Below are 57671 nucleotides of genomic sequence, written 5' to 3'. Positions count from 1 at the left end.
TCCGAAACGGGTAAAAAATATTGCCCAAGGCTTGGAAGGACAGATCAATATCGGTTTTACCAACTCCGCAGGTTTACATCCATTTCTGCCTGCCTTATTGCGTCAGTTCAGAGAGAAGTTTCCTGCTGTCGCTATTCATCTGGAAGAAAAAAGTAGCAGCTCCTTAACCGATGCAGTGATTAATCAAGAGCTGGATATTGTGTTTTTACGCAAGCCCGCGCCGATTCGTATTGGACTGCAAAGTCTGCATGTGCTGGATGAACCATTAATTGTGGCATTACCCAGTAATCATCCTCTAGCTGTCGAAGAGGGGGCTATTCGACTGCTAGACCTTGAGCCTTATGAGTTTGTATTGTATCGCCGTATTGCTGGGCAGGACCTGTTTGATAATATTCTGGCGAACTGCTATCAGGCTGGTTTTAATCCCAATATTGTGCAGGAAGCACCACGCTTAACTTCAAGTCTTAATTTGATTGCTGCGGGGATCGGCATTTCCATTGTACCCGCTTCAATTCAGGATTTTTGGAACAAGCAGATTGTCTATCGCAGTCTGGAGGCGAAAAAACCCTGTATTGCACCCATTTATGCGATTTTTCGAAATAAAGAAAATAATGTTCGGGTCGAGCATTTCCTGAATCTGCTCAGAGCCAGCCAGTCTACTTAAACATTCTCACAGGCTAATGGATAAAATGATAAAAATTTAAAATCGTTCCGACCAAAGGCTGTTGGGATTTATCTAGCGTTACTTTAATGATCCTGAAGTTAAAGTCGCCATCATCGATATATTTAGCCACACCATGGGTTTTGTTATTCAGCTTTGGAATCTGATAACTAAAGAAGGCCACTTGTTTGGAAGGGTGTACAACGTTGACTAATTTCTTTGGATCTTTATATCCACCATATTCATTTTCAATACTTTGTTTTAGCAAGTTTGGAAAATAAAGGCTGGCATAGGGCATACCACAGCCAACACAAACAGATGAATCGTAGAGTTCAATGGCCTGTTTCTGATTTGGACTCATGAGTAATGCTGAGCCTGTGCCATTTGCCCCTGCATGCGCTTCTACATCGCGCCAGCCTCTAGGTATAAGTACAAGACCAATTTCAGGCAGCGCAACCAGTTTAAGTTGTTTGGCCTGATCAGCGGCTAATTTAAAATTGAAATGACAACTTTTTGCCGTACAGGTTTTAAAATCTTTTAATAGACCATCATCGACAGGATTTGGCGCAGTAATACCATAGAAGGGTACACGAACGTCATTGGCAAAGGAGACTTCACCCAGTGCGTAGATTTGGTTTTCGGTTTGACGTTGTTGTGCTGTATTTGAGAATTGAGGAAAATTTGGTTTGAAATCGTGAATCTCAGCATGCGTCACCGAAGCGAAGATTGAGAATGCGAAAGCAGAAGTGGCAAGGAATATTTTCATTTTTAATGGCGTGTTTTAAGTTTCGCTTTAAATTAACATATTTCGGATGGTGAAGATTTATCACCAAATCAAACTCAAGCAATTGTAAAATCATTGGATAAATCGATAAAAATAGCCTAAGGAAATACCATGTTTAAAAATAACAATAGATTGAGTCGAGTCATTTTCACTGCGGTGTTGAGTTACATGAGTGTCTCTACTTTTGCTGCGCCATTACAGATTCTGGAGTTTAAGAAAGCACAACTGAGCCAGTCAGAACAAAAACAACTTTGTGAGCAAGTCAAAGATCTTTGTACGCAGCAAGCAAAATGGCTGAGCTTAAAAATACCTCCTCAAGATGTATGGTTATTATCTGAAGGAAATATTGTCCAGTTTAATCACTCAGGTTCTGGCTTTAAATTATTGAAGCAATGGCATATTCCATTAGCACCTGCGGAGGAGATGGCAAGATCAGGACAGTATATTTTTCCTAAACTATTTCCGATGGATCAGAACCGTTATGCCATTGCGGTGATTGATACTTTTTCTGAAATGTATTCAGGTGGTGGGGCGGGGATTGAGCGTGCCAGCTTTTATGAATTAAAGGATTCAGGCAAAACCCATCGCTTTATTGAAAATTATCCTTTTAGTTTTAATCGTATGATTCGGGCCTGTTTCTCGGAACAGGATTATGAAAATTCCAAAGGCAACTGTCATGATGAAGATGGGTTGAGTCTGGATATCCGTCCGATCAAGCCGATGGTCTGGCAATTTCGTTATCGTTACAGCCTAGATGTATCACCTGCATCAGATTCGGGTGAGAAATCGTTTAAAGGCAGTCGCAACCTGAATATTGATATAAATAAAGTGCCGAAGCAGCCGAATATTCCCGCATCATGGGATTATGCAGGTATGGAATAAATGCGCATTCAGGAATATAGGATTGTTTTAGAGGATCATTTTACACTTTGCCAAAGCTTTAAAGGCTTGGGCTTACGTAATTTACAGCGTCATAACAGATGATTTGCCTTGTACATGGTACAAAGGGAAAGATTGCAATTTGGAACTGTGCTTATGTCTCGTGTTTATACTTCTGCCCGCCGTAAATTTTCTCATTTGAGTCGTTCTGTGTTCATGGCTGCGGCTGTGTTGGGTACAACCCAAGTAGCAATGGCAGGGCCAACAGTTGATCAACTGAGTGACTGTTTGGTGAAAGCGACCACCGCAGCGGATAAAACCACAGTTTTGCAATGGACGTATAGTGCCTTGGCTGCACATCCTGATTTAAAGGCGTTTAGTAATGTCACACCTGAGCAGAAAACCCAGTTGGATCAGAAGCTGGCACAGGTGTTACAGCGTGTGATTGTGGAGCAGTGTTCGACGCAGACCAAAGCGGTGATTCAAGCTGAAGGGATTCAAGCAGTTGGCGAGGCTTTTCAGCAGTTAGGTCAGAGTGCAGGGCAGGATATTGTTAAAGATCCTGCGGTCAGACAGCAGTTGCAAAGCACCTTGCGTTATATTGATTTAAATAAATTAGTGACGACCTTTTTAACGCCTGATATCTGGAATAAGTTGGGTGTGTTAAGAGGTCAGTGATGAGTTTTAGTACTTTTTAAACGTAATTAGATAAGACATCGTTTAGATAAGACATCGTAAAGTTATTACTAATATTGTTTAGATAAGTTGGTAATGACTTTTCAATGTTTGATATTTGGATTTATGGTTAAGGTGAACTAGATATTAATATTTATCAGTGATATATTTTTTATATTTTCTTGACAAAGTCGACAGAAAATGAGCTCTTGTGGTAGATAATTTTTTATTTAAATGTATAATTTTAGGGTCTCTAGTGTATCAAAAAATGAAATGAATTTTAGTAATATAAAATTTAAAAGTCACGTTAGCTATATTTTATTGGTTGTCGGATTTTTATATGGTTTTTATAGGCTGATTAATGATGTTTATTTAAGATTTTATGAAAATGTTTTGTTGGCACAAAATTCAAAAAATGAATTTATTAATGAAAAATCAATGACACTTCCCTATATTAGTAATGAATATATTTCTAATTGGGGGGCTTTTGGTGATTTTATTGGGGGTACTTTAAATCCTATTTTAACTTTTTTGAGTGTTTGTCTGATTTTGTATACAGTTTATCAAAATAAAAAATCTTTAGATTTTAATTCTGAAGAGCTTGCATTAAGTCGTAAAGCACAACAAGACTCTGCAACTTCACAAGAATTGATTCAGAAAACACAAAATCTTCAGCAATTTGATAGTCTATTTTTTAGTTTGTTAAATCAGTTTAAACATCAGCAAGATGAATTATTCTCTTTGAATGAAAATGATGAGAGTAAAGTTGATAAAATTTATAATTCTATTTTTGTAATAAATTGTGATTTGGAATTAGAGGATAAAAGATATCAGCTTTTGCAGAATCAAGAGTTGAATCAATATTTTATTTGTTTGTTTCAATTGTTTAAGCTAATAAATACAAAAATTAATAGATCAACGAATAAAACTGAAAAAATTCAAGAGTGGGGTGATTATGCCTTAGAGAAACAATACACAAATATTCTAAGGTCCTTAATTCCGTTGAAATTACAACAATTACTTTTTTTAAATGCTTATACTGAATTTGATGAATATAGATGGTATTTATCCTATTATAATTTTTTAGAGCATATGCCCTTCAAGAATTTAGCACATGATGATGCATTGTGTATTGATTTGATAGTAGCTTCAAAATTTTATAAGTTGGATGGGGGAACTCTCCATGGAGATTTTCAAGTATTTGGAAAGTCAATATATTTTGAGGGTTTATTAAGCCATAGCTGTTATTTAGATTTCCTTCAATCTGATGAATTATTTTTTAGTTCTTGGGAGCTTATTGAAGCTAAAATTTTTAATTTTAAGAAAGCAATTTGTTTTTTTGATAAAAAAAATGATTTTTCTTTAAATACAAAATTATCATACACCTATTTTGTTGTTAATAGATATCCTGATGGGTTAAGATTTTTTGATTATAAGATTGATTGTAGTAGTTTAAATGCTGCTATAGAAAATAGTAATGGATTTGTTGGTTTGAAAGATATAGTTTTTACAGATAAAGGGTTTTTCTTTAGTTTTAATAGCTGTTTTTATGAATTTTATTGTTTTGATGATATGTCCGTATTAAAGTATACCGAAGATATGAAGCGAACAAATCGAGGGGATTTTATTACAATTAAAAAATTTGACTCTTCTAGTATTTTTGTTAATTTACAATAAAAAACCCGCTTTAAAGCGGGTTTTTTTGAAGTTAGTTCAATTTAACCAATCAATTTCTTCATTAATTTGATATTTCTTCAGTTATAACTCACAAGCCTTACCTTGATATTCGTAGCGATTAACCTTGTAGGCTTGACCATTCCAGCGTAAAACTTCAAAACAGAAACCAGGCCCACCATTCTCAATATCAGGCCAGCCATCTGTTCCTTTGGTTTTTAAAAACTCAGGCATACCTGCTTCTTTTAAAATGGTTTTCCATTGACCATTTTTCTGTTGCGCTACAACATAGTAACCAACCCCGGTATTGCCATAGCACATGGTGCCGTAATCTGAAACGATTGCATCTTTCAGCCCATCACCATTTAAATCGGCATAAGTTGTAATTTCACCGACTGAACAATCACTTTTCCAGCCTTTTTTACTTTTTGTAAAACCTGCTGCTTTAAAAATGGCCTCAGCATCGGCTTTAGGCGCTTGAGGTGTTTGTGCAAAATTAGAATTACTGATTACAAGTAAACAAGTGCTAAGAAATAATCTCTTTTTCATAAATTTAACGATCATGTTAGTTTTGATTTGAAAAATTATTGTGCAGGTATTTTACCTTATAAAATAAGAAAACCCGCTCTAAAAAGAGGGCTTTCTCATAGATGTTTTCATTACTTGTCTAACAAGACTGTTAAAGGATTTTCTAACTCTAAAATCAATCAGCTTTTAAATGCACTTTTTAAAATACCATTGTCACCAAACAATTTTTCTCGATATTCTGCTTCGAGCTGCTCAGTTTGCATGTGTAGGGGATTGAAATCTTTATCTCGTACATCCAGCATCTCAACCATTGCTTTAGTGATAATCCCTACACGATTAATTCCTCCAAAGCCAAGATATACACCATCTTTGAGCTCCCGAAGCGAAAACTGAATATCACTCCGTCTTAATAATTTGATCCAGTAATGAAAAAGTACAGGAGAGAGGAGTCTGGTAACCCTATTGAGTGCAATCCTTCTATTTTTAGCCGTATTGCCACCTATGGCATTCAACACATCAAATGCCACAGATTTATGTTCTAACTCTTCCAGCGCATGCCATTCCCATAGGTTTCTACTGTCTTGCGTCGTTCTCTGTTTAATTAATGGATCAGTTAATAATAACCGTGCAAGTGTTGCCGTATAGTGTTCCATCACCACGGTTGCGGCTAATTGTTCAACTTTAGGAAGTTTCCGAAATTCATCTAATTTTGCTTTGGTCTTGGCTTCTATCTCTACAACTTCTGGATAATCCGAATGGATAAGATGCTCATTTAGAGATTGATGTTCCCGACTATGAAATGCTTCTTGCGCAATAAAATTTCGGATATCTTCTAGTAACTTTTCATCTTTAATTTGATCACGGACATTTCGAATACTCTCGATAAAAAACATTTCTCCGGGTGGAAACATGGCGGAAAGAACCACAAATAATGAGGTAACAACGAGATTATCTTCATAGTAAAAAGAAAACTTTTTGCTTTTATCAAAAGGAATAACCACATTACGACGAACGATTTTGTGTAGAGAAGGTGCCGCTATATTCATTTTCTTCTTTCCTTAGCAGTGGGTGATAATTTGAACAGTTTTGAATTTCTCTATACAATCTATCAATGAATTTATACGGAAAAAAGACGGATTTTATAAGGAGATTTTTAGAGTGGTAAATATAAGAAAACCAAAGCAAAGTAGATCAAAAAACACCTATAATTCTATAGTCGATGCAGGATTTATATCAGTAAAAAATAATGGATTGGATCATACAACTGTACTGAAAGTATGTGAGATTGCAGGAGTTGGTTCAGGAAGTTTTTATGAGTATTTCAAGAATAAAGAGGCACTGTTTATAGAAATGCAGCAATATTTTATTGCTGAGCTGGCAAATGTCATTTATGCCGTGATTCCAGAGATTCAGGATATGGAAATTCCCGCAGCGATCAGATCAATTTTTTTGAAAATTGGTGATTTTTTGGCAAAGGATGATAATAAATATTTTTATTGGGTAAGTGTTTCAGGGAAATATAGTACAGAGGCAAGTCATGTGAAAGCTGTGAAAGCCATCAATACGTTAGCGATTGAATATGCGGTAAAACATCCAGAGGTTTTAAGAATAAAAAATCTGAAATTGATGGTTTATATTTTAATTAACTCAAGTGTTGCGCTCACGATGAACTTCTTTTCATCTCAAAATACAGGCTTTAGCTTTGAAGAGTTAATTGATTGCTTAATTGATATTACGATGTCCTATATTGATGATGATCGCAATAAGTTAAAGATATAAAAAACCCGCTCTAAAGCGGGTTTTACTTTGAAATCAGATGGTATTAACCAATCAATTTCTTCATTAATTCATTCACTTGAGCAGGGTTAGCTTTACCCTTAGATGCTTTCATCACTTGGCCGACAAGACCATTAAAGGCTTTCTCTTTACCAGACTTGTATTCCTCAACCATTTTTTCGTTGGCTGCAAGCACTTCTTTGATGATCGCTTCAATCGCACCAGTATCAGTTTCTTGCTTCAAGCCTTTTTCAGCAATGATGTCATCCGCAGATTTACCTTCTGCTTCCCACATAAAGCCAAACACTTGCTTCGCGATTTTACCGCTGATGGTATTATCGACAATACGTGCGATCATGCCACCTAACTGCTCAGCTGAAACAGGAGAGTCCGCCAATTCTAGGCCTGCTTTGTTTAGAGCGCCTGAGAATTCACCCATTACCCAGTTTGCAGAGACTTTACCTTGCTTCGCACCGCCAGCAGCAGCCACAACAGCCTCGTAGAAGTCCGCCATTTCGCGTGACAGCGTCAATACATGCGCATCGTACTCAGTTACAGCGAAGTCAGCAATAAAGCGTGCACGGCGCGCTTTAGGCAATTCTGGAAGGGCAGCGCGTGCTGCTTCGATTTGCTCATCGGCAATGATTACTGGTAACAAGTCTGGATCTGGGAAGTAGCGATAGTCGTTCGCTTCTTCTTTCGAACGCATTGAACGGGTTTCCATCTTGTTTGGATCGAATAAACGGGTTTCCTGATCGATCTCACCGCCGTATTCCAAAATTTCCATTTGGCGTTCAATTTCAACATTGATCGCTTGCTCAATGAAACGGAATGAGTTGAGGTTTTTTAACTCGCAACGCGTACCAAAAGGTTGGCCCGGACGACGCAACGACACGTTACAGTCAGCACGGAATGAACCTTCTGCCATGTTACCGTCAGAAATACCTAACCAACGCACAAGCGTGTGAATCGACTTGATATAGGCAACCGCTTCTTCAACCGAACGCATATCTGGCTCAGATACGATTTCAAGCAATGGTGTGCCTGCACGGTTTAAGTCGATACCCGACATACCTTCGAACTGGTCATGGATTGATTTACCTGCATCTTCTTCAAGATGGGCACGAGTCACGCCAATACGCTTCACAGTGCCATCTTCAAGCTGGATGTCGATATGACCCAAGCCCACAATCGGATTGTCCATCTGGCTGATCTGGTAGCCTTTTGGCGAATCTGGGTAGAAGTAGTTCTTACGTGCAAATACAGAGGCTTGGTCGATATAGGCATCAATTCCCAAACCAAAGCGAATCGCAAGATCAACCACTTCCGCATTTAATACTGGTAATACGCCCGGCATGGCTAAATCAACAAGGCTGGCTTGTGTATTCGGGTCTTGACCAAATTCAGTCGATGAACCTGAGAAGATTTTAGACTTGGTCGCCAACTGCGTGTGGATCTCAATCCCGATAACGACTTCCCAACCGTCAATTAACTTTAACTTTTGAGCTTCAGTCATTATGCATTCTCCTCAGCAATTGCCGCACGTTTGGTATGCCAGTCAGTGTTTTGTTGATATTGATGCACAATTGAAAGCAATTGTGATTCTGACCAGTAGTTACCAATCAACTGTAAGCCCACAGGCAGGCTGTCTTTATCAAAACCAACAGGTGCGTTGATGGCTGGTAGACCTGCCAAGTTCACCGCAAGGGTATAGATATCACCTAAATACATTTCAGTCGGGCTGAGGTTGGCGCCGATTTTGTAGGCAGTGGTTGGTGCTGATGGCGCAGCAATCACGTCAACATTTTCAAATGCTTTGAGGAAATCTTGCTGGATCAAACGACGTACTTTTTGTGCTTTGACATAATATGCATCGTAGTAACCCGCAGAAAGGGCATAAGTCCCGATCAGGATACGACGTTGTACTTCGGCACCAAAACCTTCTGAACGCGAACGTTTGTACAAGTCCATCAAGTCCACAGGATTTTCACAACGGTAGCCATAACGAACACCGTCAAAACGTGACAGGTTTGAAGATGCTTCCGCAGGTGCGATCAAGTAGTAAGTTGGTACATAGGCTTCTGTCATGTTGAGATCAATCTCAACCAACGTTGCGCCCATCTCTTCAAGCTTTTTCAATGACTCTTCAACGCGTGCTTTCACATCTGCATCTAAACCAGCAACATTGAAGTACTGTTTTGGAATACCAATGCGTAAACCTTTCACTGTTGTGCCATTTAGGTTAGCAACATAATCATCCACTTCTTTATTGATCGAAGTAGAGTCTTTGGCATCATGACCCGCAATCACATTCATCAAGTACGCGCAGTCTTCCGCCGAGCGCGCCATTGGGCCGCCTTGATCGAGAGAGGATGCATACGCAATCATACCGAAGCGAGACACACGACCATAAGTTGGTTTTAAGCCGGTTAAGCCGCAGAATGAAGCAGGTTGACGAATTGAGCCGCCTGTATCTGTACCTGTCGCAATCGGTGCGAGATCAGCCGCAACTGCTGCTGCAGAACCACCTGATGAACCTCCCGGAACGTGATCCAGTGCCCACGGATTCGAGGTTGCGCCGACATAAGAATTTTCAGAGGTTGAACCCATGGCGAATTCATCCATGTTCACCTTACCTAAAGTCACGAGACCCGCAGCTTTGGCTTTTGCAACAACCGTTGCATCGTAAGGTGAAATGAAATTATCCAGCATTTTTGAACCGGCAGTGGTTTTAATGCCTTGGGTACAAAAAATATCTTTATGTGCAAGTGGAATACCTGCCAACGCGTGTGCATTGCCTGACTTAAGTGCAGCATCTGCGGCATCTGCTTCAGCAAGTGCCTGTTCTGCGGTTACCGTCACATAACTTTTTACTTTTGGGTCAATGTGGGCAATACGCTTTAAATAATGTTCAGTCAATTCGCGTGATGAAAATTGGGCTGTTTTTAAGCCTTCAGAGAGTTCACGGATTGATAAGCGATGTAAATCTGTCATATGAAAAATTTCTTTACATTCTAAATATAAAATATTGACTAATCGAATAAAACTTATTCAATTACGCGAGGTACGAGGTATAAACCTGCTTCTGTAGCAGGTGCGACCGCTTGATATTCATCACGATGGTTGCTTTCAGTCACAACGTCAGCGCGTAAAGGTTGCGGGTTGTCAAATGGGCTCTTTAAAGGCTCAACATCATCGGTATTAATGCCTTTCAAGCTTTCCATCATGCCAAGGATTTTATTTAAACTTTGAGCATATTCAGCAGATTGCGTGTCATTGAGAGATAAACGGGCAAGGTGTGCAATTTGCGATACCGTTTGCGCATTTAAGTCTGTTGTCTGCTGAGCATCTGATGATGTAGACATAACTTTACCTAATTCAGTATTAAAAAATTTCAAAATATCGTGCGTTATAATAAGCGATTGACTTGTTCAAATCATCACATTTAGTTAAAGTTGCCACCTTGTATTCACACAAAGTTTAATTGAGAACGCCCCCGTGATTCTAAAACGACTAATTGGCTTGTTTTCGCCGGATTTAGCCATTGATTTAGGTACTGCAAATACACTTATTTATGCACCAGGCCGTGGCATTATATTAAATGAACCAACTGTTGTGGCAATTCGTCACAGTGGTTCGCAAAAAATTGTTGCCGCTGTAGGTCTTGATGCTAAACAAATGTTAGGCCGTACACCAGCGAATATTTCAGCGATTCGTCCAATGAAAGACGGTGTCATTGCTGACTTTGAAGTAACTGAGACCATGTTGAATCAGTTTATTGGCAAAGTGCATGAGAAGCGTTTATTCCCACCAGCGCCACGTGTTGTGGTGTGTGTACCATGTAAATCAACCTTGGTTGAGCGTCGTGCAATTCGTGAGGCTGTATTCAATGCAGGCGCACGTGATGTCCGTTTGATCGAAGAGCCGATGGCGGCTGCAATTGGCGCAGGTATGCCAGTTGAGCAAGCTTGTGGCTCGATGGTTGTAGATGTGGGCGGTGGTACGACTGAAATCGCAATCATTTCATTACAAGGTTGTGTATACGCAGATTCATTACGTATCGGTGGTGATGTATTTGATGAGCAGATTATCAACTACGTTCGTAAAGCGCACGGTTGTGTGATCGGGGAAACCACAGCTGAAGTGATCAAGAAAGAAGTGGGTATGGCTGTTGCTGATGGCAAAACCCTCGAAATCGAAGTTCGCGGACGTAATCTGGCAGAGGGTGTACCTCGCGCGATTACCGTGACTTCGGATGAAATCACTCAAGCCATTGCTGATCCATTACAAAGCATCGTGAGTGCGGTTAAATCTGCACTTGAACAAACCCCACCTGAATTATCTTCTGATATTGCAGAGCGTGGTATTGTCTTGACAGGTGGTGGTGCATTACTACGTAACCTCGATAAATTGCTTGCTCAAGAAACAGGTTTGCCTGTGATTGTTGCGGATGATCCTTTAACTTGCGTCACTCGTGGTGGCGGTAAAGTCTTAGAGTTCTTTGACAATCCAAACCATGACATGCTTTTCGTTGGTTAAATCATAAGGACTAGGCGGTGCAACCGAATCTTTTTTCAAGACAACCGCCATCTTTTCGCTCATTTGTCATTGCGGTCATTACATGTTTGGTGGTGCTTTTCTTTGATTGGCGCATGCCCTATGTAATTCAACCAGCAAGGGATGTCTTGTATGCCGCGTATAATCCAATTTATGCGCTGGCAAGCTATCCTGTACTGTCGCGAGAATGGCTTAACCAACAAACCAAATCTGAAGCCCAATTGCGTCGTGAAAATACGGCCATGCAGGCTGAACTTCTTCAGGCACAAGTCCGTCTACAAAAACTTTCAGAACTCTCTGCGGAAAATAACCGTCTAAGAGGGCTGTTGGATACGCCATTAATTATTGATGGCCGTATGCAGATTGCTGAAGTGATCGGAACAGATGCTGACCCATTGCGACATATTATTATCATTAACCGTGGTTCCGTGGATCATTTAAGAACAGGTCAAACTGTACTGGATGATAAGGGGATTATGGGGCAGATTATTAATGTCTATCCACATAGTTCACGGATTATGTTGCTATCTGACAAGGAACATTCATTGTCGGTGCGTTTAGAGCGTACTGGAATGCGTGCCATTGTCACGGGTACAGGTGATTTGGGGCAACTCAAAATGGAATATGTCCCGACCAGTGCCAATATTCAGGTTGGGGATAAGGTATTTAGTTCTGGACTCGGTGAACATTTTCCAGCAGGTTACTTAGTGGGTACGGTATCAAAAGTCAGTCGACATACGTCGGGTGAATTTGCTGAAATTGACGTGGCTCCAGCTGCCCAACTGGCAAGTGGTCATCATGTGGTCGTATTATTCTCTGAATCTTTAGCGCAGGAGCAACCTTATGCCGATCGCTAAACTGAACTATGAGAAACGTAAAGATCCATTGTTGATGATCATCCTGTCCATTGTTATCGGCTCAGTGTTGATGGTCTATCCGATGCCTTATGAGGCTTCTGGATGGCGACCGTCGATGATGTTGATGATTATGCTGTTCTGGATTTTATATCAGCCTGTCTGGTGTGGAGTCTGGTTTGCCTTTGGTATGGGGCTTTTTGTCGACCTATTACTCGATGCGCCTTTTGGCTTAAATGCACTGAGTTTTGTATTGATTGCCTTTGCGACACGTTATTTGATTCGTGAACGTCGCATTCTGACGTTTGGGAACTCATGGGTGATTGCGGTGATTGCCATTGTTGCGCATATTACCTTCCTATGGATTAGCCAGACCATTGCCGGAACTCATTTTTCGATTGCCCGTCACTGGCAACCAGTGGTGACAGGTGTGTTAGCATGGCCCTTGGTTTATTATTGTTTACATAAATGGCGCATATAATTCTTGCATCAAGCTCGCCTCGTCGGCAGGAGCTATTAACGCAACTGGGGCTAGATTTTGAAATCTACAGCCCAGATGTTGATGAGGCTGTGCAAGAAAGGGAAGCGGTTGAGCACTATGTTGAGCGTTTGGCTAGAGCCAAAGCTCAAGTTGTTTTAAATCAATTCCCTGATGCAATCGTGATTGCGGCTGATACCAGCTTAAGTTTTGCTGGCAAGATTATTGGAAAACCAGAATCAAAGCAGCATGCCTTTGAAATCTGGTCAGCACTTTCCGGACAATGGCATGATGTCTATTCTGGTCTATGTGTTGCGACTTCTGCACAGATGCTCAGCACTGCTGTACGCACTCAAGTTGAGTTTCAGCAACTGAGTCATGCAGAAATGGAAAAATACTGGGCCACTGGCGAGCCGATAGGAAAAGCTGGCGCCTATGCGATACAGGGAATTGCTGCACAATATATTCCTCAAATTCGGGGCAGCTACAGTAATGTAGTGGGGTTACCTCTATACGAGACAGCACAGTTATTAGAAAGAGTTAAAGCCTAAGTATTGGAATACTGGGGATAACACTTTCGGATATAAGAATTTTTATAAAGTTTTGAGTTTGTTATGGCAGAAGAGTTGCTGATTAACGTCACGCCGATGGAATGTCGTGTGGCATTGATTGAAAATGGTACGGTCAATGAACTATTCGTTGAGCGTACTGTTAAACGTGGGTTAGTGGGTAATATCTACAAAGGTAAAGTTGTGCGTGTACTTCCGGGTATGCAAGCGGCCTTTGTTGATATTGGTTTGTCTCGAACCGCTTTTTTGCATATTAACGATATGGTGTGGTCGCGTTCGCAACCTACGCCAAATGTCTTTGAATTATTACATCCCGGGCAAATGCTAACGGTTCAGGTCATGAAAGACATGCTGGGAACCAAAGGCGCCCGTCTAAGTACCGATCTTTCCATTCCTTCGCGTTATCTGGTGTTGATGCCTTATGGTAATCACATTGGTGTGTCTCAGCGTATCGAATCTGAAGAAGAGCGTGACCGCTTACGTGGCATTATTGAAGGCATTCAGGCTGAGCATCATTTGCCGGGCAGTGTGATTGTACGTACTGCCGCAGAAGGGGTAGATGAAGCTGCGATTGCGCAAGACATGTGCTATCTCAGCAAGTTATGGGAATTTATCCAGCGTAAACAAAAAGAAGCGGCAACCGCTGAACTGATTTTTGAAGAATTACCTTTGCCGCAACGCATTGTGCGTGATTTGGCGAGTGATGAAACAGCGAAAATTTATGTCGATTCACGGGAAATTCACGGCAAACTGAGTGAGTTTGTGGATGAGTTTGTGCCGACCATTCAAAACCGTTTGATTCATTATCCGGGCGAGAAGCCGTTATTTGATTTATATAACGTCGAAGAAGATATTCAAAAAGCACTGCAAACCCGTGTAGCACTCAAGTCTGGTGGTTATCTGATGATAGACCAGACCGAGGCCATGACCACCATTGATGTAAACACAGGTTCTTATGTCGGCGGGCGTAGCTTAGAAGACACGGTATTTAAAACCAATATGGAAGCCACACAAGTGATTGCAAGACAACTTCGTCTGCGCAATCTGGGTGGCATTATCATTATTGATTTTATTGACATGCAAGAAGCTGAGCATCGAGAGGAAGTGATGCGTCAGTTTGAACGCATGCTTGAGCGCGACCATGCCAAGACTAAAATTACGCAGGTTTCCGAGCTTGGTTTAGTGGAAATGACGCGTAAACGTACACGCGAATCTTTGGAACATTTGCTTTGTGAATCATGCCCAACCTGTCAAGGACGGGGTTATGTGAAGACAGCAGAGACAGTATGTTACGAGATATTTCGAGAAATCTTACGTTATGCCCGTGCATTTGATTCCAAGGGTGGCTTTACTGTCGTTGCCCACCCAGCGGTCATTGATCGGCTATTAACAGCAGAAGCCCCAGCTGTCGCGGATTTAGAACATTTTATTAATCGTGTGATTAAATTCCAGGTGGAAAATCTGTATACGCAAGAGCAATACGATATCATTTTAACCTAAAGTTGTAACAAGATTTCGCTTAAGCCTTGTTACAACTGAAATTTTACTTTCTATCATGAATTTTAAATACTAGAACCATAGAATGAGCCATAGGTACTTTTGGGTACCTTAGCAAATAATATGAGGTATATAATTATGAATGTGAGTGAAAGATTAGTGAACCACGGTTTCAAACATGTTTTAGACAGTAACCCTGTAAACACATGCTATATGGTAGACAGTCAAGGTAAAGAAGTTCAGATCACCACTGCGATGATTCGTTCAGCCTGCCATCAGCTCTTGCAGCGTTGCCGCACAATTAAAAAGTAAGGGGCTAACGAAAGCCCCTTAATTTATTCTGGGATTTAATTGGCCGCTTTCTGCGGTTGAGGCAAGTCTTGAATCGCTTGTTCAAAACGTTGAATTTCTTCTTCTAAATGAGTCAGTAAATTCTGCATTTTCGGTAGTGCATTACGACATGCAATCAAACCGACTTCCAGCTTATCCAAGTAACTTGTCATGGTGATATTCAGCGCCTGACCATCCATCACAATCGATGCAGGATAGAGTGCATCTAGTTTGGCACCATTCCAATACAGTGGCTCACGCGGGCCGGGTACATTTGAAATCACAAGGTTAAACGCTTGACGCTTAGGCAACATGCCAGATGCAATGTTTAAACCAGCAGGACCATACACCACCGCGCTATAGTTCAAGATTTCGTTGGCAGTCATACGACTAAAACGCTGTTTTGAGTTTTGTACGCTACGACGAATAATTTCCAAACGCTCAATCGGGTCTTCGATATGAGTCGCAAGATTTGCCAGAATCATGGTAATACGGTTACTAACATCAGAATCATCCGTACGTAAAGACGCAGGCACCATCGCAATCAGTGGCTTTTTAGGCAAGCTATTGTGACTGAGCAGATATTCACGTAATGCGCCCGAGCAGACTGCCAAAATTACATCATTCAGGGTCACACCCAAAGATTTGGCAATACGACGGAAACGTTCCAGTTCAAACGATTGTGCTGCAAAACGACGTGAAGAACTCACGCGTTGATTTAGGATAGATGGCGGTGCCTGAAAGGTCGATACATAGTCTGGATTTCTACCCATCTCTTTAAAGATAGTTTGTGACAGCTCCTGCATGACCTTTGGAGCCACTTCAAGCTGGGATTTAATACCTTCCATCACGCTTTTAATTTTGCTCACCGTCGGTGGCTTAGGTGCTTTTAAACGTTTAGTTCTTTTGCCTTCTACACACCATAACGGTACAACATGCTTTTCATTTGGATCATGAGAAAGTGATTTTTCAATCAGGCGCATTCCCGCAACGCCGTCTACCATCGCATGATGGATTTTGAAATACATGGCAAAACGGTTGCCTTCAATACCCTCGATAATGTCACATGTCCAGAGTGGTTTGGCCCGATCAATCAAGGAACTATGTTGTTGAGAGATATACACCAGAAGTTCACGAATACGCCCTGGATTAGGTAAAGCGATATGACGGAAATGATGGTCAATATCAAACTCGCTATCTTCACCCCAAAACAAACCATTCAACTGATTGTTAAATGGCGGGACAGGAATACTTTTAGATTGACGAATTTCGTTAACTAGATCATGCACAAATGTAGGTGAAGCATTCTCTGGAAGCTCGAATAAAAACAAGCCACCTACATGCATAGGCTGCTGTCTTTTCTCTAGCGAGAGAAAAATAAAATCAATGGGGTGTAGTGGGCGCATAGCAGATCTAGCCTCTCATCGCATTTTTTATAAGATACTCTTTGAGCTCTTATTAGTATTATTGAACCGTTCTGCGCAGTATATACTGTTTGTTCTGGTTAAAATATGACTTTGTACAGACGAGTCAGGAAAAATAAAACCACTGATGAATCAGTGGTTTTATTTTAATGCGACGCTAAAATCAGTGATTTAAGTGTAAACCACATTCGCGATGCTCTTCACCTTTTGTCGGATCAAAGTAATCTTCGTTGTCTGGTAAATTATGTTTTTGCATATATTCCCAAAGGTCTTTTGAAGTCCATTTTAATAATGGGGCAACCTTGATCAGGCCATCTGGATTAATGCTGACAGGATCCATTTCTGCACGTACAGCGGTATCTGTAGCACGTAAAGCGGTAAACCAGACTTTAGGAGCAGTTTCACGGATTGCACGTTCAAATGGCTCTAATTTTACTTCAGCAGTAAAGGCTTCATGTTTTGGATCATCAAGTGCAGGAACAGGACCTTCCAGTGCTTCACGATGTGCACGTGAACGCTTTGGTAAGTAGGTAAGAAGGTTCAAGTTCAGTAACTTGGTAATTTCATCCACATATTTATAGGTGGTTTCGGTATTGTAACCATTATCCATCCAGACCACCTGAATATCAGGTTTGACGCGTGTCAACATATGCAAAATGACAGCTTCAAATGGACGGAAATTCGTTGTCACAATAGCCTTTTCATTTAAGCTTAATGCCCATTCAATTAGTTTTTCAGCATCATTGCCAAATTCTGTATTGATTTGATCCAAATTTAAAGTCATAACACGTTGCCTTTTATGCTCATCGGTCTTCGTCGTTTACACGACATACTGCCTCATATAGTAATGCAATTATGTCTGGTCGGATATGTTCGCCAAGGAAATTCTTATTCAAAAAATCTATGGTTAGACCATGAAAAAAGGGCAATTGTTGAGCACATCTCCATGTTAAACTAGCGCAATTTTTAACATATAGGATAGTTGAATAAGCATGGAAATCGTATGCCTAGATCTTGAAGGGGTTTTAGTTCCAGAAATCTGGATTAACTTTGCAAAAAAAACAGGGATTAAAGAACTTGAGGCAACGACACGTGATATTCCCGATTATGATGTGTTGATGACTCAACGTCTGAATATCTTAAAACAGCATGGTTTGGGCTTAAATGATATTCAGGCCGTGATTGCAGATATGGGGCCTTTTGAAGGTGCGAAAGAGTTTGTGGAATGGGTGCGTACACATTTTCAACTGATCATTCTATCTGATACTTTCTATGAGTTTGCTCATCCACTCATGAAACAATTGGGATGGCCAACGATTTTCTGTCATAAACTTGAGACAGATGAAAATGGCATGATTACCGCGTATAAATTACGTCAGCCAGATCAAAAGCGCCAAGCAGTCAAAGCATTACATGGCTTAAACTTCCGTGTCATTGCAGCAGGTGATTCTTATAACGATACCACCATGCTGGGTGAAGCCGATCATGGTTTCTTATTCGATGCACCAGCCAATGTGATTGCCGAGTTTCCACAGTTCCCACCATTGCATGGCTATGAAGCATTAAAACAGGCGATTCGTTCAGTATCACAACGTGATATTCCTGAATAATTCATCCATCTGATTACTGATTTTTAAAAATTCCAAAATAATAAAAGGCGCTTAAAGCGCCTTTTATTATGCGTCAAGCATTAGAACTTATAGCCAATTTTTAAGCCATATGCGATTGCATCATTATTCTCAAATTCAGCCACATAACCCGGTGTATTAAATTGAGAACCTGATTGCGCTTTGGCATCACCGAGCCAAAAGTATTTCACACCACCCGCAATAAAGGTAGAAGGTGTAGGGCTATATTGAACACCTACGCCGATATTCCAGTAGCCTTCAGTTGGGCCTAAGGTGGTGACAGGGTTGCCAGCGCCAGAGTCCCAACCCACAGATAGATTACCTGCCCATTGATCATTGATTTTACGACCTACACCCGCAGTAATTGAGTATTGATCTTCGGTATAAGCTACTAGATCGAAACCGTCTTTTTTACCTGTATTCTTTACAATATCTGATAGAATTGAACCTTTACCAAATTTATATGGACGGATAGCAAAGTCTTTCCAGTTCACCCAACGTAAATTTGCAAATGCAATCGTGTTTTCCATGATTCCCGTTTGAAAATCAAGATTGACAGATTGTGGGGTAGTGATTTCCGTTTGACCTTCAGAATTATTAATCTGAGTAAAGCCTGCATTGATTTCTGGATATTTTGTCATACCTGCAGCACCATGTTTTTCATAAGCATTCATTTCATGCTTGATCTTGGCGCGATAAGTTAAAGAAGTCTTGAGTGCAATTTCAGGGATTTGATATGCCACACCTGCTAACCAGCCAACTGCTTCGTCCCGACCTGTTTTAAAATCATAACCGTTATAAGCACTATAACTTTCACCGCGTAATAACACGGTGCTGTCTAAGGTTTGGTAAACCGCACCTGCATACAGGTTCCAGTTCTGGTTCGGTTGGTAACCAAATAACAGGTTTAAGTTTTCAGTATCAACTGTAACGGATGTACCACCTTTAAAAGGAACAGGGCGGCTTTCGATAAAGTTGCTATGCCCTGTATATTCTGCATCGGCACCGTAAGGCTGGTCATAAATCAAACCAATTGAAAAATGATCTGTTGCCTGAATTTTTAAGGCAGCATTTGGCGAGTAGTAATGGTTCGCCATATTGCCTGTATTGTTTTGTGATATGTCTTTACCTGATACATTTGGATCAAGAATCGTAATACCCGCTTCAAAATAATTGTCTGGTTGCAGGAACGCTGCAATTGATTGGCCTGAGCGATCCAGTGCTGCGGCAAATGTTGTCGTTGTTGGAACTAAGCTAAGTAGAAGAGCCGTTTGAATAGCATTCAGCTTCATTAATATGTTCTCTCAAATCACTTTGTAACAGAATGGCGCGAAAAGTATCATAATTTTTAGAGGCTTAAATATTTTACAAATGTCAATAAATGAACTGGTAAGGTCACCAAAAATACTTGAGCATTCAAGTTTTATATAGGTGGATTGTGTGCGAGAAATGAGCAGAGGGATTTATCTATTATTTTGATTTTATTTATTAAAATTGTATAAAAAAAGGCCATCCTGAGATGACCTTTTGATTTAAATCATTTGATTAGAATTTATAACCAATTTTTAAACCATATGCGATTGCATTGTTGTCTTCAAACTTAGCTACATAGCTATCGCTACCTGCTTGAGCACCAGTTTGCGCTTTAGCATCGCCTAACCAGAAGTATTTTACGCCACCCGCGATAAAGGTTGCAGGAGTTGGACTGTATTGTAAGCCTAGACCGACGTTCCAGTAACCTTCAGTTGGACCAAGTGTAGTAACAGGGTTACCTGCACCAGAATCCCAACCTACAGAAACGTTTCCTGCCCATTGCTCGCTAAGTTTGCGACCAACACCAGCATTCACAGACCATTGGTCATCAGAATATTCAACAAGGTTGAAACCATTTGGACGACCAATTAAGCCACCAATTTGTTGTGATAAAACACCAAATTTGTAAGGCTGGATTGAGAAGTCTTTCCAGTTCACCCAGCGAACATTAGCAAATGCAACTGTATTTGCCATGATGCCTGTCTGGAAATCTAAGTTAACAGATTGAGGTGTAGTAATTTTTGTTTTCTTGTCTTGGGCAAGGCCCGCTGCAAGTTGACTTGGATCTAATCCTAAACCAGCAAGTACACCAGATAAAGCTGGGAATGCTAATAAAGAAAGATCTTCCTGAGCTTTTACATCATGATCAATTTCTGAACGGTATGTTACAGATGCTTTAAGTGCAATCTCTGGAATCTGATAAGCAGCACCTGCTAACCAACCCACACCAGTTGTTTCTTTAATTTTTGCATCGTAGCCATTGTATACGCTATATGCTTCACCACGAAGGCTCACATTACCTTTGATCGTCTGGATCGCTGGACCAGCATAGAAGTTAAAGTTTTTAGTTGGTTGATAACCAAATACCATAGAAAGGTTTTGTGTATCTACTTCAACTTGAGTGTTATTTGAGCCTGTGCTTGCACCAAGATAACCTTTAGCTGCATTTAATGCGCCTGCTAATTGTTGAAATTGTGGGCTGCCTTGTACTTGAGCTTTTGCTGCTGCAAGTGTTTGCTCATTTACAGGAATATTTTGTGCTTCTAATGCCGCTACAGCTCTTTGAGTAACAATATTATCAATAGATTTTGCTGATAGGACGCCATCATTTGCATTGGCTACAAAAACATTGTCGCCACTATATTTTGCATCAGCACCAAATGGTTGGTCGTATAGTAAACCGAAGGAAATTTTATCAGTAAGTTGAAGTTTTAATGCTGCGCTAGGGAACAAGTAGTCGTCGCCCATGTCGCCAATTTTACGTTGTGTTGCAGTATCACCTGCTTCTTTACCCTTAACTGTCGGGTCTAAAACTGAGATACCCGCTTCAAAATAATTACCCGGCTGTAAAAATGCAGACATAGATTGACCTGAACGGTCCAACGCTGCTGCAAAAACTCCAGTTGCAGGTAGCGTTGCTAAGATCATGGCAGTGCTAAGATGTTTTAATTTCATTGTAAATCTTTCCTTGAACTTCAAGATTCTTTAGTGTTAAGAAGCTATGATCTGACAACAAAAAAGTTATCTATTGTGATTGGCTATAACTTCATGTAACAAAAATACCATAATTAAAATAAGAGTAAATGTTCTAAATGAACTAAGCAGTATTAACAGAAAGATGAAAGTGGACAAAAATAAATCTTAAAAAATTTATATACATATGTGTTTTTATTTGTAAAATAATGATAAATATAAATTATTATTCTAAAATAATAATCATTTCTTTTTGCAACTTTGAAAAAAAAGTTTTTTATTTGGTCAAAGATTTTTTGTAAAAAATAGGATTTATTTCTTCATGATTTATGTTTTAGGTGTTTTTTAAGTCAATTCACAACATTTGAATGATTTTATTCTAAGAACGAGAGCGACTATACATCTTCTATCTCATCAATTTTACTTGAAGGTAAAAGAAGAAGGGAGGGATAAAAAGCATCCCATCACGAGATGCTTTTCAATATACCGTGCTTGTATTGCGTTTTACTTATTTGATATTCGGATCGCCTTGTTTTAAGAAGAAACGTAACGCAAGTTTTTGTACCCAAGTGCCATAGGGTGGATAGAACAGTTGGGTCGGGAAGAAGCGGTGACGGGCAAAGACGGTTTTTGCATGTGAGAGTTCTCTGAAGCCTTCTTCGCCGTGATAAGTCCCCATGCCTGAGTTGCCAATACCGCCGAAAGGCGCATCATGATTGACCACATGCCAGCCCCAGTCATTGATGGTGACCCCCCCAGAGTGAGTTTGTTTTAAGATGTACTCTCGCTCGCTTGCATCATGGCTAAAACAATATAGAGCCAGCGGTCGTTCACCTTCTCGAATATATCGAATGGCTTCATCTAAACTATCGTAAGGGACAACAGGCAGTACAGGCCCAAATAATTCTTCTTTTAAAATACGCATATCTGGTGTGCAATTCAGTACCAGATGAACAGGCATACGACGAGCATCTTTATCAAGATCATATTCGCCGCAAGCAATAATTTGGGCACCTTTGGCTTTGGCGTCATCTAGTATTTCTAATAAACGCTTGAGATGGCGATCATTCACAATGGATGTGTAATTTGAATTGTTACTGATGTTCGCTCCATACATGCTGGTGAAGCTAGATTGGCATTCCGTGATGAAGGCATCAACTTGTTCTTTTGGGACTAAAGCATAATCTGGCGCAACACAGATTTGTCCGCAGTTGGTCGCTTTACCATGTAAAACTCGTTTTGCAGCATCAGTTAAAGGATAGTTACGACTAATCAGGGCAGGTGATTTACCACCCAATTCAAGTGTTACAGGCGTTAGATTGTCTGCCGCAGCGCGCATCACCACTCGTCCAATCGCAGGTGATCCAGTAAACACAATATGATTGAAAGGCAAAGATGTAAATTGTGCAGGATCGACAATCTCTTCACCAAAAACAGCAACTTCATCTTCAGTGAAAACCTCAGCCAGCATACGTTTAACCACTGCATTGGTTGCTGGGGTGACTTCAGGCAACTTGATCATCACGCGATTGCCCGCAGCAATGGCTGCAATCAAGGGGCCTAAGGCGAGATAAACAGGGAAGTTCCAAGGCACAATAACCCCGACCACACCTTTAGGCTGATATTGCACGCGAAGACGGTTGGATAAAAATAATAACTCGGTGCTACGTTTGCTCGGGCGCATCCAACGTCTTAAATGACGAATTGCATGTTCTGCCTCTAGAACTGAGCCAAGTAAATCCAGCAGCTTAGATTCATCAACAGATCTGGAACTGAAATCTGTATGAATTGCCGTCGCAATCACATCTTGATAACGAATAATTTGTTTTTTGATTTGAAATATTTTGGTACGACGATGTTCTAAATCTGGATAAGGATTTGCGTCGAAAGCAGTACGCTGTTGACTAAAGATAGAATGCATATGTTCGGATGCAGCATCATTGAATTGTTGTATAGATGAAAGTGTCATTGTTGCTCCGTTCATGTTTATTAATAGAAGAGACTTAATGATGAATAAGATTGATGGTCGACCTTAAATGGGGTCAACAAAAAATAATTTGCTGACATTATGCCTCAACATGCAAGGAATAAGGTGAAAAAAGCGTAAACATGAGGTTCATCTCTCGTTTTTGGCCTTTATTTTGCTGGATAACGGAGAGGGGTGTGCTGTTTTCGAAAGAGAGAGGGCGATCAATATGCATCTTTGGTGATTTGGATTTTATATCTCAAATCATCAAAAATTACTGGATATTTCATTAAATGAATATTGAGTGAATAAAAGTGGAATTATCTGCTTTAAATATAGGGTTGTATTCTCAGAATATGAAAATTTATATATTGGCTCAAAATAATTATTGTTGTAATCTATCACATAATTATAAGAAAAAGAGTTGAGTATATTTTGTACTAAATGAGATTTTAGAGAGATAAATGATATTTATTTTTATTTTCATTATTTAGGGTTCTGTTATTTTTTAATCGATTATTGCACCATAATGGAACATTATGTGTTAATATATAATGATAAAAATCTCCTGATATGATTTTATTTTACTCAGTTAAGTTGGGTTGAAAATATAAATAATTATTAATAATCAAAATATTATATCGCTATTGGTTTGAGCTCTAATTTAAATCATTTTTCATGTGAATGGGTGGGGTGGGTATATAATAAAATTAAATGAATTGCTTAAAGTTAAATCGCATAGAATCTGTCCTTAATTCGGGTAAGGTGTTTACCCATAAAAAAAAACTTATCAGGCTAAGGATTGCTTTAAATGCTGACTTTTTTAGGTATCAGCATGATCATGTGTTTCATGTATTTGATCATGTCAAAACGTCTCAGTGCATTGGTTGCATTAATTTTAATCCCTTTTATCTTCGCTATTATTGCCTGGGGCTTAGGTTTCTATTTTGAAAGTCTGAGCCATATCCAGTTGGCTGAGCTTGGCAATACCATGTTGGATGGTATTAAGAAGCTTGCTCCAACTGGCGTGATGTTACTTTTCGCCATTCTATATTTTGCTTTAATGATTGACTCGGGCTTATTTGACCCGTCGGTTAGATGGATTTTAAAGAAAGTTAAAGGTGATCCATTAAAGATTACGCTAGGCACTGTCTTTTTAACCCTGCTTGTTTCTCTGGATGGTGATGGTTCAACCACGTATATGATCTGTGTGGCCGCAATGATGCCGTTATACAAACGTGTCGGGATGAATCCACTGATCATGACCTGTTTAATGTTGCTCTGTAGTGGTGTGATGAACCTTACGCCGTGGGGAGGCCCAACAGCGCGTGCCGCGAGTGCTCTTCAGGTCGACGCCAGTGAAGTCTTTATTCCAATGATTCCTTCGATGGTGATTGCTGCTGCATGGTTATTCTTCCTTGCTTATCTCTACGGCAAATATGAGCGTAAACGTCTAGGCGTGATTGAACTGGTTGATATCAGCCATGCTGACGATATTTCTATTTCGAAAGATCCAGAAGCGCAACGTCCTCATTTACGCTGGTTTAACGGTATTCTTACGCTGGTATTAATGGCTTCTTTGGTGAAAGGGATTTTACCAATGTCGATCCTGTTTATGCTGGGCTTCTGTATTGCATTGGTGGTGAACTATCCATGCGTCAATATGCAGAAAAAACGGATTGCCATGCATGCGGATAGCGTATTGGCTGTTGTGGGCGTAATCTTTGCTGCGGGTGTTTTCACAGGTATTCTATCGGGCACAGGCATGGTTGAAGCGATGTCTAAGGGCTTCGTTGCTGTTATTCCACCAAGCTTAGGGCCTTATCTGGCACCAATCACGGGTGTTCTGAGCATGCCTTTAACATTCTTTATGTCGAACGATGCTTTCTATTTCGGTGTTTTACCAATTTTGGCTGAAGCTGCATCACATTATGGAATTGCACCTGTTGAAATTGCGCGCGCTTCGATTATTGGCCAGCCGATCCATTTATTATCACCATTGGTTCCTTCAACCTACTTACTCTGTGGTTTAGCCTCTGTTGAATTAGCCGATCACCAGAAATTTACCTTGAAATGGGCATTTATTACCTGTTGCGTACTCATGGGTAGTGCTTTGATATTTGGTGTTTTTCCACTTTATAATCTGTAATTCTGATTATTCATGTGCTTTTATGTCGAAAATATAAAAGCACATCATTTGATTTAAATCCCTGTTTATTTTTTTGTTTGGAATATAGAGAAATAGTTTTCTTTTAATTTTTTGAGATGTTTAGGAAGATAACATTAGGGATGAAAATTTTATTCGTCACAATGATGAGTCTTGAAGCGCTAAAAAACCGAGATGTATGTATGGAAAGTGAACAGTAATAGTTCATTTGTTGGGATTAAAGGCGAAGAAAAATTAACCGAACATTTAAGTGCTGTTTATTTAGCAGAATGGGCCTTTTATGCGGATGGCGATAAAATAGATTGGTCACAGCGTAATCGTTTTATTGGTTTGAAAGATGACCATTTAGGTACAGTGAAAGTAGGTAAAAATAATACCCCTATAAAAGACTTATCCAGTCCAGTCGATAGTTTTAATAACTATATCAGTAATAAAGCCGATATCACGGGAATCTGGCATTAAAAACCTTATATCAAACTTCTAAAGTTACTGATAAAAAAGGAAATGATGAAGCAGTAGTTGATATTGATGATTCTCAAGGCCGGTTAATTGGTGCTGAGTATAAGTTGCCAAATCAGTCAAAATGGGCAGTCAAGGCTCAATATAGCCAGAACTCAACCATTTTTAAAAATGGTGCGGCTGATTTCGATGCCAAGCAAATCCTTGTTGGTACGGATTATTCGTTCAATAAACAAGTGAAAGTCTATGGTTATGGTGCATATTCAACTTTTGATCAGACAAATGCTAAAGATAAGCAACCTGTGGTAGGTAGTGGTTTTTAATTTAAATTATAAAAAATCAAAAGTTAGTGTGAATAAGTAGAGGTAATTGACTCTATTTGTTCAGTGAGCTGGAAGATCATTTCCAATCAAGACGTGGTTGAGTAGCGTTTGCAAATTTGTGCAGAATAAACAATAAAAATTCATAATTTTTACATTTTAGTCCTGTATGGTGGGGTTAGAAATCTGTCATGGATAGTATGGATAGCAACGGAAAATGATTTTTAAAGACTCAAATATTGCTTTGTTTAACAGTATCAACACTTTTGCTAAGGATTATACTGTTTTAGATAAGATCGCAATTTTTCTAGCGGAAGATCTGAATACGGTTTTCATCAGTTTTCTGGTTCTATTAGTCGTGATCCAGTGGAAAACGTACGGTCTTCTGTTTGCAAAAACCTTATTTATCGTTCTGTTTTCACTGGTTATAAGTGACCTCATCGAATTCTTTTATCATCATCCTCGACCATTCCAGTTGCATTTGGGCGACAAATTGATTGGTCATGGCGCTTCATCCTCTTTTCCAAGTCAGCATACCTTAACCATCGTGATTATTGCCTTTTCTTATTTATTGGCTGGATTTAAAAAGATTGGATTATTGGGCTTGGTACTGAGTCTGGTGGTGGGTGTATCCAGAGTTTTTGTGGGTGTACATTTTCCTTTCGATATCGTTGGTTCGTTCATCATTGGATTTATATTGGTTGTTGCAACCAACTATGTTTTAAAAGAAATGACGTTAAGACTAAGAAGAATCCGACCAATTCGTGTGATCGACTAGTTTTGAGATATACCTAAAGAAAAACGGAGCAGATGCTCCGTTTTTTATGACTTATTTGGCTGGCTGGATATCCAGTTCAAAGGTCCATGTGGTCGCACTTGAGGCGTTGCTAGGGTCTGCATATTTGACATCTGTGAGATGTAGACGAGCGTAGCTGTTGCCTTTATTTCCTCGAATGATTGTTGCTCCTTCAGGATTCGCTTTTAGCATATGGGCTGCTTGTAGACCATCTGCTTGAGCTGCACTTAAGGTTGGATAATAGTTATACCAGCCATAAGTGAGTTTTTGAGGGTATGTTCCCTTAAAGGTTGGATTCAAAATGGAGGTAATACTGTTAGAACCCCATTTGATATTGGTTGTAGAAGCAGCCGCTTTTAAATCAGCTTCTGTAGAGACATAAGCATTACTATCTTTAAACTTATCAATTATTGGTTTGCCGTCCGCAGAATAGAATCCAGCTGGTTGTGAGGCAACCATACTGCCTATACCTTGATTGAGTTGAACATTGTAGCGATTAAATGCGAGTTGCCATTGTCCAGTTGTATTTTTGCTGGTGGTGCCTGTGATCAGGTCAACATAGTTCCAGCCTTGAGTCGCATCAATTGTTAGGGTTTTTACGTCATGAGGAAGTTGCGTATTGATATAACGAATTGAAATATAACCTGAGGTGGTACCTTGATAATAATTATAAATTTGCACTGCAAACACAGGTTTCTCATAGCTTCCAATTGCTGTTGCAGCGCTTGAATCGGTCGTGACCAAGAATGTTTTAAAGTTTGGTGACATACGATGATCACCGAAGAGATCATATTCAAAGAAGCTGTTGCTGCCCGATGACGTGTCCATGAATGCATTGCTATAAGCATCTACGCTCCAGGCTTGAGCTGGTAAACTGCCGCCTTGTGTTGCATCCAGTTCTTTGGATAGATTTGCCCATGTTGCATCAAATGGTGAATAAAGTGCACCGCCATTGCCTGAACCGCTTACACCACTGTTGGTAAATAAGAGTGGGGTACGTGTGCCCATCGCAAATTTGAGATCCCAATCGGTTGTCGTACATGAAATTTCAGCTTGCGTGTCGATATCATAACAATAAGCATTATTTGCAGTGGGTGTAATGCTCCATTGTTTACCTTTTACTGTAAATAGATCGGTATTGGTCGCAGGCGGATTGCTGGTTCCACTGTTATCTGACGATCCACCCCCACCGCCACAAGCGATCAGAAGGGTACTTAAGGTGCTTAAAGCAAATAACTTGGCTAAATTAAGATGAGACATTGGTATTGATCCTATGAAGATTATTTCAGATTGCTGTTCCAGTTAAAGCGAAGCCCCATGTAGGTATATCGACCGGCAATCGGGCGATAATCTATTGCGCTAGAAAAATCACGTTGTTCATTGAAAATATTGTCGATACCCGCAAAAGCACTGATATATCTGTTGATGCGATAATCCACTTGCGAGTCGAAGGTTACCCAGCTAGGAGACTGTTGTTGATTGGCACTATCGCCGTATTCATCGCTTTGGTAACGGCCGCGTAAGGTCAAATCAAGTTGATCATTCAAGGCATAATCGGCACCTAAACGTGCAATATGTTTAGGGCGTCGTGTTAATAGGGTATTGGTGGTTTTATCTTTTGCTTCGGTATAGGTATACGCACCATTCACCGAGAAATAAGGTGTCAGCTTCCATTTGGCAGATGTTTCAATTCCTTTGGTCTCCGCCTTGGCGACGTTGCTGTAGCTGTATTGAGTGATGCCATTTACCGTCGTGGCATTATCAAAATCGGTTTGGATCAGGTCTTGAATATCATTCCAGAACAGGTTGATATCTGCATTCCAATGATCATTTTGAACCAGACTTAATCCAAGTTGATAACTGTCTGATGACTCTGGTTTCAAGTTGGGATTGCCAATGACGATATAGCCTAAGTGACTATGATCAAAAGAATAAAAACGTTCTTTTAAATTAGGTACGCGATAGCCTTGACCATAACTCAGGCGCAGATCGGCGAGTAGATCATTCTGGTCGTAAAAACGATATTTAGTACTGAGTTTAAAGGCATTGTGATCGCCAAAATCATCATCATTCTGGAAACGCCAGCCGATCACAGCATCAAGGTTTTGTACGAGATTAAAGTCATTTTGGACATAAAACTCATGACGATCCCGCTTTACCGAACCGCCTTGCATCTCAAATTTACCGTTATTGCTTTGCTCTAATTTTTCCTCATGCCAGTCATAGCCCAATTGCCAGTTTTGTTTATTCCATTTGGGTAACGTCAGTTGCGAGCTGAAATGATTATTTTCCTGATTCGAGTGTCTTAAAGCAGAAAGGTATCCATCTAAAGTTTGGGTAGAAGTTGAGTCATAGGTTTCATGGACAGCTTTTAAATCGATTTTGCTGTTTTTGATAAAATTAAACTGTGAACCCGCACTGAAACGTTGGCGTTCAATATCTTCAAGTTTGTATTGTTTTAAATAAAATGGCGGAACGAAATTTAGACTTCGCTGGTGATCTTTTTCTTTATATTCATTGAAATCTGCCCACAACATAAATTGGTCTGAAGGCTGCCATGCACCATAAAATGCATATTGCTGACGCTTTTGTTCATCACCTTGTTGAGGATAATCGTTCGGGTTAACGGCAAAGCCATCGCTACTAAACTGGTCTGCGATGATACGACCTTTTAAAGTGGCATTTGCCGCTTCTATACTGATTTTCTGATGGTGATTATTGATCGATGTATTTTTACCATCTGCATTTTGTTTGCCATAAGAGCCAATATCGACTTGTCCTGAAATGGCAACACCGTCTTGAACTTTTTTAGTGATGATATTGATCACACCACCCATGGCAGATGAGCCATATTGTGCCGAAGCTGCACCTTTAATAACTTCAATATGTTCAATGCCACCAATTAAATATTGATCTAAATCAACAGTAGAACTGGTACTGGCAGCAAGTGGTAGGCCATCAATCAGAATCAGCACCTGATCGCTACTCAGACCTTGTAATGAAATTTCATAACCTGATTTGCCATGAATTTCTCTTAACAAGATGCCTGGAATATTTTCCAAAGCATCTTTTAAGGTAATGGCATTGGTTCTTCTTAATTCTTCTTCATCAATAATTTCAGTTCGAATCGGGCTATCAATTAATTTTTTTTCTGAACGTGTGCCTGTCACAACAATGGTATCGAGAACATGCAGAGGTGTTTTGGTAACTGCATAAGTTGATTGCTCGGCTGCATACACAGAAGGAGAAATCAAACCTGCTGCTAAAAGAGAAGCAAATAAAACTTTAGGTTTAGAACAGAATTGAGGAGAGAGTATATTCACAATAGTTGATCGCAATGAAAATTATTCCATAAATTAAATGGTAATCATTCTCACAATAATTTACAATGCTTTACAGGTTTATTTCAAAAAGATACAAGCGGCTGAACTAGGGAAAGTTGCTTTATTTAATTGATTCAGTAATTTAGCGTCGAGTTGAGATTTTTATATGAAGCTTAAGTTGTCTTATGTTTTTGTAACTGCACTGATGATGGGGATCAGTAGTGTGAATGCTGCACAACAGCCAGTAAAATTGGCGGATGCTTTACAACAGCAATCTTTGCATGAAAATCTGACACAAGAACAAGCACGTCAGGCCATCCTGAAAATGGCAGGGGAATACAAAGTAGATTTTCGCTTTGAAGAGCTTTATTCACTTAAACCAGATTATAAAGTTAAAAAAGATGACTTATCGAGTGGTTATGAAACTGTCGTGGTTTTAGAAAATACCCCGAATAAAGTGTCGTTGCAGCATATTCTGGTTGCAGAGGGGCATGTGGTGAAGCACTGGCGTCAAGACTGGGAATATGAACCGACCAAAATGTGGAGTTATATTGGGGATTATCGCTGGAAAAGTATTGATTTAAAGCCAGAACAGAGCAAAGGCAAATGGTTGCAAACGGTATGGCAAGTTGATGATTCTCCTCGTTATGCAGGCTTGGGTGCGTGGACTAAAGACAATGGTGCAGTGGAGTGGGTATCGAATGAAACCTATCGCCCGTTACCACGCCGTGAGCATACCACGCGTAATGATTATGATGTGATTATTGGGATCAATCGCCATGCCTTCACTGCAACAGGCTGGGTGCATGAGCAAGATAATATTAAATTTGATACCAAAACCAATACAGCACTTGCTCGCGAGCTAGGGGTTAACCAGTACAACAAAGTTGAAGGCTATGATTTCAAGGCTGCTTATGATTACTGGAAGAAGAATGCGACTTATTGGAGCGCAGTTAGAGATGCATGGGCGAATGCATTTAACCAGAACCAAATCGTGGCATTAAAATTTGCAGGAAAAAATGAGAAATCTCATTTTAGTTATTTTAATGATCAGGCAAAGTCAGTAGCAGGAAAAACTGTAAAAGCAGAACAACTGCAAACTCAGGCAAAAACCTTACTTAACCAGCAGCTTGTGGAAGGCAAGATTAATTAAAAAGGCTATGCGCTCAGCGGGACTCGAACCCACGTCGGTCGCTTAGGAGGCAACTGCTCTATCCAGTTAAGCTATAAGCGCATAATTTTATGATTATAAACAAAAAAGTGATTGCAGAAGCAATCACTTTTTAAGGAAACCGATCAACTGTTAATTCTCAGTTTTACGATTTAAAAACTTATAAAAAATAAACATTGCGACGATCCAGATCGGAATCATAAGCACTGATTCTTTAAAGCCTTGCTGCCACATGATATACAGCACAACGCCAATAAACGCCAAAACCAGATAGTTACTGAACGGAGACCATAACGCTGGGTACGATGTTTTGATTTGTGCTGTTTTGATATGACGGCGATATTTTAAATGCGTCAAGCTGATCATGGCCCAGTTTAAAACCAGTGCACCAACAACAACATACATCAAATGACCTAAGGCATCTTCTGGTACAAAATAGTTGAGTAACACACAGCCAAAGATCAGGAATGCAGAGAGTAGTACCGCTGGAACAGGGACACCTTGCTTATTGGTTTTGGTAAAGATTTTCGGTGCATTACCTTGTTGAGCTAAACCAAATACCATACGACTATTGGCATACATACCGCTGTTATATACAGATAATGCCGCTGTCAGGATAATAAAGTTCAGTAAATGTGCTGCCCAACCAATTCCCATTTGACTGAAAATCATCACGAATGGACTCTTATCCAAGCCGCCAAGATCGAGCTGGTTCCAAGGCACAAGTGATAAGAGAATGGCAAGCGAACCGACATAGAATACCAAAATACGAATGACCACTTGGTTAATCGCTTTAGGAATGGTGGTCTTTGGATCTTTGGCTTCTGCTGCGGCCATACCAATCAGCTCAATTCCGCCAAAGGCAAACATCAAGAAAGCCAGCATATAGAACAAGCCTTCAAAGCCATGCGGAAAAAAGCCGCCCTGTGACCAAAGGTTGCTAAATGAAGCGGTTGAATTTGCATCAGCAGTGAAGAGAAGGAATAAACCAAACAAGATCATGGCAACTACAGCCGTCACCTTGATGATCGCTAACCAGAACTCTGATTCACCATAGAATTTAACATTGGTCAGGTTGACTGCCGTAATCACGACAAAGAAGAATAATACAGACTGCCAAGCAGGAATTTGCGGCCACCAGTAATTAATATATTTACCTACTGCCGTTAGCTCAGTCATTGCCACAAGGATGTAGAGCACCCAATAGTTCCAGCCCGTTATAAAGCCTGGAAATTTACCCCAATACTTATAAGCAAAATGGCTAAATGAACCTGCAACAGGTTCTTCAACAATCATTTCACCTAAATGACGCATGATTAGAAAAACAATCAAGCCGCCAATCGCATACCCCAAAATAATAGATGGTCCAGCAGACTGGATAATTTGCGCAGAACCTAAAAATAAGCCCGTACCAATAGCCCCACCCATCGCGATGAGTTGGATATGGCGGTTTTTTAGTCCACGCTGAAGTTGAGAAGAATCGTTGTTCAAAGGACTGAGCTCGACGAGGAATTAACTGGATTATTCTAATAGATTGATCGATTTTCGCCTAGTAAAAGTACAGCATTGCCATGACTGGAAAGTTGTTTTTAAAAGTTATTTAAAATCCTATATTTAAGTGAATATTTAAATGAAATTTGCTTTATATTTGTACAGCTAAATCATATTCTTGTTTTTCCCGACGGATGGATTCGCATTTTTGCCATTGTGCAAGTGATGAAAAATACTCAATATAATGCACAGATTTTATGCATGACGACTAACTCAGGCACCATTGGTCGTATGGTATTTTTGACTGCCGTGCAGTAGCTTTAGACGAATAACCCGCTGCACCAAGAACATGATAAAAGGAAGAATTGACATGAGCTCAGTACCGCAAATCAAAGTCGCTGCAACTTATATGCGTGGTGGCACAAGTAAAGGGGTATTTTTCAAACTGGATGATTTACCCGAAGCGGCACAAGTAGCAGGCAAGGCACGTGATCAACTTCTTTTACGCGTGATTGGAAGCCCAGATCCTTACGGTAAGCAGATTGACGGAATGGGCGGTGCAACCTCAAGTACCAGTAAAACTGTGATTCTGGCTAAAAGTTCAGAGCCCGAACATGATGTGGATTATTTATTTGGACAAGTATCGATTGATCAACCATTTGTTGATTGGAGCGGCAACTGCGGAAATCTAACCGCAGCTGTAGGATCATTTGCGATTTCAAATGGATTGGTTGACGCTGAACGTATTCCTGAAAATGGAATTTGTACAGTACGAATCTGGCAGAAGAATATTCAAAAAACCATTATTGCACATGTCCCTGTGACTAACGGTCAGGTTCAGGAAACAGGTGATTTTGAGCTAGATGGCGTGACCTTTCCCGCAGCAGAAGTTCAGATTGAATTCTTAGATCCCGCTGATGATGGTGAAGAAGGCGGCGATATGTTCCCGACAGGAAATGTTGTGGATCAATTGGTTGTTCCGGAGGTTGGTACTTTTGAGGCGACATTTATTAATGCAGGGATTCCAACGATTTTCCTGAATGCCGAAGACATCGGCTATCAAGGGACAGAATTACAAGATCACATTAACGGGGATGCGGCTGCTTTAGCACGTTTTGAGAAAATCCGTGCGTATGGCGCGGTACACATGGGCTTGATCAAAGACATTTCACAAGCAGCAGCACGTCAACATACCCCTAAAATTGCTTTTGTATCAAAACCAAAAACTTATACCTCATCGAGTGGCAAAGCGGTTGAGAGCGGTGATGTGGATTTATTGGTTCGTGCCTTGTCGATGGGCAAGTTACATCATGCTATGATGGGAACCGCTGCTGTGGCAATTGGTACTGCGGCAGCAATTCCGGGGACGCTTGTGAATTTGGCTGCTGGGGGCGGTGAACGTGAAGCCGTTCGTTTTGGACATCCATCGGGCACATTGCGTGTGGGCGCTCAAGCCGAATTGATTGATGGCAAATGGTCTGTGAAAAAAGCCATTATGAGCCGTAGCGCACGTGTATTGATGGAAGGCTGGGTGCGTGTACCTGGGGATACTTTCTAAGCACTGCTTGAAATGATGCGATAAAGCCTTCATTTGAAGGCTTTATTATTTGGAATCGATTAAAAATACAAATGCAATTTCTTCAAATAAATAGTGTTATGATGTCGCCATTCTGGCAAGTTTTGTCATTTTCCTTCCATTAAGATTTCCCGAGGCAATTGTGTCATCTATTTCTCAAGTTAATGCGGATGTTTTAAAACAAGCTCAACAACGTATTCAACAGGATTTATTGACAGCATTGGCTGCATTTTCGATTCCAGAACCATTAAACGCAGCTGTCCATCATGCCGTCATGCTCGGTGGAAAGCGTGTTCGTCCGGCATTATGTTATGCAGCAGCTTCATTACAACCGAATCAAAATTTTGCAGCAGCTCGCCGTGCTGCAGTTGCGGTTGAACTGATCCATTGTTATTCATTGGCCCATGATGATTTGCCTTGTATGGACAATGATTTACTGCGTCGTGGACAGCCGACTTGCCATGTGGCCTTTGGTGAAGATACAGCATTGCTGGCTGGTGATATTTTACAGTCGATGGCCTTTGAAATTTTGGGAAGTCGTTTATTCGACGAACAAGGACAGGGGACTGAGGCTGCGATTGTCTTGAAGCAGGTACAAATCTTGGCAACCGCCAGTTCAAAAATGGTGTGCGGACAAGTCCTTGATTTGCAAGCTGAAGGTGCGGGTAAGCAAGTTGATCAGGCAGAATTGGAAAATATTCACAGTAATAAAACGGGTGCATTGATTCAAGCGGCGATTATGATGGGGGCTGTAACCATCTTTACTGGCGCGGATCAGGCGATTCCTAAATTACGTCAATTTGGTCAAAGCATTGGTCTGGCTTTTCAGGTGCAAGATGACATTCTGGATATTACCGCTAGCACAGAAACTTTGGGCAAAACAGCAGGTAAAGATGAACAGGTGCAGAAGTCGACCTATCCTGCCTTGATGGGGCTGGAACAGGCACAAGCTTATGCGCAAAGCCTGCATGATCAAGCCTTTGAAGCCTTAGCGTATTTTGGTGAAGATGCCAAAGAACTCGTCGACATTTCAAAGTTCTTGCTGGCACGTAAAAGTTAAAAGCCAGACAGTTTTTCTTAAATAATTAATGTTATAAAAGACCATCTTGTATGGTCTTTATTTTTAGAGAATATAGATAATCATGATTTAAAAACAGTTTTAGAATAAAGCAAAACAATGATGAAGATCGCGTAAAAGGGAAGATGTCATGAATCAGAACCAACTCGAACAATGCGCTTTGCACTATGCACAAAATCTGGCATTTTCAATCCAGTCGCAACCTTTTGGCCCTGATTTTGAGGTGTTCAAAGTCTTCGATAAAATGTTTATGTATATTGGTTTTAATGCAGGAAAATTAATTGTAACGGTGAAATGTAAGCCTGAGAAAAGTCTGGAATATCAGGAACTCTATTCTTCAATTTCAGCGGGCTATCACATGAATAAGAAACACTGGATTTCGATTGCCAGTAGTCCAGAGATCACGCCTGATCTGGTACAGGATCTCATTCAGGATTCCTATGATCTCATTATCAAGAAACTTCCAGTTAAGACCCGAAAGCTGATCGGGGAAGCTTAAAAAATAAAGCAGCGAAAAAACGCTGCTTTATTGTTATTGGAAAGTGGGTTTAGTGTTTGCCCATAATTCCACGAATGGCATTGAGTACATCGGCAGGGAGAACCACTGTTTTTGCATTGCCAGATTTAGATAAATCCTGCATTGCTTTAACGTATTGTTCACCGAGTAAATAAGCCACAGGAATCTCTTTATCACCTACCGCACTTGTCACCATTTCAATGGCACGTTGTGAAGACTCGGCAAGAACAACCTGTGCTTCTGCATCACGACGAGACGCTTCCAGACGACCATCTGCTTCCAGAATTGCCGCCTGTTTTTCACCATCAGCTTTGGTCACAGTTGCACGACGCTGACGTTCAGCGGCTGCTTGCGCTTCCATAGCGGCTTGCATAGTGTGTGAAGGTTGAATATCCTGAATTTCAACAGTTTTCAGAGTAATGCCCCAATCTGAAATATCATCAGAAATGGCAGCTTTTAATTTCGCCTTGATGTGGTCACGAGAAGAAAGCGCATCATCCAGATCCATTTCACCCACGATAGAACGAAGTGACGTCTGAACAAGATTTTGAATTGCCCATGTATAGTTCTCAATCCCGTACACCGCCTTTTCTGGTGTAGTAAGATTGATATACGCTACGGCGTTCATCACCAACACAGCATTGTCACGGGTAATTACTTCTTGTGAAGGAATATCCAAAACAATATCTTTGGTGGTAATTTTATAAGCCACTTCGTCCACATAAGGAATCACGAAGTTTAGACCTGGACTCAACGTGGTATGGTATTTACCTAAACGTTGCACAATCCATTTATAACCTTGGGGAACAATACGAACCCCTTTAAAAATGGTTATACCGATAAAAGCTAAAAAAGCTAAAACAACAATGGTACCGACAGACATTAGAAACCCTCTTTGTGTTTATGACGTATGAGGTTGAACGACTAAATCATTACCCAAAATATCAACCACCCGAACGCGATCACCGACCTGTACTGGATTAGTACAACGGCAATGCCATTCATCAGAACCTAAAACAGGTATCGGAAAGCGTACAATAATTTGTCCATGCTCAAGTCCAGTTTGGATCACCATACCAACTTGACCAATGGTTGCTTCGCGAGGGAGACCTGCTTTGGTTTTATCAATCGAAAGCGGTTTGATAAATTTGAACCAAAGAATCGTACATAAAATAGATAAAATACCCCAAGTAATCACTTGGGTGGTAAAACCCATCATCGGGAAAAGCCACAGTAAAATACACACCATGACTGCTGCTATGCCAAACCACAATGCAGCAAAAGCAGGCAAAATCAATTCTGAAAGAATCAGTAAAATCCCTAATACAAACCAGTGCCAAGGTTCAACTACAAATTCCATAGATTTGCTCGCATAACTAAACGGAGTAGAGGTGAAAAAATATTCACCTTAGCACTGTAACAGATGATTATCTTTATGAATATGAAAAGATTGTTTTTTTAGGCATTGCGGCTGTTGATGATTAAAGATCTTGCACATCTTGCAAGTTTAATAGCTTTCAACAGCCTTTTAGGTGGGGTTTTAGAATTTTGGTCGTGGTGCTGGTTTTAAGGCAGCAGGAGATTTTTTAAATGCGGTAATCGCATTTTGAATCGCCGTAATCTTGGCTTGAGCTGCCTTTTCACCTTCTAAAATAGCTTCATTACTCGATTTAAGGTCAAGCACGCCCAGATGACCCACTTTCGGTTGAATCACAATCGTTGCCTGATTCAGTTCTTCATTAATACTTTGTTGGCCCATGATATTGATGGTCTGGTCTAACAAGCCCCACATGCTGAGCGGCTTACCACCGACGGGACGTGCAGAAATATCCACGGCAATCACAATATCAGCACCCATATCCTTTGCGGTTTTTACAGGAATTGGGCTGACTAAACCACCATCCACATATTTGGTCTTGCCAATAACCGCAGGCACAAACACATTGGGAATACTGCAAGATGCACGTACTGCCTGACCAGCATTACCTTTAATAAACTCGGCTTTTTTGCCACTGTCTAAACGGGTGGCGACTGCGGCAAAACGAATCGGGAATTGTTCAATCGGTTTATTGCCGACTTGGCTATTTACATAATTCTGTAGTTTCTGACCAAGAATAATGCCCTGACTATTAATGGTGAGATCACGCAAATCAGATTCTTGCAGTTTTAAGGCAAGGTTCTGCATTTGATAAGGTGTTTGACCGCTGGCATAAATACTACCAACAAAGCTACCTGCACTGGTGCCAGTCACAATTTTAGGTTTGATGCCATGTGATTCTAAAACTTTAATGACACCAATGTGTGCAAAGCCTTTGGCACCGCCACCACCTAATGCAATGGCAACCACAGGTTCACGTGCCTGAATTGCTGATGTAGGCGGTGTTTTCTTTGTGATTTGATCACAACCAAATAAAGCAAGACCAAAAACAGCCAAGCAAGACAGTCGAGCAATGTTCATAACAAATGCAGATAAAATGTACAAAAAAGATGCGCACATCAGAGCAGATTTGCCCTTAATTTTCTAGTTTTTTTTCACAAGTTTTTGTAAGGGTTCAGCCAGCCAATCTGGATTTTTCGGCGAGAAGTGCCCAACGTAACGTTGCATGATCTGATCAAGGTCTTGCTGATAATGACCAGTCGGGGTAAACGCCCCCAAACAATAAATGGTCTTATGGTCATAATCAAAAGCAAACATCACGATTGGAATGCCTGCTGCATGCGCAATGTGATAAAAACCACTTTTCATTTTTTCGGCTTTTTTACGTGTTCCTTCAGGCGCCATACCGACCCAGATTTTGTCATGCTGTTGAATGGTGGCAACCACTTGTTCAGTCAGGCCATGTGCACTGTCACGACGAACAGGAATCAGTCCCGCCCAGTTTAAGAGCGGCTGGAGCGGGGGCTTGAATAAGGTATCTTTACCCAGTACGGTAATTTTCAACCCCAACCCACCAATCGCCAGAAAGCCATACCAGCCATCAATATTTGAGGTATGTGGAGAAATGATAGCCACTGCTTTAGGTAAGTTAGGAATTTCTCCTACTACAGTCCAGCCTTGTGCAAGGAACAGTTTTTTACACAATGCACGGCTATAGGTTGTTCCACGTTGTGGAACCAGTGGAGGCAAATCTGGAAAATGTTGTGGCATACATGAATATAAATAATGACAACTCTATTCATGTTAAACGCTGATGACAGGGACTGCATTGGCAAAAAATAAGATTTTATTGCCAGAAGAATGAAAGGATTGGATACTTAAGGCCCGTTATTGCCTCGCTCTGGAAACTCAAAATGCCTAATCTTCGACAGGTTTACATTTTATTGTTTTCTTTGTATTGGGCACAGGGTTTACCTGTTGGATTTATGACCCATGCATTGCCTGTAATCTTAAGAGCGCAAGGCGTATCGTTGGCACATATTGGCGGCTTTGGTTTACTGATGTTGCCGTGGTCGATTAAGGTGTTTTGGGCTGCCTATGTTGATCGTCTGGCATTATCTCGATTAGGCCACTACCGTAGCTGGATTATTCCCACACAATTATTCAGTGTAATCATTCTGATTATTTTATCTTTTTTCCCAATTCAGGCACTGGATCAACCCAGTTATCTGCTTATTTTCTTTGTCTTACTTTTCTTAATGAACTTCACTGGCGCAACCCAAGACATTGCAACCGATGGCTTGGCGGTCAATTTGCTCAAAACAGATCAGCAGCATTGGGGTAATACTTTTCAGGTGATTGGTTCACGTCTAGGTTTTATTGTGGGTGGCGGGGCAGTGCTCTGGTGTCTGGACTGGTTACAGTGGCAAAAAACCTTTCTGGCTTTGGCCTTATTGGTATTTATCAATACTTTACCTGTGTTGCTCTATCGAGAGCCTACTCATGCAAACTCAACTACAAGAACGCAGACATCTTCTGTTCCATTGATGCAGGCAATTAAGGCCTATTTAAATTATTTTCAATCCTCAAAAGAACTAAAAGCATGGTTACTGGTCTTGATCAGTTTCAAAGTTACTGATGGCCTTTCAGGTCCTTTATTAAAGCCACTGATGGTAGATATGGGATTGAACTTCACCCAGATAGGCGTCTACATCACGATGTTTGGTGCAGTCGCTGCGCTTGTAGGTGCGGGGATTGCCGGATTGTTGCTCAAACATTTTTCCCGAACAGCGAGTTTGATTGTTTTCTCTATTTTAAAAATAACCAGTTTGATCGCTTATGCTGTGATTGCTCACGCTTATGAATCCCAAACTCAAATTGCACCGATCTGGTTATACGCCGTTAATGCATTTGAAGATGCTTGCTCTGCCATGCTTTTGGTGGTGATGTTGACACTGGTGATGCAATATAGTCGTAAGCAATTTGCAGCAACCGATTTCACTTTTCAGGTCTCGATCATGGCGACTGTCAGTGGCTTGCTGTATTTAGTCAGTGGAATGATTGGAGATGTGTTCGGTTATTTCCATTATTTGATCGCTATTGTCATTATTGGCACGGTTACTTTGCTCCCTATTTCTCTCTGGAAACATGCAAAATTACAAGAAAAATAATGTTAACTAAATGAAATAAAGAAATTTAATATCGATTGAGGAGTGATCTAGTCATTATCTACTACCTTTGTCTATGTTTTTAAAAATGTATGTTTTTAGCTATTTAAATGCTCTATTAATTGTGCCATCTTGTTTGGGTAGCAAATGGAAGCTAACTGGAGTAAAAATGGATTGTGTTAACAAGAAAAATCATGTGAATCAATTAAAATGGGTAGAAAAATGTTCAAGTAGATTGGATATTAGCCTAAAGTCTAAAAAAGAATAATGAAATAACGATTTAATCATTCTATAAGATAAGAGAGTTGTGTAGGATTCGTTACAACATGAAGTTAAGGTAAAAATCTGTAAGTCAAAGTATGTTTTTTATGTCTTTGGTTATTGGTTTTGGTCTTGCATAACGTTGAAATTGGTTTTGGTTGCGGTAATAAAATTAATGTAACCAAAGTGGAGGAGAGTTGATTTTTTAGCCCCTTAATTTAATGGCGTAAATCAACTTGGCATGGATAGGCAACATAAAATATATTTTTTGGAGTTTTTGATGGATCTATTCCTTAATCGTAAATCTTTAGTTGTTAAAAGTTTAGCTCTTACAGTTACAGCTTTAATGATGAGTGGGGCACATGCTGCGACTTCCGACAAAGCGGAAATTCAACAGCTTCGTAAAGAAGTTGAGGCTTTAAAAGCTTTAATTCAACAACAAAGCCAAGTACAGCAACAACAACAGCAAGTACAGCAACAACAGCAAGTTCAACTTGCTGAAGTTAAGGCGCAACCAGTTGCTGCACCAGTTTCACCGTTAGCAGGATTTAAATCTAAAGCTGGCGCTGATGTGAACCTATATGGTTTTGTTCGTGGTGACGCTAACTATATTATTGAAGGTGCAGATAACGACTTTGGTGATGTAAGTAAGTCAGACGGCAAAACGCATGATAAATTACGTGCGACTGCTAAAACGACACGCCTTGGTTTAGATTTTAATACGCCTGTAGGAGACGACAAAGTCGGTGGTAAAATCGAAGTTGACTTTGCGGGTACGAATGATGGATTACGTATTCGTCATGCTTATTTAACATATAACAACTGGTTATTTGGTCAAACAACTTCAAACTTCCTGTCTAACCATGCACCAGAAATGATTGACTTCTCGACAAACATTGGTGGTGGTACTAAACGTGTTCCGCAAGTACGCTATAACTACAAGTTAGGTCCGACTACACAACTATTTGTTTCTGCTGAAAAAGGTGATAGCACTACTTCGGTAACAGGCGATAGTATTAAGTATAGCCTACCAGCATTAACGGCTAAAATTACTCAAGGCTATGCAGAAGGTAAAGGTTCAGCTTCAGCGCGTGTTCTAGTCGAAAAGTATAAATCACAGCTTGCTAATGACGATAAAACTGGTTGGGGCGTGGCTGTTGGTACTGATTTTAAAGTAGCTGATCCTTTAAAACTTTTTGCTGATGCATCATATGTTGTTGGTGATAATAGTTATTTATATGGCAGTAACACTCCTTACGCAGTAGATGGGAATTCTATCGAGCAAAATGAATTTGTAGCAGTACAAGTGGGCGGAACGTATAAGGTTCTACCTAACTTACGTTCTACTCTAGCATATGGTGCTCAATTCGCTGATGACGGTACTGATTTTGCAAAATTAAATACTTCTGCAAATGAAAAAGTTCAACAAGCGTGGATTAACTTCATCTATACACCAGTTAAACCAATTGATTTAGGTGTCGAATATGTCAATGGTAAGCGTGAAACGTTTGCTGGTCAGTCTTACAAAGATAACCGCGTTGGTTTAATGGCTAAATATAGCTTCTAATTTTTCAACGGTTTATGTTTTAATGAGTCGAGGTTTACATTAACCTCGACTTTTTATTTTTAAATTAACTAAATAAAATAAGACGTTGAGGCGAGCTTTCCTCAGGACATTCTATTATTTAAGTCATTTTTAAGTTTTTATTTTTATCTTTATAAGACTAAGAAATTTATTTTTAGAACAAGATGCCTATGTTGCTGCAAAGACTCAAAACCAAGCCGATTTCATTACTTACTTTTAATATATTACTTGCAATTTGGCTAGGTGTTTTCCTGAACATCGCATTTTATGAAAAGATGTTGGCCTTAACACCATATACAGGGATTAAGGCGGGACTTTTTGTAGCAGCTTCTGTTGGTGTTATTACTGCTTTATATGCTTTTATTTTCCAGCTATTGAGCTGGAAATGGACTGCAAAACTGCTTGCTATCGCTTTGGTTTTTATTGGTGGTTTTGCTGCCTATGCCGTCAATACTCTAGGTGTATGGATTACTTCAGATCAGATTCAAAACTTGATGCAAACAAACTTTGCTGAGGCTCGGGATACGTGGTCTTGGCGTTTGTTGATCTGGATGGTGGGGATGGTTCTAGTCCCGATCATTGTGATTTTGATGACCAAAATCAAATCTGAATCAGTCACCCGACAATTATTTAAAAAGCTGATTGCCTCTGTGGTTTCTCTGGCTTTAGTTGGCGGACTATTATTTATTTTCTATGTGGATTTTGCAGCCATTTTTCGTGAAAACCGCGATATAAAAGGCATGATTTCGCCTCAAAATATGATTGCCTCGACAGTTTCATATTATAAAAAGAAATCACCTAAACAGAATTTACCTTTAGTTAAGTATGGTGAAGATGCGCAACGTACTCAGGTTGCAAAAGGTTTACCTAAATTGATGGTCTTGGTGGTGGGTGAAACGGCTCGTGCGGAAAACTTCTCTTTAAATGGTTATGCCAAAGAAACCAACCCGAAATTAGCCAAACAGAATATTATCAATTTCTCACAAGTCAGTTCATGTGGTACCGCAACGGCTGTATCGGTACCGTGTATGTTTTCGGGTATGCAACGCGAAGATTATGATGAACAGTTAGCCAGTCATCGTGAAGGTTTGCTCGATATTGCAAAACGTGCAGGTTATCAGGTGACATGGATTGATAATAATTCAGGTTGCAAGGGCGCATGTGACCGTGTTGAACAGTTTAAAATTCCTGAGCCGATTCAGCAGAAATGGTGTAAGGATGGTGAATGTCTGGATGATATTCTGATTGATAGCCTAAAAGCGTATATCGCAACGATTCCGAAAGATGATACCCAACCACGTTTGATCGTATTGCATCAAATGGGCAGTCATGGCCCTGCCTATTATAAACGTATTCCGCCAGCGTTCCGTGTATTTAAGCCAACGTGCGATACCAATGCGATTCAGGGATGTACTCAGGAAGCATTGATTAACAGTTATGATAATACTTTGCTTTATACCGATTATGTTCTAGATTCATTGATCGAAACCTTGAAAAATACAACCCAGTATCAAACAGGTTTATGGTATTTATCAGATCATGGTGAATCGACAGGTGAGAGCGGCATGTATCTGCATGGTGCGCCTTATGCAATTGCACCGACTCAGCAGACACATGTACCAATGTTGATGTGGTTCTCAACCGCATGGCAACAACAGGCGCACAAACAGATGAGCTGTCTGGCGCAACAAACTAAGAATAAACTGAGCCAAGATAATCTGTTCCCGACCTTGTTAAGTTTGCTTGATGTAAAAACTAAAGTAATTAATGCTAAAGATGACATGTTAGAAACATGTGCTAACCCATAAGGTGAAATGAAATCATGACCAAGATCTTGATGATAGAAGATGATTTTATGATTGCAGAGTCAACATTGACCTTACTGCGATATCATCAGTTTGACGTGGAATGGGTGAATAACGGGGTCGATGGACTGGCTTTGTTAACCAAGCAATCTTTTGATCTGGTGCTTTTGGATTTAGGTCTGCCCCTTATGGATGGGATGCAAATCCTGAAACAGATTCGTCAACGCAGTTCATTACCTGTCCTGATTATTTCAGCCAGAGATCAGCTACAAAACCGCGTGGATGGTTTGAATCAGGGTGCGGATGATTACTTGATTAAACCCTATGAATTTGATGAGCTGTTAGCCCGTATCAATGCTTTATTACGCCGTGGGAGTGTTGAAACAGCGCAACTGAAAAGTCAGTCGCAACTGTTAAAAAGTGGTGAACTGATCTTGGATGTAGAACAGCATCTGGCAACCTTCAAAGGTCAGCAAATCGAGCTATCTAATCGGGAATGGGCGATTCTGATTCCAATGGTATCCCACCCAAATAAAATTTTCTCTAAAGCAAATTTAGAAGATAAGTTGTATGATTTCGACAGCGAAGTTACCAGTAATACCATTGAAGTGTATGTCCATCACTTGCGGGCCAAACTGGGTAAAGACTTCATTCGAACCATTCGTGGTTTAGGTTATCGTTTGGGGCAGTCATAATTCGATGCAAAAAAGCCAACATTATTCGCTAAAGAAAAGACTCATCTGGGGAACCTCCATCTTTAGCGTGGTGTTAGGTTGTTTTCTGATTTTGGCTGCTTATAAAATTTCATTGCATGAAGTTGATGAAATTTTAGATACGCAAATGCAATATATGGCTGAGCGTTCCAGTACTCAGCCAGTCACTCCGATGGCCAGTCGAGTCGAGTTACATCGAACTTATCATGAAGAAGATCTACTGATTGATATCTGGGCCTATAAAGATCAGACCCATTTATGGCATCAAACCCATTTACTGGTTCCACCTGTGAAACAATCAGGCTTTTATACACAAAATACATCACAAGGAAAGTGGCGTGTTTATGTGATTCCATTAAAAGATTATCAGATTCAGGTCAGTCAACAAGAGCAGGTTCGCCATGCATTTGCATGGGAATTGGCGGGCAGTATGTTTATTCCTTATCTCCTGTTGCTACCTGTGGCGATTATTGTACTGGCGTTTATCATCAGTCTCAGTCTGAAACCTCTGGATGAATTTAAGGAAGAACTGACTCAGCGGGATTCCGATGGCTTATCACCGATTGATGTCAAAGACTATCCACAAGAATTATTACCGACCATTGAAGAAATGAATCGCTTGTTTGAGCGGATTCAGCATGCTCAAACAGAACAGAAACAGTTCATCGCCGATGCCGCACATGAGCTTAGGACGCCTGTTACGGCCTTGAATCTACAAACCCGTATCTTGATTAGTCAGTTCCCTGAACATGAATCTTTGCAGAACCTGAGTAAAGGTCTGGCACGGATTCAGCATCTGGTGACTCAGCTTCTGGCTTTGGCTAAACAGGATGTGGCATTGAGTCTGATTGAACCAAATACTAATTTCCGCCTCAATGATGTAGCGTTAAATTGTGTGGAGCAACTGGTGAATCTGGCCATGCAAAAAGAAATCGATCTCGGGTTTGAACGTAATGATTTAATTGAAATGCAAAGCCTTGAATCAACAGTACATTCGATTATTTTCAACCTGATTGACAATGCGATTAAGTACACGCCAGAACAAGGTATTATCAATATTTCGGTGTATAGCGATTCTGATGATTTTGCCTATATCCAGATCGAAGACAGCGGTGCAGGGATCGATCCTGAACAATATGACAAGGTCTTGAAGCGCTTCTACCGTGTGCATCATCATTTAGAAGTGGGCAGTGGACTAGGTTTGTCTATTGTCGATAAAGCGACCCAACGCTTAGGCGGGGTACTGACCTTATCGAGAAGTATTGAGCTGGGTGGATTATCAGTATTGGTTAAATTACCGAAAAAGCTTGCGCATCATGAAGACAAGGCAAGCGGATAATATTGGACGTATAACGCTTTAGTTTGCTGCGGTTGCTGTCTCAGCCTGTTCGCGTAAATAACGTAGAAACAGGACACATTTCTGAATACGCTTACCATCATTGCCGACTTTGCTGACATTAAAGCGTAGTACCCAGTTTAAGCGTTTGCCTACTTTACAAATGTCTTTATAAACTTGTGGTTCCGCCAATAAGGCTTGATAAAGCTGCTGGCTGGCCTGTTCAAGCTGTTCAAATTCAAAGTGATAAGCTGTTGAAAAAATAAACAATAACCAGTCGCGTACAAAGCAGTCATGCAGACTGAGTACATCTCTCGGATCGGTTTCAAAGTCAATAAAGGTAAACTGGTTCTGTTGATCAACCAGAATATTGCGCGCGAAAGCTTCGCTTAAATAACCTTGTTGATGATGAATGTAACTGATGGCCTGAATAGCTTGATCAAATAAGGCATATCTCGCTTCAGGATGACCTTTGAGGCTACCTAGTTTTTGATCCAACTGACTGACAGGACTCTGGCGTTGTGAGCCAACGTCTTCTAACAGAATGCCTTTTTTTGAAACTGCCAACACATTTGGAGTGGAAATACCTAAAGCTTTGAGTTGCTGAATGCGTTTGAACTCGCATTGAATGGCCTTAGAGCCACCTTGGTTTGGAACAGGAGTAATCGCACCCAGATTAAAGATTTTGGCAAGCCATTTCAGTGGTGTGTAGAGCCATAGTCCGTGACGTTCAGAGGCCTTTTTTAACCATACTTTGCGTAAGCCTAGTTCATAAGATTGAATAGAGTCTTGTTGAGAAGCAAAAGTAGATTCTAAAAATATTTGAAAGTCAGACATACGACAGCAAAAATATCCTAATGTGGGCAAAATTCAGTGCTCGCTCTATGAGCACTGTCATTCACTTTACCACATCAGATACGTATAACGGTACTGAAACGCGCTTTGCTATTTGTTGATGACGTTTATAAGTGAATGTATAACATACTAAATTAATTGCAACGCAGACCCATGCTGTCCAAAGATTATGACTGAGGAAGTGTGCACCGCGCATCATTTGTGCCCAGCCCATGGCGAAACCAATGAGCATTCCAGCAAAAAGATAGAACCATGCTCTCTGTTTTTGATCAAGACGATAGACAAAGTAACCCGTTATTAGGGCAAAGCCCGTACTGGCATGTCCACCAGGGAAACAATGTCCAGCAGTTGCAGAAAAATCCCAAATGAAACCCGTTGCAGTTTCATGGGTCATATACCAAGGGCAGGCTTGAGAGGAATGCGCTTTCAGCAACCCGACAATGCAGGTGCATAGCATACTGACCCAAAACATATAACCATATTGCCAGCGTTGGGGTTTCAGTTTTCCGACTTTAAACGATGCACACCATAAAAAGAAGAAAGCGACATACACAGCCGTTAAAAGTTGTTTGACGTAAGTATGGTTAAGCTTTTCGAGAAACCAGTCATTCTTATAAGGGAAGGTTCCATGTAGGCTGACCCAAGGCTGAATTAAGTGTAAGTCAATTGCTCCACCCACTGGGAATACAAACACTAAAATAAAAAAACTGATGAAAAGTAAAAAGCTCGTCAAGATGAAAAAAGGTGTTCTCAAGATCATGGAGCAGGCTGTTACGGTGGAAATATGATCTTGGTATTTAATTCCTAAAAGCTTAATTTGCTCTTAAAGATATATAAAAAAATGTTGGGATAAATGTGAGAGAGGAAAGCAGTTTAACCTTATATACAGGTTAATGTCTTGATCTTATTGTTAAAAGAAAATAGCGCTTTTATTTCAGCATAAAGCAGCCTTAAAGGCTGCTTTATATGTCGTTTGATCAATCTGTTAATGTAAAATTTTATTGAGAAACTGCTGCGCACGTTCCCCACGTGGTGTACCAAAGAATTCATCTTTGGAGCAGTCTTCAACAATTTTACCTTGATCCATAAAGATAATTCGGTTCGCCACCTGACGGGCAAAGCCCATTTCATGGGTCACACACATCATGGTCATGCCTTCTTTGGCCAATCCGACCATGACGTCCAGTACTTCATTGATCATTTCAGGATCAAGGGCAGAGGTGGGTTCATCAAACAGCATGGCAATCGGGTCCATACTTAACGCACGCGCAATCGCAACCCGTTGCTGTTGCCCGCCTGAAAGCTGGGCAGGGTATTTATGGGCATGGGCACTGAGTCCAACACGATCCAGATAAGCCAGCCCTTTTTTATTGGCCTCCGCTTCTGAACGTCCTAATACCTTGATCTGGGCGATGGTCAGGTTCTCGGTAATGCTGAGATGAGGAAACAGTTCAAAATGCTGGAAAACCATGCCGACACGACTACGTAGTTTGGTCATATCAGTTTTAGGCTCATGAACAGGTACGCTATCGACAAAGATCTTACCTTGTTGAAATGGCTCTAATCCATTCACGGTTTTAATCAAGGTAGACTTTCCTGAACCTGATGGACCACAGACTACGACCACTTCACCTTGACTGATCTGGGTGGTGCAATCGGTCAGTACCTGAAACTGGTCGTACCACTTACTGACATTTTGGAGGTCTATCATTACTTTATTGTCGCTCATACACGTAACCTCCTTTGTAAACGTTTAACTGCGAATGTCGCAATGGCGCTGATGGTAAAGTACACAAGTCCTGCAAATAGAATATATTGAGTGAGCAAGGACATTAAATCTCCACGAACATAGTTTGTTCTGAAAAAGTCGAGCAGACCAATGGCATAGACCATTGTGGAATCCTGAAACAGGATGATGGTCTGCTGAAGTAATAGCGGCATCATTTTTCTGAACGCCTGCGGCAGAATAATCAATCGCATCGACTGCCCATAACTCATACCCAGCGCAGATGCAGCAGCAGCCTGACCCTTTGGAATAGACTGGATACCAGCACGCACAATTTCAGAAAAGTAAGCAGCTTCAAACAGCATAAACGCGACGATACTGGAAACCAGTGCGGTATCAATGGTCAGATATTGGCCTGTTGCTGCGGTATAAATAAACGGTACAGCAAAATAAAACCACATCAGAACCAGCAGCAGAGGAATGGAACGGAACAGGTTGACATAGGCCTGTGCAATCACATTCAGGACTCTGATCGAAGACAGACGCATCAAGGCGAGGAGGGTACCAATCGCAATTCCCCCGATTGTTGCCACAACCACGACTTTTAAGGTAATGCTGAAACCATGCCAGAGCGCAGGTCCCGACTGCTGTAAATCACTGAGAAAAGAAGTTAACCATTCCATGCTATTTTCCTCCTGATATTAAACCAGGAATGCGCAGACGCTTTTCCAGCAGGTTCATGGCAAAGATGAGACAGATATTGATAACAATAAAAATCACAGTCACATAGGTGTAAATTTCGATCGTATTCTGGGTGTATTCACTGATGGTTTTCATCTGTGAAATGATTTCAGCAACGCCGACCAAAGACGCAACCGACGTATTTTTCACGCAGTTGGTTAGTTCCGAGCTCAAGGGCGGTAAAATGGTACGAAAAGACTGTGGCAGAATGACATAACGGTACAGTTGCACCGTGGAAAATCCCATGGCATAACCCGCATTAATCTGCCCAGTCGGTAAGGCTTCAATACCTGTACGTACCTGTTCACATACACGCGCTGCGGTAAAGAGTCCGAGTCCAATACTGGCCGAAATCAGTGCAGTGGTATTGGCGCCAAGATCATTCATCCACCAGTTTTTGATGGGTGCAGGGAGAAAGTTGGGAACCACATAAAACCAGATAAATAACTGAACCAGTAACGGTACATTACGGAACAAGGTCACATAAGCTGTGCCAATGGCTCTGGCTGTTTTATTTGGAAGCGTGCGCATAATCCCGAGGATACTGCCCAGCAGCATGGCAATGGTCCATGCAACAATAGCAATCACGATCAGCCATCCCAGGCCCGTTATAATCCAGTTCAGGTAGGTAGTGTCTCCAATACCTGTCGATTGCCACAAAACTCCCCAGTTCCAGCTATAATTCATAATAACTCCTGAGAAGAAACGGGAGAACATCCTCTGTTCCCCGGTTCTGCAATAATATGCTTGTTATAGAGGGGAATTACTCATCCCGATCATGTGGATTGGCAATCAGAGCTTTGAGCTGATCAGACATCGCAAAGTCTAGGTTAATATTTTTTGGTGGAATCGGTTGCTGGAACCATTTCTTATACATGTTATTGATTTCACCAGAAGCATAAGTAGCTTTAATGGCATCATCAACAACCTGTTTAAAGCCAGTGTCACCTTTACGGAGCATACAACCATAGATTTCATGGATTGGCGCAGTGCCGACAATTTCCCATTGATTTGGATCTTTGGCTTTAGATTTTTCACCTGCAAGCAAAATATCATCCATCATAAATGCGACAGCACGGCCATTTTGTAGCATCAGGAATGACTCAGCATGGTCTTTGGCAGAAATGATTTCGCCAATACCGAGTTCTTGCTGATGTTGACGGATATAGCGTTCAGAGGTGGTTCCCGCCGTTGTGACCAGCTTCTTGCCTTTTAAATCTGAAAAATCTTTAATTCCTGAGTTCTTGGCAGTCAGCAGTCTTGAACCAACTTCAAAGAAACCTACCGAGAAATCAACCTGTTGCTGACGTTCTTTATTGTTGGTGGTCGAGCCACATTCCAGATCGACCGTACCATTCGACACCAGTGGAATACGGTTCTGGCTGGTCACAAGGTTATAGCGGATTTTCAGGTCTGGCATGTTGAGCTTTTGCTTAACGGCCTCAACTACTTTTAGTTGCAGGTCATGCGCATAACCGACTGGCTGATTTGGATTGGAAGCAATGTAAGAAAAAGGAATCGAGGAATCACGATAACCAAGTACAATCGTACCAGAGCTTTTGATCTTGTTTAATGTGCCTGAAGATGAGGCACTACCATCAGCCGCTTTTTCACCAGCAGCAGGGGCCTTATTGTCACTACAGGCACTTAATCCCAACATCAGCGCGCTTGCACAAAGTAGGGAGGTCATGGTGCGTTTATGTTTCATATACAAAACTCCTTTTGTATCGTTATGATCGCATTCGTAATTGTTGCGGTTTAACCGTTCATTGTTATGAAAAATAATGTTTTCTTTCTAAACATAAAAAATACATTATTTTTCATCTTAATAAAATTTAATACGTTTGCTCAAGCGATATTCTTTACCGTTTTGTTAATGGTAACTGTTGATGAATTAAGCAATTTTTTAAAGGAAAAATCCGATTAAAAGTTGCAAAAAACATAAAGCATAATGTATGCCATGACTTTGACCCTTATTTTCCTGAGAGATTGAACAGAAGCAGTGATTTGAATGAATATCTCAATCAAGCTGGATCATTGTTAAAGTTGCTGCATAGCAGGGTAAGTACAGAATAAGATCAAGCAAACTGAAATGATATTGCTGAGTGCTCATAAAAAAAAGCGGCCTGATCAGCCGCTTTGAAATAGATTAAAACTTAAAACATGGATTCTTCTGAGTTCGCTGAAATTTTATGAATTGAAAGATCTGCACCGCGATATTCATCTTCCTGAGAAAGACGCAGCCCAAGTGTCGCTTTTAACAGGCCATAGACAAGGAAACCGCCTGCTAGGGCAACAATAATCCCCAAGCTGGTGCCAATAATTTGTGAAATGATGGAAACGCCACCGAGACCGCCCAGCGCTTGTTGCCCAAAGATTCCCGCGGCAATGCCACCAAAGGCACCGCATACGCCGTGTAAAGGCCAGACACCCAGTACATCGTCTACTTTTAGTTTGTTTTGGGTATAGGTAAAAAGGTAAACAAATAGTGCACCAGCGGTTCCGCCAATCAATAACGCACCAATAGGGTGCACAATGTCAGAACCTGCACAAATTGCGACGAGGCCCGCCAATGGACCATTATGCAAGAAGCCTGGGTCATTTTTACCCATAAAGTTTGCTGCAAGCGTTCCACCTACCATTGCCATGAGCGAGTTAATCGCAACCAGACCTGAAATCGCCTCAACCCGTTGAGCGCTCATTACGTTAAAGCCAAACCAGCCCACAATCAAAATCCATGAACCTAAAGCAAGGAATGGAATTGATGAAGGCGGGTGTGCGCTGACACGACCATCATTTTTATAGCGACCATGACGCGCGCCCAGCAAAATCACAGCAGCCAAGGCAATCCAGCCACCCATGGCATGTACCACAACGGAACCAGCAAAATCATGGAAACTTGCACCAAATGAGTTCTCGAGCCACTTTTGCAAACCATAATTGCCATTCCAGATCATGCCTTCAAAGAAAGGATAGATCAGCGCCACCAAAAGCAGGGTTGCGATGGCTTGCGAGCGCATCTTGGCACGTTCCGCAATCCCGCCTGAGATAATCGCAGGAATCGCAGCAGCAAAGGTCAGCAAGAAGAAACAGCGCATCAGGTTATAGCCATGATCCGAGGCTAACGTGCTGCCTGCATGGAAGAAGTTTTGACCATAGGCAATCCAGTAGCCGACAAAGAAATAGGCAATCGCTGAAATGGCGAAATCGGTTAGGATTTTACTTAAGGCATTGACCTGGTTTTTATGGCGTACTGTGCCGAGTTCCAGAAACGCAAAGCCAGCATGCATTGCCAATACCAGTACTGCACCGAGCAGTAAGAAAAATAGATCTACGTTTTGCATAGTGGTGCTCAAAAAAAGTGCTAAATTCGATTCTGGCGCATATATTTGATTCATTTTTTGCACCAAAAAGGATTTAGTAAATCTAAAAATTCAGGCTGTAGTGAAACAACCCAATTTGATGAAATATATAATGCAAAAAGTGCACCAATTTAGAAATTAATTTGTAATTTTGGTGAATAGTGGTGCAATTTGCTTAAAAATAGCACAGTTTTTTGGCGTGGATTGAAACTACCATCAGAATTTAGCTTAGCTTTGTTTTAAGACAACGCGCGTTAGAAGGCTCATTAAGACATCCGCAGATTTCATTCTGATCAAGTTGAATGAAATCTGAGGAAGAAAAAGACAGCGTGTTTACATTACCGGTGGTGTATAGGTTAAAGTTCTACCTAAAATCCATAATAAGAACAAAACCAAAGGCAGATGAACAATCAGTTGCGTGACGGTAAAACCAATCACATCTTTGGCCTTGAGTTTTAAAATCCCTAGCATTGGCAACATAAAGAATGGATTGATCAGGTTGGGCAAAGCTTCCGCAGCATTATAGATCTGTACCGACCAACCTAAATGCACTTGTAGATCATTAGCCGCCTGCATCACATAAGGCGCTTCAATAATCCATTTACCACCGCCTGATGGGACAAAGAAACCCAGTACCGCAGAATAAATGCCCATCACAATGGCAAAAGTTTCTTTCGAGGCAATCGAGACAAAGAACTCTGCAATGTAGTGCGATAACGATAGGTCTTCACCGTTCAAGGCTTGCGTCATAATAAAGGCGATACTGCCGTAGAGCGGGAACTGAATCAGAATCCCCGACACAGCAGGAACAGCCTGGCTGACAGCATTCAGGAAGTTACGTGGTGTGCGGTGTAAGGCAAGTCCCAGCATTAAAAACACAAAGTTATAGGTGTTGAGACTGGAAATGGCAATGATCGGATTGGTTTTGGAAAACTCGATAAACATCCAGATCAAGCCTAACGCCACTACGATAATGGTTAATAACGGTGAGTTCTCTAGCCAGTCGCCTGGTCGAGTCGATTTAACTTCAGTTTTTTCTTCTTCATCAAAACTTAGCTCAAAATCCTGCATGGTTTTAACATTGTCACCTTTTGGTGCAGACCAATAGGCAATCGCAATGGAGACAAGCACCAAGATCAAGGTCATCACCAAAGACTGCCACAGGAAAATGGTTTCAGTAAATGGAATCACACCTGTCAGATTATAGATTGATTCGGGTAGGCTGGCTTTATTGGCCTGTAATTGAGCGGCAGATGAACTGATTCCCAATGCCCACGTTGCACCCATGCCAATAATCGCAGCAGCAGCGGCAGCGCGATAATCCATATTGAGTTCTTTGCGCTTTGCTAGCGCGATTACCAGTAAAGCGGTCAAAATGGTACTGACCGCCCAATTGACCAGTGAAATAAGTAGACTTGTGGTGGCAACTAGGACAATGGCACTACGTCCTGAATGTGGAATACGTGCCATCATCTGAATCAGTTTTTTCACAGGTGCAGAAACAGAAACCACATAACCGACAATGATTAACATGGTCATTTGCAAGGTAAAAGGAATTAGACTCCAGAAGCCATTCCCAAATGAACTGGCAACATCCTGTACGGGAGCACCGATACAGATCGCAGCGAATGAAACAATAATGACGCCAAGTAAGGCAAAAATATAAGAGTCAGGAAACCATTTTTCTGACCAGTTACTAATACGTAACGCGAAACGTTCCAATAGGGCAGGTTGTTTACTCATCTTAAGCATCCATCTTTGATGTTGTGATATGAAATCCATTTGTCCTAAATGAATTTTTGCTGCCTAAAAACGGCTAAAAGTGATGCTCGGAAAAGCATCACTTCAATTAGAAATAAAAAGAGAGTGTGTGATTAGACTTTGGCTTCAATCAACAGCTCGACGCCAGTTGCGTCCTGAATTTGCTGTTCAGTCACATCAGGTGCCAGTTCCACCAGTTTGATGCCTTCTGCAACAACATCCAGAACACCCAAGTCGGTAATAACACGATGCACCACTTTTTGGCCTGTTAATGGCAAGCTGCATTGTTTAACGATTTTGGCAGTCCCATCTTTGGCATTGTGTTCCATCAAGACCACCACGCGCTGTACGCCTGCGACCAGATCCATGGCACCGCCCATACCTTTTACTTTCTTGCCCGGAATCATCCAGTTAGCCAAGTCGCCCTGTTCAGAGACTTCCATTGCACCCAGAATCGCGATATTGACATGTCCACCACGAATCATGGCGAAGGATTCGCTGCTTGAGAAAAATGCAGCACCTGCACGAGCTGTAACGGTTTGTTTACCTGCATTAATTAAATCAGGATCAAGTTGCTGTTCTGTTGGAAATTCACCAATCCCAAGCAAACCGTTTTCTGATTGCAACCAGACATCAATATCCTCTGGAATGTAATTGGCAACCAGTGTGGGAAGGCCAATGCCGAGATTGACGTAGAAACCATCTTGTAATTCTTGTGCGGCACGTTGTGCCATTTGTTCACGTGTCCATGCCATGATTATGCGTCCTGTGCTTTAAGCGTTTTTTGTTCGATCCGTTTTTCTGGTGTGGCATTTAGCACCACACGATTAACATAGATCCCTGCTAAATGGATTTCATCTGGATCAAGTTCGCCGATCTCAACAATCTGTTCCACTTCGGCAATGGTGATTTTGCCTGCCATCGCACATTCAGGATTGAAGTTTTGTGCGGTTTTACGGAACACCAGATTGCCGGCTTTATCTGCCTTATAGGCTTTAACCAGTGCCACATCTGCGGTCAGAGAAGGTTCCAGAATGTAGGTACGGCCATTAAAATCACGTTGTTCTTTGCCTTCAGCAACCAGTGTGCCTGCACCTGTTGCGGTATAAAAGGCTGGAATACCTGCGCCACCAGCACGTAATTTTTCGGCTAATGTCCCTTGTGGGGTGAGTTCAACTTCCAGTTCGCCGTTTAGATATTGGCGTTCGAATTCTTTATTTTCACCAACATAAGAAGAAATCATTTTTTTAATTTGTCGGGTCTTGAGCAATACGCCTAAGCCAAAATCATCAATGCCTGCATTATTGGAAATACAGGTGAGACCTGTCACGCCACTTTCTTTCAGGGCCTGAATCAAAGCCTCAGGAATACCGCATAAACCAAAACCGCCAACTGCAAAGGTCTGTTGATCTTTCACGACATCTTGTAATGCCAGTGCAGCCGTTGAATAGACTTTATTCATTTTTTCACCTGTAAATTCCCTGGTTTTTATTAGTTTTAGCACTCGGGACTTATTTACAGAAGTTTAAATTTTTAAAGGATTAATGAGGGAAACTCATTAATAAAACGAAATCGATCGATCTTATTAAAAATCAAATGAGATATCGAGATTAAACGGTCTTCGCCAAGTTGCTGAGAGGCTTAGCCAAAATCATGCTGTAAGAGGATGTCGATAAACTCGGCTGAAATATTGGAAAGCTCAAAATCCTTTTTATACACAATCCCAATAGCCTGAGGCAATTTGCCATCCTCAATCTCAATCAAGACATTATGTTCCTTGTCAATGAAGTTTTGAAAATGGCGCGGAATAGCACTAACCCCCATATCAAGTGCAACAAAGCTGGAGAGGGAACTAATCTGATGGCATTCGACTTTTAAATCCAAAGTCAGATGGTTTTTAAGACAGTTTTCTTCAATCAGATGTCGCACAATCGAAGGATGTTGCAAGGTTACAAAGGGATTGGCGCACAATTGCTTCCAACTGATTGAATCTGCACTTGCCAGTGGATGCGTTTTGGGGAGCAAGGCAAGGAAGTCTTCTTCAAATAATGGTTTAAATTCCAGTTGGTCATTGCGTGGCGGTTCAAAGCAAATACCAATTTCAAAAATACCATCCTGTACATTTTCTAGGACTTTTTCATTGGGAATATCATGAATGGAAAAGCTGATATTTGGATGCTTAGCTAAAAAGCTATGAATCACTTGCGGTAAAATCGCATGCGTGACAAAGGGCATCGACGCGATATTGAGCGTGCCGCGATTCAATTTAAAACGTTGTTTAACGTCCTTTTCCATATCCTCCCAATTGGCCAGTAATTTCTTGGCATAAGGAATCAACGATTTGCCTTCCTGTGTCAGTTCTACGCGACGCGTGTTGCGTTTAAACAGTTTGCCGCCCAGTTCTTCTTCCAGTGATTTGATACTCAAGCTTAAAGCAGACTGGCTGAGATGCAATTCAGCAGAGGCATTTGCATAATTCAGGGTACGAGTCAAAGCCAGAAATGCCTTGAGTTGCTTTAAAGTCATGGTGGGCGACCTATGCGGAAAGTTTTTGATTTATATGGTGTAATTTATAAAAAAAACCGCACCTTGTGACTGGCATTTTTGTTAATTTGGTATTGCACAGCAAACTATTTATTTTAAATAAGTGGTCGTCAGATTATTGCTTAATTTTCACTAAATATCGAAAAATGAATTTTAAAATAAAGAGCTAAATATACTTTGATGGAATTGATGAGTATTTTTGAATAGTTGATTTGTTTTATTAATCAATTAAATTTATTACAGTGTATTTTAT

Annotated in this window: 53 protein-coding genes, 1 tRNA gene and 1 pseudogene (1 of these 55 running past the window's edge); 25 read left to right on the top strand and 30 right to left on the bottom strand. The window is 40.8% G+C overall.

The genetic code is table 11. The features are described 5' to 3' along the window. Window positions 1-664, top strand: the 3' portion of a protein-coding gene (locus AWW72_RS00275; protein ID WP_062846084.1) for a LysR family transcriptional regulator. 236 nt of this gene lie to the left of the window's left edge; the window shows 664 of its 900 coding nt (coding positions 237-900); the start codon falls outside the window, past its left edge; the stop codon is at window positions 662-664. Between the two features lie 13 nt (window positions 665-677). On the opposite strand, the gene AWW72_RS00270 is transcribed toward AWW72_RS00275, so the two are convergent. Beyond that, window positions 678-1427 (bottom strand): DUF4850 domain-containing protein, encoded by a 750-nt coding sequence (locus AWW72_RS00270; RefSeq protein WP_062846083.1) that lies wholly within the window; start codon window positions 1425-1427, stop codon window positions 678-680. 129 nt (window positions 1428-1556) lie between these two features. On the opposite strand from AWW72_RS00270, the gene AWW72_RS00265 reads away from it, so the two are divergent. The 3 genes from AWW72_RS00265 to AWW72_RS00255 all read left to right on the top strand — a co-directional run bounded on the left by AWW72_RS00265 (window position 1557) and on the right by AWW72_RS00255 (window position 4676). After that, window positions 1557-2327 carry a hypothetical protein gene (locus tag AWW72_RS00265; RefSeq protein ID WP_062846082.1) on the top strand — a complete coding sequence of 257 codons (771 nt, stop codon included), beginning with the start codon at window positions 1557-1559 and terminating at the stop codon, window positions 2325-2327. Window positions 2328-2480: 153 nt separating this feature from the next. After that, a complete protein-coding gene (locus AWW72_RS00260; RefSeq protein ID WP_047429735.1) occupies window positions 2481-3002 on the top strand; it encodes a hypothetical protein in 522 nt (173 codons plus the stop codon). Window positions 3003-3272: 270 nt separating this feature from the next. After that, entirely contained in the window at window positions 3273-4676 is a 1404-nt protein-coding gene (locus AWW72_RS00255; RefSeq protein ID WP_062846081.1) for a putative phage abortive infection protein, read from the top strand. Window positions 4677-4757: 81 nt separating this feature from the next. Here AWW72_RS00255 and AWW72_RS00250 read toward each other — a convergent pair whose 3' ends face one another. Continuing rightward, window positions 4758-5237, bottom strand: a complete 480-nt coding sequence (locus AWW72_RS00250) for a hypothetical protein (RefSeq protein WP_062846080.1) — start codon at window positions 5235-5237, stop codon at window positions 4758-4760. Window positions 5238-5380: 143 nt separating this feature from the next. Further along, entirely contained in the window at window positions 5381-6247 is an 867-nt protein-coding gene (locus tag AWW72_RS00245) for a metal-dependent hydrolase (protein WP_062846079.1), read from the bottom strand. Between the two features lie 112 nt (window positions 6248-6359). Here AWW72_RS00245 and AWW72_RS00240 point away from each other — a divergent pair, with 112 nt between their 5' ends. After that, window positions 6360-6980: a TetR/AcrR family transcriptional regulator gene (locus tag AWW72_RS00240; RefSeq protein WP_004775313.1), complete on the top strand. Its 621-nt coding sequence runs from the start codon at window positions 6360-6362 to the stop codon at window positions 6978-6980. A gap of 43 nt (window positions 6981-7023) precedes the next feature. Here the strand turns inward: AWW72_RS00240 and gatB are convergent, their stop codons facing one another. From gatB to gatC, 3 genes are read right to left on the bottom strand one after another with little or no spacing between them, the layout of a single operon-like run. After that, the gene (gene gatB, locus AWW72_RS00235; protein ID WP_062846078.1) at window positions 7024-8493 is read right to left on the bottom strand and encodes an Asp-tRNA(Asn)/Glu-tRNA(Gln) amidotransferase subunit GatB; all 1470 of its coding nucleotides are present in this window, start codon (window positions 8491-8493) and stop codon (window positions 7024-7026) included. Continuing rightward, a complete protein-coding gene (gene gatA / locus AWW72_RS00230; RefSeq protein WP_062846077.1) occupies window positions 8493-9971 on the bottom strand; it encodes an Asp-tRNA(Asn)/Glu-tRNA(Gln) amidotransferase subunit GatA in 1479 nt (492 codons plus the stop codon). Before gatA ends, gatB begins: the two co-directional genes overlap by 1 nt. Window positions 9972-10024: 53 nt before the next feature. Further along, window positions 10025-10342 (bottom strand): Asp-tRNA(Asn)/Glu-tRNA(Gln) amidotransferase subunit GatC, encoded by a 318-nt coding sequence (gene gatC / locus AWW72_RS00225; RefSeq protein WP_004652310.1) that lies wholly within the window; start codon window positions 10340-10342, stop codon window positions 10025-10027. A 133-nt stretch (window positions 10343-10475) separates the two neighbouring features. On the opposite strand from gatC, the gene AWW72_RS00220 reads away from it, so the two are divergent. From AWW72_RS00220 to AWW72_RS19575, 6 genes are all read left to right on the top strand, one after another. Next, entirely contained in the window at window positions 10476-11516 is a 1041-nt protein-coding gene (locus AWW72_RS00220) for a rod shape-determining protein (protein WP_004775309.1), read from the top strand. A gap of 17 nt (window positions 11517-11533) precedes the next feature. Continuing rightward, on the top strand, window positions 11534-12391 hold the full coding sequence (gene mreC, locus AWW72_RS00215) for a rod shape-determining protein MreC (protein ID WP_004775307.1): 858 nt from the start codon (window positions 11534-11536) through the stop codon (window positions 12389-12391). Beyond that, the gene (gene mreD, locus AWW72_RS00210) at window positions 12378-12869 is read left to right on the top strand and encodes a rod shape-determining protein MreD (RefSeq protein ID WP_005259310.1); all 492 of its coding nucleotides are present in this window, start codon (window positions 12378-12380) and stop codon (window positions 12867-12869) included. Before mreC ends, mreD begins: the two co-directional genes overlap by 14 nt. Next, window positions 12857-13417, top strand: a complete 561-nt coding sequence (locus tag AWW72_RS00205; protein WP_062846076.1) for a Maf-like protein — start codon at window positions 12857-12859, stop codon at window positions 13415-13417. The genes mreD and AWW72_RS00205 overlap by 13 nt, the downstream gene beginning before the upstream one ends. Window positions 13418-13480: 63 nt before the next feature. Next, window positions 13481-14935, top strand: coding sequence for a ribonuclease G (gene rng / locus AWW72_RS00200; protein WP_004775302.1), 1455 nt, complete (start codon window positions 13481-13483; stop codon window positions 14933-14935). A gap of 135 nt (window positions 14936-15070) precedes the next feature. Continuing rightward, window positions 15071-15244, top strand: coding sequence for a PA1571 family protein (locus AWW72_RS19575; protein ID WP_004775299.1), 174 nt, complete (start codon window positions 15071-15073; stop codon window positions 15242-15244). A 35-nt stretch (window positions 15245-15279) separates the two neighbouring features. On the opposite strand, the gene AWW72_RS00195 is transcribed toward AWW72_RS19575, so the two are convergent. Together AWW72_RS00195 and AWW72_RS00190 are read right to left on the bottom strand one after the other, a co-directional pair. Continuing rightward, on the bottom strand, window positions 15280-16668 hold the full coding sequence (locus tag AWW72_RS00195) for a WS/DGAT/MGAT family O-acyltransferase (protein ID WP_062846075.1): 1389 nt from the start codon (window positions 16666-16668) through the stop codon (window positions 15280-15282). A gap of 181 nt (window positions 16669-16849) precedes the next feature. Beyond that, window positions 16850-17470, bottom strand: a complete 621-nt coding sequence (locus AWW72_RS00190; RefSeq protein WP_005259304.1) for a phosphoadenosine phosphosulfate reductase domain-containing protein — start codon at window positions 17468-17470, stop codon at window positions 16850-16852. Between the two features lie 208 nt (window positions 17471-17678). Between AWW72_RS00190 and thrH the strand changes: the two genes are divergently transcribed. After that, entirely contained in the window at window positions 17679-18296 is a 618-nt protein-coding gene (gene thrH / locus AWW72_RS00185) for a bifunctional phosphoserine phosphatase/homoserine phosphotransferase ThrH (RefSeq protein ID WP_004652299.1), read from the top strand. A gap of 80 nt (window positions 18297-18376) precedes the next feature. Here the strand turns inward: thrH and AWW72_RS00180 are convergent, their stop codons facing one another. The 3 genes from AWW72_RS00180 to AWW72_RS00170 all read right to left on the bottom strand — a co-directional run bounded on the left by AWW72_RS00180 (window position 18377) and on the right by AWW72_RS00170 (window position 23289). Then, window positions 18377-19606 carry an OmpP1/FadL family transporter gene (locus tag AWW72_RS00180; protein WP_062846074.1) on the bottom strand — a complete coding sequence of 410 codons (1230 nt, stop codon included), beginning with the start codon at window positions 19604-19606 and terminating at the stop codon, window positions 18377-18379. A gap of 253 nt (window positions 19607-19859) precedes the next feature. Further along, window positions 19860-21302 carry an outer membrane protein transport protein gene (locus tag AWW72_RS00175; protein WP_062846073.1) on the bottom strand — a complete coding sequence of 481 codons (1443 nt, stop codon included), beginning with the start codon at window positions 21300-21302 and terminating at the stop codon, window positions 19860-19862. A 526-nt stretch (window positions 21303-21828) separates the two neighbouring features. Next, a complete protein-coding gene (locus AWW72_RS00170; protein WP_062846072.1) occupies window positions 21829-23289 on the bottom strand; it encodes a coniferyl aldehyde dehydrogenase in 1461 nt (486 codons plus the stop codon). A gap of 808 nt (window positions 23290-24097) precedes the next feature. Here AWW72_RS00170 and AWW72_RS00165 point away from each other — a divergent pair. The 3 genes and pseudogenes from AWW72_RS00165 to AWW72_RS00150 all read left to right on the top strand — a co-directional run bounded on the left by AWW72_RS00165 (window position 24098) and on the right by AWW72_RS00150 (window position 27010). Beyond that, the gene (locus AWW72_RS00165) at window positions 24098-25435 is read left to right on the top strand and encodes a CitMHS family transporter (RefSeq protein ID WP_004775289.1); all 1338 of its coding nucleotides are present in this window, start codon (window positions 24098-24100) and stop codon (window positions 25433-25435) included. A 198-nt stretch (window positions 25436-25633) separates the two neighbouring features. Further along, a pseudogene (locus AWW72_RS18975) lies at window positions 25634-26235 on the top strand (porin); the annotation flags it as partial. 214 nt (window positions 26236-26449) lie between these two features. Further along, window positions 26450-27010, top strand: coding sequence for a phosphatase PAP2 family protein (locus tag AWW72_RS00150; RefSeq protein WP_062846069.1), 561 nt, complete (start codon window positions 26450-26452; stop codon window positions 27008-27010). Between the two features lie 51 nt (window positions 27011-27061). Here the strand turns inward: AWW72_RS00150 and AWW72_RS00145 are convergent, their stop codons facing one another. Together AWW72_RS00145 and AWW72_RS00140 are read right to left on the bottom strand one after the other, a co-directional pair. After that, window positions 27062-28288 (bottom strand): HmuY family protein, encoded by a 1227-nt coding sequence (locus AWW72_RS00145; RefSeq protein ID WP_062846068.1) that lies wholly within the window; start codon window positions 28286-28288, stop codon window positions 27062-27064. Between the two features lie 20 nt (window positions 28289-28308). Continuing rightward, complete coding sequence (locus AWW72_RS00140) at window positions 28309-30366, bottom strand: TonB-dependent receptor plug domain-containing protein (protein WP_155858535.1); 2058 nt, start codon at window positions 30364-30366, stop codon at window positions 28309-28311. Window positions 30367-30517: 151 nt separating this feature from the next. On the opposite strand from AWW72_RS00140, the gene AWW72_RS00135 reads away from it, so the two are divergent. Continuing rightward, window positions 30518-31504 (top strand): DUF6607 family protein, encoded by a 987-nt coding sequence (locus AWW72_RS00135; protein ID WP_004775281.1) that lies wholly within the window; start codon window positions 30518-30520, stop codon window positions 31502-31504. Between the two features lie 8 nt (window positions 31505-31512). Here the strand turns inward: AWW72_RS00135 and AWW72_RS00130 are convergent. Both AWW72_RS00130 and AWW72_RS00125 read right to left on the bottom strand, forming a co-directional pair. After that, window positions 31513-31585: transfer RNA gene (locus tag AWW72_RS00130), tRNA-Arg, on the bottom strand. 69 nt (window positions 31586-31654) lie between these two features. Then, window positions 31655-33013 carry an amino acid permease gene (locus AWW72_RS00125; RefSeq protein ID WP_004775279.1) on the bottom strand — a complete coding sequence of 453 codons (1359 nt, stop codon included), beginning with the start codon at window positions 33011-33013 and terminating at the stop codon, window positions 31655-31657. Between the two features lie 370 nt (window positions 33014-33383). On the opposite strand from AWW72_RS00125, the gene prpF reads away from it, so the two are divergent. The 3 genes from prpF (at window position 33384) to AWW72_RS00110 (ending at window position 36166) form a co-directional block, all read left to right on the top strand. Then, window positions 33384-34571 carry a 2-methylaconitate cis-trans isomerase PrpF gene (prpF, locus tag AWW72_RS00120; RefSeq protein ID WP_062846067.1) on the top strand — a complete coding sequence of 396 codons (1188 nt, stop codon included), beginning with the start codon at window positions 33384-33386 and terminating at the stop codon, window positions 34569-34571. A 160-nt stretch (window positions 34572-34731) separates the two neighbouring features. Then, a complete protein-coding gene (locus AWW72_RS00115) occupies window positions 34732-35649 on the top strand; it encodes a polyprenyl synthetase family protein (RefSeq protein WP_062846066.1) in 918 nt (305 codons plus the stop codon). 148 nt (window positions 35650-35797) lie between these two features. Further along, entirely contained in the window at window positions 35798-36166 is a 369-nt protein-coding gene (locus tag AWW72_RS00110; RefSeq protein WP_062846065.1) for an MmcQ/YjbR family DNA-binding protein, read from the top strand. 49 nt (window positions 36167-36215) lie between these two features. On the opposite strand, the gene AWW72_RS00105 is transcribed toward AWW72_RS00110, so the two are convergent. From AWW72_RS00105 to AWW72_RS00090, 4 genes are all read right to left on the bottom strand, one after another. Next, window positions 36216-37067, bottom strand: coding sequence for an SPFH domain-containing protein (locus AWW72_RS00105; RefSeq protein ID WP_047429660.1), 852 nt, complete (start codon window positions 37065-37067; stop codon window positions 36216-36218). 18 nt (window positions 37068-37085) lie between these two features. Further along, the gene (locus AWW72_RS00100) at window positions 37086-37544 is read right to left on the bottom strand and encodes an NfeD family protein (RefSeq protein ID WP_004775269.1); all 459 of its coding nucleotides are present in this window, start codon (window positions 37542-37544) and stop codon (window positions 37086-37088) included. A 180-nt stretch (window positions 37545-37724) separates the two neighbouring features. Next, entirely contained in the window at window positions 37725-38642 is a 918-nt protein-coding gene (locus AWW72_RS00095) for a patatin-like phospholipase family protein (protein ID WP_032863967.1), read from the bottom strand. A gap of 63 nt (window positions 38643-38705) precedes the next feature. Beyond that, on the bottom strand, window positions 38706-39332 hold the full coding sequence (locus AWW72_RS00090; protein ID WP_062846064.1) for a lysophospholipid acyltransferase family protein: 627 nt from the start codon (window positions 39330-39332) through the stop codon (window positions 38706-38708). A gap of 143 nt (window positions 39333-39475) precedes the next feature. On the opposite strand from AWW72_RS00090, the gene AWW72_RS00085 reads away from it, so the two are divergent. The 6 genes from AWW72_RS00085 to AWW72_RS00060 all read left to right on the top strand — a co-directional run bounded on the left by AWW72_RS00085 (window position 39476) and on the right by AWW72_RS00060 (window position 46432). After that, window positions 39476-40732 (top strand): MFS transporter, encoded by a 1257-nt coding sequence (locus AWW72_RS00085; protein WP_062846063.1) that lies wholly within the window; start codon window positions 39476-39478, stop codon window positions 40730-40732. A 73-nt stretch (window positions 40733-40805) separates the two neighbouring features. Continuing rightward, on the top strand, window positions 40806-40997 hold the full coding sequence (locus AWW72_RS00080; RefSeq protein WP_032811053.1) for a hypothetical protein: 192 nt from the start codon (window positions 40806-40808) through the stop codon (window positions 40995-40997). A 273-nt stretch (window positions 40998-41270) separates the two neighbouring features. Then, entirely contained in the window at window positions 41271-42557 is a 1287-nt protein-coding gene (locus AWW72_RS00075) for a DcaP family trimeric outer membrane transporter (protein ID WP_062846062.1), read from the top strand. 188 nt (window positions 42558-42745) lie between these two features. Continuing rightward, entirely contained in the window at window positions 42746-44383 is a 1638-nt protein-coding gene (locus AWW72_RS00070) for a phosphoethanolamine transferase (RefSeq protein ID WP_062846061.1), read from the top strand. A 14-nt stretch (window positions 44384-44397) separates the two neighbouring features. After that, window positions 44398-45075, top strand: coding sequence for a DNA-binding response regulator PmrA (locus AWW72_RS00065; RefSeq protein WP_004775260.1), 678 nt, complete (start codon window positions 44398-44400; stop codon window positions 45073-45075). A 4-nt stretch (window positions 45076-45079) separates the two neighbouring features. Then, entirely contained in the window at window positions 45080-46432 is a 1353-nt protein-coding gene (locus AWW72_RS00060; RefSeq protein ID WP_062846060.1) for an ATP-binding protein, read from the top strand. A gap of 18 nt (window positions 46433-46450) precedes the next feature. Here the strand turns inward: AWW72_RS00060 and AWW72_RS00055 are convergent, their stop codons facing one another. From AWW72_RS00055 to AWW72_RS00005, 11 genes are all read right to left on the bottom strand, one after another. Then, entirely contained in the window at window positions 46451-47266 is an 816-nt protein-coding gene (locus tag AWW72_RS00055; protein WP_047429634.1) for a BUD32 family EKC/KEOPS complex subunit, read from the bottom strand. A gap of 61 nt (window positions 47267-47327) precedes the next feature. Next, window positions 47328-48044: a phosphatase PAP2 family protein gene (locus tag AWW72_RS00050; protein ID WP_062846059.1), complete on the bottom strand. Its 717-nt coding sequence runs from the start codon at window positions 48042-48044 to the stop codon at window positions 47328-47330. Between the two features lie 225 nt (window positions 48045-48269). Next, window positions 48270-48995: an amino acid ABC transporter ATP-binding protein gene (locus AWW72_RS00045; protein ID WP_171254657.1), complete on the bottom strand. Its 726-nt coding sequence runs from the start codon at window positions 48993-48995 to the stop codon at window positions 48270-48272. A gap of 14 nt (window positions 48996-49009) precedes the next feature. Beyond that, complete coding sequence (locus tag AWW72_RS00040) at window positions 49010-49693, bottom strand: ABC transporter permease subunit (RefSeq protein WP_004775251.1); 684 nt, start codon at window positions 49691-49693, stop codon at window positions 49010-49012. Window position 49694: 1 nt separating this feature from the next. Then, window positions 49695-50438 carry an amino acid ABC transporter permease gene (locus AWW72_RS00035; protein ID WP_004775249.1) on the bottom strand — a complete coding sequence of 248 codons (744 nt, stop codon included), beginning with the start codon at window positions 50436-50438 and terminating at the stop codon, window positions 49695-49697. A 76-nt stretch (window positions 50439-50514) separates the two neighbouring features. Next, window positions 50515-51459, bottom strand: a complete 945-nt coding sequence (locus AWW72_RS00030) for a transporter substrate-binding domain-containing protein (protein WP_062846057.1) — start codon at window positions 51457-51459, stop codon at window positions 50515-50517. Between the two features lie 448 nt (window positions 51460-51907). Then, window positions 51908-53095 (bottom strand): ammonium transporter, encoded by a 1188-nt coding sequence (locus AWW72_RS00025; protein ID WP_004775246.1) that lies wholly within the window; start codon window positions 53093-53095, stop codon window positions 51908-51910. A gap of 351 nt (window positions 53096-53446) precedes the next feature. After that, the gene (locus tag AWW72_RS00020) at window positions 53447-54856 is read right to left on the bottom strand and encodes a short-chain fatty acid transporter (protein ID WP_005259261.1); all 1410 of its coding nucleotides are present in this window, start codon (window positions 54854-54856) and stop codon (window positions 53447-53449) included. Window positions 54857-54987: 131 nt separating this feature from the next. After that, window positions 54988-55629, bottom strand: a complete 642-nt coding sequence (locus tag AWW72_RS00015; RefSeq protein WP_062846056.1) for a CoA transferase subunit B — start codon at window positions 55627-55629, stop codon at window positions 54988-54990. 2 nt (window positions 55630-55631) lie between these two features. Then, window positions 55632-56336, bottom strand: coding sequence for a CoA transferase subunit A (locus AWW72_RS00010; RefSeq protein WP_004775240.1), 705 nt, complete (start codon window positions 56334-56336; stop codon window positions 55632-55634). 179 nt (window positions 56337-56515) lie between these two features. Beyond that, the gene (locus tag AWW72_RS00005) at window positions 56516-57400 is read right to left on the bottom strand and encodes a LysR family transcriptional regulator (protein ID WP_062846055.1); all 885 of its coding nucleotides are present in this window, start codon (window positions 57398-57400) and stop codon (window positions 56516-56518) included. Between the last annotated feature and the right edge of the window lie 271 nt (window positions 57401-57671).

It is taken from the genome of Acinetobacter sp. NRRL B-65365 (assembly GCF_001605865.1).
GTDB classification, from domain to species: domain Bacteria; phylum Pseudomonadota; class Gammaproteobacteria; order Pseudomonadales; family Moraxellaceae; genus Acinetobacter; species Acinetobacter vivianii.
This window is presented reverse-complemented; position numbering and strand designations above follow the sequence as displayed.

What these genes read in the sequence shown, in the direction of transcription:
- gatC (WP_004652310.1), bottom strand. Translation starts at nt 10,342, where the DNA reads ATGTCTACATCATCAGATGCTCAGCAGACAACAGACTTAAATGCGCAA.
- AWW72_RS00060 (WP_062846060.1), top strand. Translation starts at nt 45,080, where the DNA reads ATGCAAAAAAGCCAACATTATTCGCTAAAGAAAAGACTCATCTGGGGA.
- AWW72_RS00180 (WP_062846074.1), bottom strand. Translation starts at nt 19,606, where the DNA reads ATGAAGCTGAATGCTATTCAAACGGCTCTTCTACTTAGCTTAGTTCCA.
- AWW72_RS00080 (WP_032811053.1), top strand. Translation starts at nt 40,806, where the DNA reads ATGTTTTTAAAAATGTATGTTTTTAGCTATTTAAATGCTCTATTAATT.
- AWW72_RS00145 (WP_062846068.1), bottom strand. Translation starts at nt 28,288, where the DNA reads ATGTCTCATCTTAATTTAGCCAAGTTATTTGCTTTAAGCACCTTAAGT.
- AWW72_RS00135 (WP_004775281.1), top strand. Translation starts at nt 30,518, where the DNA reads ATGAAGCTTAAGTTGTCTTATGTTTTTGTAACTGCACTGATGATGGGG.
- AWW72_RS00015 (WP_062846056.1), bottom strand. Translation starts at nt 55,629, where the DNA reads ATGGCATGGACACGTGAACAAATGGCACAACGTGCCGCACAAGAATTA.
- AWW72_RS19575 (WP_004775299.1), top strand. Translation starts at nt 15,071, where the DNA reads ATGAATGTGAGTGAAAGATTAGTGAACCACGGTTTCAAACATGTTTTA.
- gatB (WP_062846078.1), bottom strand. Translation starts at nt 8,493, where the DNA reads ATGACTGAAGCTCAAAAGTTAAAGTTAATTGACGGTTGGGAAGTCGTT.
- AWW72_RS00105 (WP_047429660.1), bottom strand. Translation starts at nt 37,067, where the DNA reads ATGTCTGTCGGTACCATTGTTGTTTTAGCTTTTTTAGCTTTTATCGGT.
- AWW72_RS00040 (WP_004775251.1), bottom strand. Translation starts at nt 49,693, where the DNA reads ATGGAATGGTTAACTTCTTTTCTCAGTGATTTACAGCAGTCGGGACCT.
- AWW72_RS00250 (WP_062846080.1), bottom strand. Translation starts at nt 5,237, where the DNA reads ATGATCGTTAAATTTATGAAAAAGAGATTATTTCTTAGCACTTGTTTA.
- AWW72_RS00075 (WP_062846062.1), top strand. Translation starts at nt 41,271, where the DNA reads ATGGATCTATTCCTTAATCGTAAATCTTTAGTTGTTAAAAGTTTAGCT.
- AWW72_RS00020 (WP_005259261.1), bottom strand. Translation starts at nt 54,856, where the DNA reads ATGAGTAAACAACCTGCCCTATTGGAACGTTTCGCGTTACGTATTAGT.
- AWW72_RS00150 (WP_062846069.1), top strand. Translation starts at nt 26,450, where the DNA reads ATGATTTTTAAAGACTCAAATATTGCTTTGTTTAACAGTATCAACACT.
- AWW72_RS00190 (WP_005259304.1), bottom strand. Translation starts at nt 17,470, where the DNA reads ATGACTTTAAATTTGGATCAAATCAATACAGAATTTGGCAATGATGCT.
- AWW72_RS00245 (WP_062846079.1), bottom strand. Translation starts at nt 6,247, where the DNA reads ATGAATATAGCGGCACCTTCTCTACACAAAATCGTTCGTCGTAATGTG.
- AWW72_RS00100 (WP_004775269.1), bottom strand. Translation starts at nt 37,544, where the DNA reads ATGGAATTTGTAGTTGAACCTTGGCACTGGTTTGTATTAGGGATTTTA.
- AWW72_RS00110 (WP_062846065.1), top strand. Translation starts at nt 35,798, where the DNA reads ATGAATCAGAACCAACTCGAACAATGCGCTTTGCACTATGCACAAAAT.
- prpF (WP_062846067.1), top strand. Translation starts at nt 33,384, where the DNA reads ATGAGCTCAGTACCGCAAATCAAAGTCGCTGCAACTTATATGCGTGGT.
- AWW72_RS00045 (WP_171254657.1), bottom strand. Translation starts at nt 48,995, where the DNA reads ATGATAGACCTCCAAAATGTCAGTAAGTGGTACGACCAGTTTCAGGTA.
- AWW72_RS00070 (WP_062846061.1), top strand. Translation starts at nt 42,746, where the DNA reads ATGTTGCTGCAAAGACTCAAAACCAAGCCGATTTCATTACTTACTTTT.
- AWW72_RS00205 (WP_062846076.1), top strand. Translation starts at nt 12,857, where the DNA reads ATGGCGCATATAATTCTTGCATCAAGCTCGCCTCGTCGGCAGGAGCTA.
- rng (WP_004775302.1), top strand. Translation starts at nt 13,481, where the DNA reads ATGGCAGAAGAGTTGCTGATTAACGTCACGCCGATGGAATGTCGTGTG.
- mreD (WP_005259310.1), top strand. Translation starts at nt 12,378, where the DNA reads ATGCCGATCGCTAAACTGAACTATGAGAAACGTAAAGATCCATTGTTG.
- AWW72_RS00170 (WP_062846072.1), bottom strand. Translation starts at nt 23,289, where the DNA reads ATGACACTTTCATCTATACAACAATTCAATGATGCTGCATCCGAACAT.
- AWW72_RS00260 (WP_047429735.1), top strand. Translation starts at nt 2,481, where the DNA reads ATGTCTCGTGTTTATACTTCTGCCCGCCGTAAATTTTCTCATTTGAGT.
- AWW72_RS00265 (WP_062846082.1), top strand. Translation starts at nt 1,557, where the DNA reads ATGTTTAAAAATAACAATAGATTGAGTCGAGTCATTTTCACTGCGGTG.
- AWW72_RS00030 (WP_062846057.1), bottom strand. Translation starts at nt 51,459, where the DNA reads ATGAAACATAAACGCACCATGACCTCCCTACTTTGTGCAAGCGCGCTG.
- gatA (WP_062846077.1), bottom strand. Translation starts at nt 9,971, where the DNA reads ATGACAGATTTACATCGCTTATCAATCCGTGAACTCTCTGAAGGCTTA.
- AWW72_RS00095 (WP_032863967.1), bottom strand. Translation starts at nt 38,642, where the DNA reads ATGAACATTGCTCGACTGTCTTGCTTGGCTGTTTTTGGTCTTGCTTTA.
- AWW72_RS00055 (WP_047429634.1), bottom strand. Translation starts at nt 47,266, where the DNA reads ATGTCTGACTTTCAAATATTTTTAGAATCTACTTTTGCTTCTCAACAA.
- AWW72_RS00090 (WP_062846064.1), bottom strand. Translation starts at nt 39,332, where the DNA reads ATGCCACAACATTTTCCAGATTTGCCTCCACTGGTTCCACAACGTGGA.
- AWW72_RS00050 (WP_062846059.1), bottom strand. Translation starts at nt 48,044, where the DNA reads ATGATCTTGAGAACACCTTTTTTCATCTTGACGAGCTTTTTACTTTTC.
- AWW72_RS00175 (WP_062846073.1), bottom strand. Translation starts at nt 21,302, where the DNA reads ATGAAATTAAAACATCTTAGCACTGCCATGATCTTAGCAACGCTACCT.
- AWW72_RS00025 (WP_004775246.1), bottom strand. Translation starts at nt 53,095, where the DNA reads ATGCAAAACGTAGATCTATTTTTCTTACTGCTCGGTGCAGTACTGGTA.
- AWW72_RS00165 (WP_004775289.1), top strand. Translation starts at nt 24,098, where the DNA reads ATGCTGACTTTTTTAGGTATCAGCATGATCATGTGTTTCATGTATTTG.
- thrH (WP_004652299.1), top strand. Translation starts at nt 17,679, where the DNA reads ATGGAAATCGTATGCCTAGATCTTGAAGGGGTTTTAGTTCCAGAAATC.
- AWW72_RS00255 (WP_062846081.1), top strand. Translation starts at nt 3,273, where the DNA reads ATGAATTTTAGTAATATAAAATTTAAAAGTCACGTTAGCTATATTTTA.
- AWW72_RS00010 (WP_004775240.1), bottom strand. Translation starts at nt 56,336, where the DNA reads ATGAATAAAGTCTATTCAACGGCTGCACTGGCATTACAAGATGTCGTG.
- AWW72_RS00035 (WP_004775249.1), bottom strand. Translation starts at nt 50,438, where the DNA reads ATGAATTATAGCTGGAACTGGGGAGTTTTGTGGCAATCGACAGGTATT.
- AWW72_RS00005 (WP_062846055.1), bottom strand. Translation starts at nt 57,400, where the DNA reads ATGACTTTAAAGCAACTCAAGGCATTTCTGGCTTTGACTCGTACCCTG.
- AWW72_RS00085 (WP_062846063.1), top strand. Translation starts at nt 39,476, where the DNA reads ATGCCTAATCTTCGACAGGTTTACATTTTATTGTTTTCTTTGTATTGG.
- AWW72_RS00195 (WP_062846075.1), bottom strand. Translation starts at nt 16,668, where the DNA reads ATGCGCCCACTACACCCCATTGATTTTATTTTTCTCTCGCTAGAGAAA.
- AWW72_RS00065 (WP_004775260.1), top strand. Translation starts at nt 44,398, where the DNA reads ATGACCAAGATCTTGATGATAGAAGATGATTTTATGATTGCAGAGTCA.
- AWW72_RS00270 (WP_062846083.1), bottom strand. Translation starts at nt 1,427, where the DNA reads ATGAAAATATTCCTTGCCACTTCTGCTTTCGCATTCTCAATCTTCGCT.